This window comes from Brevibacterium gallinarum, from assembly GCF_014836885.1.
Lineage (GTDB): Bacteria > Actinomycetota > Actinomycetes > Actinomycetales > Brevibacteriaceae > Brevibacterium > Brevibacterium gallinarum.
Genome location: NZ_JACSPY010000016.1, coordinates 1 through 57671 on the forward strand (window position 1 = coordinate 1; position 57671 = coordinate 57671).

Here is a 57671-nt window from a genome sequence, read left to right on the forward strand (position 1 = left end):
CTGAAGACCTCGTCCAGGCGGCCTGAGCAGAGAAGGAAAACTCGTAGGGACTGTCCACATTCCTTGACACAGCCCAATCTGTGCTCCCCGCAGGTGAATCTGCTGGCACCAACCGGTCCGGTCGCTGGCTGGGCGTGCCCACCTGTGTCAGGATGTTTGCGTGAGCTCACTTGTGACCGGCGAGGCGATCGCCCTTGATATTCGTCCAGCATCGCTGGCGATGCGCGCCGTGTCGTGTGCCATCGACTACGTCATCATCACGGCGCTTTACATCACCGTCGTGATCTCGGCCTCATGGCTGATCGAGCAGCTCGCGATCAGCGAACCGCTCGTCTACCAGACCGTTGTCCTGCTGCTGACTGTCCTCTGCCTGCTCATCGTCCCGTTCACCATTGAGATCCTGACCCGCGGGAGATCGGTCGGAAAGCTCATCTGCGGTCTGCGGATCGTGCGAGACGACGGCGGAGCGATCAGCGCACGGCATTCGTTCCTGCGCGCAATGCTCTACGGCTTCGAGATCTTCGGCACCGCTGCCGGCCTCGCTGCACTCGTCGGCCTGCTCTCACCTCAGTCGAAACGCCTCGGTGACTACCTGGCAGGCACAATCGCCGTCAATGAACGGGCGAAGATGCCGCCCATCACCCAGATCCACGTGCCGCCACGGCTCCAGGCCTGGACACGCAGCGCAGATATCTCCGCGATCCCCAACGGCTTGTACTACCGCATCACCCAGTTCCTCATCTCAGCACACCTGCGCGAACCCGATTCGCGCTGGGACCGTGCCGTCGAACTGGCCGAGGAACTCAACCCGTATATCGCCCCTGCTCCCCCAGAGGGAACCCTGCCCGAGGAGTTCCTCGCAGCCGTCGTCGGGTGCACCCGCGCGGAGCACGCCCGGCAGATGGAGAAGACCGCACGCACGGCCCAGCGGTTCCAGCAGCGTGTCGGACAGCTGCCCTTCGGCCTCTCACTTGACACTCCACGACGAGACACCCATCAGGCTGTACCGGCACCAAGGACGGCAGAGGCTGGCCACCAGCAGCGACCAGCCTCGTCCGTGTATTCGCAGATGACTCAGTAGCGATAGTGCTCGGGCTTGTACGGCCCCGCAACATCGACGCCGATGTACTCGGCCTGCTCCTTCGACAGCTCGCTCAGATGCGCGCCGAGTGCCGGCAGATGCAGCCGCGCGACCTTCTCATCGAGCTCTTTCGCCAGCAGGTGCACGCCGGCCGGGTAGTCCTCGTGCGAGGTGAACAGCTCGATCTGGGCCATCACCTGATTCGTGAACGAGGCGCTCATGACGAAGGACGGGTGCCCGGTCGCATTGCCGAGATTGAGCAGGCGCCCTTCGGAGAGCACGATGAACGACGTCTCCTCTCGGCCGAGGCCGGCCTCAGCGTGCACCGGCACCGTCCACTCGTGGACCTGCGGCTTGATCTCAACCACTTCGACGCCAGGCTGGCGGCGCATGGCAGCCAGATCGATCTCGTCGTCGAAGTGCCCCACGTTGCCGACGATGGCACCCGGCTTGAGCAGTGCAAGGTGCTCTGCGGTGATGACCTTCGTATTGCCGGTCGTGGTGATGACGAAGTCGGCTGAGGAGATCGCGTCCTCGGTGCGCACCACCTCGTAACCGTCCATCGCAGCCTGCAGCGCGCAGATCGGGTCGATCTCGGTGATCTGCACCCGGGCGCCCTGGCCGCGCATCGCCTCGGCAGCGCCCTTGCCGACGTCTCCGTAGCCGATGATGAGCGCGACTTTGCCGCCGATGAGCACGTCAGTGGCGCGGTTGATGCCATCCGGCAGGGAATGACGGATGCCGTAGCGGTTGTCGAACTTCGACTTCGTGACTGCGTCGTTGACGTTGATCGCCGGGAACTTCAGATCACCGGCTGCAGCCATCCGGTACAGCCGGTTGACACCGGTCGTCGTCTCCTCGCTGACCCCGAGCATCTGCTCGCTCATCTTCGTGAACCGCTGCCCGTCCTCAGCCAGCGACTGGCGCACCCGGTCGAGGAAGACGTGCTTCTCCTCCGGGTCGTCCTCCCCCGCCTCCGGCGCACCGCCGGCGGACTCTGCACGGGCACCTTCGACGAGCAGCATGGTGGCATCGCCGCCGTCATCGAGGATGAGGTTCGGGCCGTCGGCGAACCGGAAGATCTGGTCGGTGCACCACCAGTACTCCTCCAGCGTCTCGCCCTTCCACGCGAACACCGGCACACCGGCCGGCGCCTCAGGAGTTCCGTCCCCCACGACCACGGCGGCAGCCGCCTCGTCCTGGGTGGAGAAGATGTTGCATGACGCCCAGCGCACATCAGCGCCGAGCGCCGTGAGCGTCTCGATGAGCACAGCGGTCTGCACGGTCATGTGCAGGGATCCGGCGATCCTCGCGCCGGCCAGCGGCTGCGCGGCACCATACTCCTCGCGCAGGGCCATGAGCCCGGGCATCTCCCGTTCGGCCAGGCGGATCTGATGGCGGCCGGCTTCGGCCAGGGACAGGTCTGCGATGCGGTGGTCGAGCATGGAGGTTCCTCTCGGCTATCGGCGGATGAGTTCCAGAGCTGTGGAGACGAGCTCATCGGTGCGCTCCTGCACCGGCGTCTCGCAGTTGAGGCGCACGAGCGGTTCGGTGTTCGACGGTCGGACGTTGCACCACGCCTCGGGCATTTCGATCATCACCCCGTCGAGGTCATCGACCTGGCATTCGCCGAACACGCCCTCGAAGGCGGCCTGCCGGATCCGGGCAAGGGCGGCCTCGGGGTCGTCGACGACGGAGTTGATCTCCCCGGAGGCGACATACGGGATCCATTCGGCGACGAGTGCGCTCAGCGGCTGGGCCGTCTCGGCGAGCGCGGCGATCACATGGCAGGCAGCCAGGATGCCGGAATCCGCACCGTAGAAGTCACGGAAGTAGTAGTGCGCGGAGTGCTCGCAGGCGAAGACGGCATCATACTGGCGCATGAGCTGCTTGATCCGCGAATGGCCCACCGGCGTGCGCACAGCCTGCCCGCCGGCCGCGGAGATCGCCTCGGGCACGGCGCGTGAAGTGATGAGGTTGTGCAGCACGACGGGGATCTCCTCGCCGCGCTGTGCACGAGCCCGGTTGATCTCGCGGACGGCCACCAGCGCGCCGATCGCAGACGCCGAGACCGCCTCGCCGTGTTCGTCGATGAAGAAGCAGCGGTCGGCATCGCCGTCGAAAGCCAGGCCCAGGTCAGCGTCGTGGCCGACGACCGCGGCCTGCACATCGCGCAGGTTCGCCGGGTCGAGCGGGTTCGCCTCGTGGTTGGGGAAGGTGCCGTCGAGCTCCGTGTAGAGCCCGATGACGTCGATCGGTGTCGCCGCCAGCCCGGCGCCGGTGCCGAACACCTCGGGCAGCAGCTTGCCGGCCATCCCGTTGCCGCAGTCGGCGACGATCCGCAGCGGCCGGTCGATCGCCTCGATCCCGGTGAGCGAGCGGATCCGGCGGGCGAAGGCCGCAGCGAGCTCATTGGCGGCCTCTCCCGAGGCGGCAGGCGTCTGCTCGGTCGCCTCGCCTGGGTGCTCAGGCACTTCGAGGGCCAGCAGGCGGATGGCGTCGAGTCCGGATTCGCGGGAGATCCCGGCGGCGGCCGGGCCGCAGATCTTGATGCCGTTCCAGTCAGCAGGATTGTGACTCGCCGTGACCATGAGGCCCGGGGCGTTCCAGTGCCCGGAGGCGAAGTACAGCTGGTCAGTCGACGTCATGCCCAGGCGTGTCGCTTCGCTCCCGGCTGCTTCGACTCCGGCTGCCAGCATCTGCGCGAACCGCGGGGAGTCCGGGCGCATATCGCAGCCGATCACGACACGGCTGCTGCCGTGCTCGCGGTGCATGACGTGGGCGGTCGCCCAGCCGATGGCGAAGACGACGTCGTCGTCGAGGTCGATGCCGATCCGGCCCCGGATGTCGTAGGCCTTGACGGCGCGCGAAAGCTGGGCGGCTCGGGTTGTCATCAGTCGCCGTTTCCGATCACGCGCAGATGCCCGTGGGTGCGGCCCTCGGGTTCCGGCTTGGGTCTGGCGGCCTCGCGCACGGCGTCGGCGATCGCGAGCAGGTCGTCGCGGCTGCGCTCCGGGGTCTCCTCACCCTGGCCGAGGCGGATCAGCTGCCAGCCGACGGGCGCGGTCAGCCGATCGGCGTGCATGCTGCACAGATCGTGGGCTCCTGGCTGGGCGTGCATGGACAGCGGACCGATGACGATACACGCATCAGCGTGGACGTATGTCAGCGTCCACGCTGCTGAACGGTTGCAGTTCATCTTCGAGCACAGTCTCACTCCAGGCACGCCACGAGTCTAATACAATCGCGGTATGCCAGCCCGCCGCCTCCCCCGTGACCGTCATGGCCGCGGCGTGCGCGGTGAGCTGTTCCTCGCCGAGGTTCCGGCCAAGCGCAACCGCGCCCAGCGCTTCGCTGCGCTGGCTGCGCGCATCTTCGAGCAGATCCGGCTGCGTGCCGAGGGCGATCTGTCCGAGGTGCGCCTGGCTGTCGATCAGGTGCCACCGCCGGCGCGCCAGGTGGAGCTCGGCCGGGTGTTCCCCGCCCGGCGCGACCGCCCGGCTACGATCGTCATCTACCGGCTGCCGGTCGTCAGCCGGTGCCAGGACTTCGAGGAGCTCAACGAACTCGTCGCCGAGGTGCTCGCCGAGCAAGCCTCGGTGCTGTGCGGCCGCCACCCCGACGACCTGCTGCCGTGACGTTCAGTCCGTCAGGCGGATGTTGCGGTAGCCGATGCCCGAGGGTGCATCGGGCACGGTGAGCGCGCTGACGCCCCGGCCGGTCAGTGCGACACCGGCGGCGAAGGCGCTGACATCGGCGGGCGTTTCGATGATGACGGCAGCGGTGTCCTCGCCGAGCAGCTCGGCGGGGTTGACTTCCGTGGCCCGGTCCCCGGACAGGTCGACGGGGAACTGCCCGGTCGCCGAGCCGTCGCCGCGCACGCCGACGACCCCGAGCGTGCCCTCACCGGGGCCGAACAGCATCGACGCATCGATGTCCTCGGGCAGCATGAGCAGCTGGCGCGAGTTCAGCTTCTCAACCGCTGGGAACACCGCGAAGTCGGTCCCGCCGTCCCCGTCGCGGGTCACCTCGACAGCGGCCGTGACCCGATCATCTGCGGTGATCGTCAGGGCTGCCGGCGGGATCTCGCCGATGTCGAGGGTGACGGTGCCGCGTGCCGGGATCGAGGTGCCCGAGCGGGCCAGGTCGACCGGCCCGTCGACTCCGGCGGCACTGACATCGACGCTGACGGGCTCGCCGTTCGGGTTGCTCAGCCGCAGCCGCGCCGGTCCCCCGGCGGCGACGGGCACGGAGACCTCGCGCGCCGGATCGGCCACCGGCCCGCTCATCTCAATGCCCTCAGCGGTGAGCCCGGAGCGCTTCGAATGCTGCAGGGCCGCGCCGATGAGCCCGCCGTCAGCGCTCACCGTCAGGCCCACCTCGGGCTCCTCGGCTGCGATCGCACCGAGCTGGATGACCCGCTGCTCGCGCGGCTCCAGGCTCACGGTCGCATCCCCGCCGATGTCGATCGGGCCGTGCGCGCCGGTCGCCTCAGTCGTCGCAGTGATCGTCGTCTCGCCCGGGTTGGAGAGCACGAGGCGCACATCGTCGGTCGCTGAGGCCCCAGAGGTGGCGAACCGGGCGTGGGTGACCGGGCGGACGCATTCAACGGCGGCGACCCCGGCCCAGTCGCCGTCATCGGCGCGGGTCACCTGCACCGCCGAGACGAGGGCGGGGTTCTCTCCCTCGGCCACTCCGGTGACGGTCGTCGGGTCCTGCTGCTCGTCGGAGCCGGAGACGAATCCGTTCGTCGTCCCGACCGTGTAGTTGTCCTCGCCGCCGAGGGTCCGGGATTCGACCCCGGCGGCCAGGATCGTCGAGTCCGGGGCCTGGGTCAGCGCCGAGGCGGTGCGCACGGTCGGCGTCGGCACGTCGCTGGTCTGGAACTCCTCATCGGTGCCGGCGACGTCGTCTTCGGTCTGCAGCGGCCCGGGGCACATCGAGACGGTGTCGGTGGCCGGCAGTCGCACCTGCTCGGCGCCGCGCGGCACGGATCCGCCGGCCAGCGGCTGCAGGTATCCGGTCACCGCGATCATCAGCCCCGGCAGCGCGATCGCGGTGAACGTGAGCACGGAGCGCAGGTTGCGGCGGTTCATGTGCTGCCCCTTTCATCTGAACGGCTCTCGGCCGTGCCCGAGGCGGTGGTCGCCGGCCGTGGTGCCGTGCGGGCGCGTGAGCGGTTGCCGAAGGGGATCGCGACGAGCACGGAGATGAACAACAGCGCCCAGCCGATGCCCACCCCGATCGCGTACTGCGGGTAGGTGTAGCTGATGGTCACCGTCGATGCCTCGTCGGGCAGCTGGTAGGCGGCCTGCCAGCTCGGGGCGCCGGTGCGGGCCTCCTCGCGCACGGCGTCCTGGCCGTTGATCTGCACGCGGGCGAGTCCGGCGCGTTCGGCGAGGATGAGGGTGCGCTGGCCGGTGCCGGCCGGGATCTCTCCGCGGCCGCCGACGATCTCGACGGGGCTGAGGCTGCCGTCGTCGGCGACGACGGAGACGGAGGACAGCGGTGAACCGTCGGGCACGACCTGGTAGAGCAGGCCCTGGTCGGTGGCCCCGAGGCGGGTGAGCCCTGGGGATACGGCCACCGTCTGGGCCAGTTCGCTGGCCCCGGAGCCGCGGATGACGACGAAGCCGATGCCGAGCTGATCGAGCGCAGTCCGGGTGTCATCGCCGCTGCCGCTGGTGAGCCGGCCGATGATGCGGGCGAGTGCGATATCGGCATCATCGATGGCGACGGGACGGCGATCGAAGGGATGACCGCTGATGCTGCGCGCTTCGTGCATCGTCGAGGCTGTGAGGATGGTGTTCGACTCCGGAATGACGAGCTGGCCGTAGAGCTGGTCGTCATCCGATTGCAGGATGAGGGTCTGCTGGCCGAGTGCGCCGGTATGGCGTTCGGCGGCGAAGGCCGGCAGCGGCGACGCGGTGGTGCGGTGGATCGGGGTGCCGACGAGCAGGGACTGCAGGGTGAAGGCCGTGATCATGAGCAGGGCGCCTGCCGGGATGAGTCCGCGCAGCGCGTAGCTGCGCACCCGGGAGCCGCGATCGAAGGCGACCGGCCACAGCGCGGCGGCGGTGAAGCCGCAGAAGCCCAGGCCGATGAGCAGCATCGAGTCGCCGGTGAAGGAGGCGACGAGTCCGTCGGCGGTCAGCTGTCCTTCGAGTGCTGCCTGCACGATCGCGCCGGCGAGGCCTGCGGAATAGCAGACGACGGCCAGACCGAGGACGGCGAGGCTGTTGCGCACCCGCAGGGCTGCGAGCACGAGGGCGGCGAGCAGCGGCAGCAGCAGGGCGACGAGCACCCAGGGAACGGCGGCGGCCGGCAGCCAGGTCTCCAGCACGCTCAGCTGCGGGCGGGTGGCCCAGCCGAGGGCGAGCTGGAAGCTGTGCGGCTGGGCGTAGTCGAGGACGCGCCCGGGGTTGGTCAGCAGCGCATCAGGTTGGCGGATGGCGGCGATGAGCCACGGCCAGGACAGGCCGACGCCCGGCAGCAGCGCCCAGATGAAGCTGGTGGACCGGTAGACGACCATGACCGTGATGACGACGATGATGATCGGGACGATGAGGAAGGGTGAGCCGGCCATGATGACGGCGAAGGCGAGCCCGCAGGCAGCGGCTGCGGCCACCGACCGGTAGTGGATGGCCCGGTCGAGTGCCCACAGCGCGGCAGGCGCGACGACCCAGGACAGCACGGTGCCGACGCGGCCGTCGTGCAGGGAGATGAGGAAGGCCGGCTGGGCGATCCAGATGAGGGCCAGCAGCGCCCGCAGCCCGGCAGCAGGCACGACGCGCCCAGCGCACAGGTACATGACGGTCGCGGCCAGCGGCAGGGCGAGCAGCCAGAGGCTGCGCAGCATGAGGTCGAGGCTGCCGCCGAACGGCAGACTGAGGATCGCCAGCACGCTCAGCAGCGGATCGGCAGGCGTCGAGCTGCCGAGGCCGAGTTCGAGGATCGGTGAGAAGATCCGGGCGACGACCGCGGAGAAGGGCACGTCGAGGCGGGCCCAGGCGCCGCCGGTGATCGCGCCGGGGCCGATGAGCCGGTAGAACATGAGCGCGCTGGCGATCGAGCTGACGACGACGATGACGACGAGCGGGTGGAAGAGCAGACTGCGCTTGGTGCGGGTGTCGATGCCGGAGAACTCGGCGAGGTCGCCTGCGGTGTTGAGCGCACCGTCCTCACGCAGGTGGTCGGCGGCGATCTCCCCGCCGACTCCGGCGAGTTCGCGCCGGGCCGAGCGCAGGTCATGTCTGCTGGCGTAGACACTCGGCGGCAGGCTGCCGCCGGTGCGGTAGCGGCGCAGCCGGCGGGTGGCGTGGGCGTCCTGCGGCAGCGCCCAGGCAGCGCCGAGCCACCAGGCGGCTTCGTCCGGTGAGTTGGCGAGCAGATTGCCGAGTGCTTTGAGCACGGCGAGCAGCGTGAGTCTGAGCTGCGTGATGCCCGAGCGGCCGCGCCCGGCGGTTGCGAGACGGTAGCGGTGTTCGTGGCGGACGATGTGCTTGTGCGGCAGCGGCCGCGGCGATGAGTAGTAGCGGCCGATCCCCTCGGCCGGGATTGCGATGCGCGCCTGCGGGACGACTTCGACGCGGTGGCCGGCACGGCGCAGCCGATCGCAGTATTCGATCCCGCGGTAGCTCACCGACAGGGTCTCAGAGGGCACGCCGAGCTGACGGACGACTGCAGCCGCGACGAGCATGCCGGGTTCGTCGACGGCGAAGACGTCCTCGCGGCGGTTGTGCTGCCCGGCGTCCTCCTCACCGGGGCTGACCGGTGAGTAGCGGCAGCCGTCAGCGGTGGTCGTCACGCCCACGGAGACGAGATCGCCGTCGGCGGCCAGGATCTTCGGGCCGACGACGGCCAGCGTGTCGGCGGCGCTGAGCCGTGTGTGCAGCTGAGTGAGGCAGTCGGGTTCCGGAAGGGAGTCAGGGGAAAGGAACCAGACGTAGTCAGCGCGCTCGAGGTCCGGGGAGGACACCAGTTCGGCTGCGGTGAGGGTCTCGCCCGCCGGCAGTTCGGGATTCCGCCGACGCCGGCGGGCGAGCTTCTGCGCTGTCCGAGAGTCATCGAGCAGCGTCACCGAGGTGATCTGAGGGAAATGGTGCCGCAGTGCTGTCAGCCAGGCTCGGCTGACGGTGTGGCCGCCGGTGCGGATGACGGCCGCAACAGTGAAACTCACACGACCCGCTTCTTCAGTCGCCGCCGTTCGCGTTCGGACAGCCCGCCCCAGATGCCGAAGCGCTCGTCGTTCTGCAGCGCGTACTCGAGGCATTCGGAGCGGACCTCGCAGGAGGCGCAGACCTTCTTCGCTTCGCGCGTCGAGCCGCCCTTCTCAGGGAAGAACGCCTCGGGGTCGGTCTGGGCGCACAGCGCCTGGTCCTGCCAGCTCAGCGCAGTCTCGTCGGCGTCGCCGAGCAGCAGCGACAGCAGTGAGACGGCCGCCAGGCTCTCCGACGGCGTCGGTTCGCCCGGCACTGGGCTCAGGTCGAGTGGATCGAGCTGGAGCGGGTCCGGAACAATGGCCGGAGTGGCGCGGGTTGGATCGACGAACCAGTCTTCGGCGGTTCGCGCGGTCACACCCGGCGCGGAGACGGCCGGCTGCAGTGCCGGCTGCTCTTGTCTCGCGTAGTTGCGTGCAGTAGTCACGGTCTTCCCCTTTCGCTTGCCGGATGCCGTGAAGCGCTGGAGAACCTAAGTGCCGTTCACCCTGCTTCTGCACGGACATCCGACCTTCCCGTACCTAAAATTACACGTGTGTCATTACCTATTAGTCAAGCGCCTGTTTGGTATTCAGGGGCACGGCCGCAGCCCATTCGAACAGGTGTTCCAACCCAGGGTGCCCTTTATCACTACATATGGTGACTGCAGTGCGCGGCGACCACAACTGGTGCCATTCTGTGATCTCTGCGGTTTTTCTCGCCGGGTCTCGCCGGCGCAGGCGCCGCCTGGGCCGAGGTGACATGATGGAGGATATGAACGGCCCTGCACCAACCCCGCCGCCCTCCAGCCGGCTGCTGACCGCCTATGCGATCCCCGGCATCCGGCAGATCTCACCCGGCGACGACCTGGCCGTCGAGATCTCGTGGGCGATCGCGAACAACCGCGTCCAGATCAAGGACGGCGACATCCTCGTCATCGCCTCGAAGCTCGTCGCCAAGGCCGACGGGCTCATCCGCACCACAGCAGACCGCACGGAGTTCGAACGTCTCGTCACCGAGCACTCGATCGGGACCGTGGCCGCACGCACCTTCCACACGACCGCAGGCGCTGCGACCGTAGCGATCACCCGCACCCCGCACGGCACCGTGCAGGCGGCCAGCGGGCTCGACCGGTCGAACACCGGCACCCGGGACAGCACCGGAGGCGGGAGCGTACTGCTGCAGCCAGACGACCCGGATGCCGCAGCCGAGCAGCTGCGTGCAGCCCTGTCTGACCGGCTCGGCGCGCAGCTCGGCATCGTCATCTCCGATTCGACCTCGCGGCCGTGGCGGGCAGGAGTCGCCGACATCGCCATCGGCGCCGCCGGCATCGACGTGCTCGATGACCAGCGCGGACGGCCCGATGACTCCGGGCGCCGGCAGGGTGTGACCGTGCGGGCGATCGCCGATGAGATCGCCGCAGCCGCCGACCTCGTCAAGGGCGCCGCCCGCGGACTCCCAGCCGCCGTCGTGCGCGGCATGGGTGCGCACGTGCGCACCGGCGGCGGCAGCGCCCGGGAGCTGGTCCGGGATTTCGCCGAGGACTGGTTCCGCTACGGCCACGTCGAGGCCGTCCACCGGTCGCTGGGCTGTCAGCGCCTCGACGTCGCGCCCGCCTCAGCCGACGGCGATGACGACATCCTCACGAAGGTCTCCCGCGCACTGGCAGTCGTGCGCCGCGGCACCGCCCGCACCCCCGGACAGTCAGCCTGGCGGATGCGGGTCGCCGGTGCCGGCGGACAGATCCTCATCTCCCCTGCCGACACCCCAGCCCGGTCGAGCGCCGGCGGACACCCGCTCATCGAGGCGACCCTCGGCCTCGGCGCGCTGGTCGACCGGCTGCAGTCGGCGCTGTGGTGCGAGGACCTGCAGGCCAGCACCCAGTACACGTGGGCCGACAACGGCTCCCCGACCGGCGCCAGGCTCTCGATCGAACTCGCCACCCCGCAGCCCTGACCTGGAAGGATCCCATGCAGCAGCTCATCGACACGCTCTCCTCCCGCCGCTACCCGGTGCTCACCTACCTGCCGGCAGACGGTGAGCGCCTGGAACTCACCGGCACCGTCCTGGCGAACTGGGTGTACAAGACCACCAGCCTCTTCGCGGAGACAGGCGTCGGCCCGGATCTGGGTCTGGGCATCGTGGCCGACGAGACCGGTCCGCTGCACTGGCGGGCACTGGCGGCGATGCTGGCAGCCTTCGGACTCGACGCTCCGGTGGCGCTGCTCAGCCCGGCTGCGGCGCCGCCCGAGGCGGAGTGGGCCGCCTTCACCGACGAAGCCCACGCCGCAGACGCGATCACCGCTGAGGCCGACGAGGTGTTCGTCTACGCCGCACCGGCACTCGCGCTGGCGGCAGAGGCACCCGAGGGCTGCATCGACTTCAACTCCGAAGTCCGGGCGCACCCGGACGTGTGCCCGATCCCCGGCTCCCAGATCAGCCTGACACTGCCCGGTGGGACGCAGGTGGCGAGCACGAGCCGGCAGGTGCCCACCGCCTCGGGAACGGAGCTTCAGACCACCGGAATCCCAGCCGACGCCGCAGACCTCACCGCACTGCTCGCGGCCCTGCTGACCGGAACCGTGACGCTGAGCGGACCTGCCGTCACGATGTGATCCCGGTCATGCCAGAATGGTGGCATGGACAAAGTAGTGGCATCAGCAGCTGAGGCTGTGAAGGACATTGCGAGCGGGTCGACGATCGCAGTGGGCGGATTCGGGGTCGTCGGTGTGCCCGAGTACCTCATCCGCGCACTCCGCGACCAGGGCGCAGACAATCTCGAACTCATCTCCAACAACGCCGGCCTCGACGGCCGCGGACTGGGCATGCTCCTCGAATCCGGTCAGGTGGGGCGGATGATCGCCTCCTACGTCGGCGAGAACAAGGAGTTCGCCCGCCAGTATCTCTCCGGTGAACTCGAAGTCGAGCTCACTCCGCAGGGCACGCTGGCTGAGAAGCTGCGCGCCGCCGGTGCCGGCATCCCGGCCTTCTACACGATCACCGGTGCCGGCACGCAGGTCGCTGAGGGCGGCATGCCGTGGCTGTACGACTCCGAGGGCAACGTCGTCAAGGAGTCCCCTGCCAAGGAGACGAAGACCTTCGAGACCTTCGGTGAGAAGCAGGAGTACGTGCTCGAGGAGTCGCTGCCGGCGGACTTCGCGCTCGTGCGCGCGGCCAAGGCCGACCGGCACGGCAACCTCGTCTTCCACTCCGCGGCCCGGAACTTCAACCCGCCGGCCGCCCAGGCGGCCAAGATCACCATCGCCGAGGTCGAGGAGATCGTCGAGGCCGGTGAGATCGCACCCGATGACGTGCACCTGCCCGGCATCTACGTCCACCGGATCGTCGTGCTCAGCCCCGAAGAGGCAGCCGACAAGCCGGTTGAGAAGAAGACCCTACGGGAGGCATGAGATGGCACTGACCAGACAGCAGATCGCAGCACGCGCCGCCCAGGAGCTGCCCGACGGCGCCTACGTCAACCTCGGCATCGGCCTGCCGACGCTCGTGCCGAACTACGTGCCCGAGGGCGTCCACCTCGTGCTGCAGAGCGAGAACGGCCTGCTCGGCGTCGGCCCGTACCCGACTGAGGACGAGCTCGACCCCGACCTCATCAACGCCGGCAAGGAGACCGTCACGATGCTGCCGGGCTCCTCGTACTTCGACTCCGCGCAGAGCTTCGGGATGATCCGCGGCAACAAGATCGATGTCGCGATCCTCGGTGCGATGCAGGTCGCCGTCAACGGCGACATCGCCAACTGGATGATCCCCGGCAAGATGGTCAAGGGCATGGGCGGGGCGATGGACCTCGTCCACGGCGCCCGCACGGTGCTCGTCATCATGGACCATGTCGCCAAGGACGGCTCGCACAAGCTGCTTGAAGAGTGCGCGCTGCCGCTGACCGGCAAGGGCGTCGTCCAGCGGGTCATTACGAACCTCGCCGTGCTCGACGTCGAGGGCGACTCATTCACCCTCATCGAACGCGCCCCCGGTGTCAGCGTCGAGGAGATCTGCGAGGCCACCGGTGCGAAGCTCAACGTCAACGGCGATGTGCCGGAGATGCAGCTCTGATAGCCGGCGGGTGCCGGCCGCCTCGCCCGAGGCGGTCGGCACCGATGAGCTCCCGTTCTGTGAGGACGTCATGAAGATCAGCGCACTCGTCTCCGCAGCGACCGGGCCGCACTGCTGCTGGCCGGATGCAGCGGGGCTGCCCCGGAACCTGAGCCGGAATCGGAAGAGGCGGTCATCGACGCGTACTTCACCGCATTCGCCTCAAGCGATCCGGCGGAGATGGAGAATGCCGCAGACACCGCCGTCGAGGATTCCACGGCGGCCCGCTATCTCGCGCATCAGCTGAATGTGGCCAGGGCGAACAACGCCAACGGGCTGGATCATCGCAGCAGCGATGTCGAAGTCGAGGACGACGCGGTATCGGTGTGCCAGCACGGCAGGTGCACCGACTACGCAGACTTCACGTTTGAAGACGGGAAGCTGTCGGACTTCTCAGCCAAACGGCACCAGCGTCGGCGAGCGCCTCGTGATGGGCGACGGAGACGTGATCGCGTCGGGCGATGTCGCTGGGTTCGAGGTGCTGTCAGCGGTGCAGTCAGCCGATGATGACGAGCTTCTCGTCGTCGTCATGCGGTTCCACTCCTACGACCGCAGCATCGAACCGGTGACCTCAGCGGTCTACCGGAATCCCGGTGGAGAGCAGGTCGACGACGGCCTCAACTCCGTCCTCCCGCGACGCCTCCTCCCCGATTCCCATCAGCTCGGCTTCGTGGGGTTCCCGCGCTCCGAGATCGGCGGAGAGGTCATCGTCGAGTTCAGGACCGAAGACGACCAGGAACCGATCCGCGACAGTGCGCGCGTTCCCGTGGCTCAGGACTGATCAGGCAGTCCGGTGGTGGCGACGAACAGCCGCCCGGAACCGGAGACGGTGAGCGCTGGGACCTCGGCTGCGAGGAACACGGAGTCGCCTGCCTGCAGGCGGGTGCCGTCGCTGCAGGTGAAGGTGCCCGAGGTGCACAGCAGGATGGCAGGTCCCGCGCGGTGGACCTGCCGGTCCTCGGCGATGTCGATGACCTGGAGGGCGAAGTCATCCGTCGCGCCGCGCAGCACGCCGGCCTCGTCAGGGGTGGCGAGTGCCGGCTGGCCGGGCGTGTAGGTCACAACCGCGTCGAGTTCGTCGACGTCGATGTGCTTGCTCGTAAGCCCGCCGCGCAGCACATTGTCCGACGAGGCCATGATCTCGATGCCGAGTCCGCCGAGGTAGGCATGGAGGATCCCGGCGTCGAGCGCGAGTGCCTGGCCGGGTTCGAGGCGCAGCCGGTTGAGGATGAGGGCGACGAGCACGCCGGGGTCGTGCGGGAAGTCGGCCTGGACTTCACGCAGGGTCAGTGCCGGGTCGACGGCCGAGCCGGCGTGTGAGGGATCGTCGGCGGGCACCGGGTCGATGGCGATGTGGGCGAGTGTGTCGGCGAGGCTGCCGTAGGTGTCGCGCTCACGCAGCAGCAGGCCGGTGGCCTGCTGGAGGCCTCCGGAGGTCAGGGCGTCGCGCCAGGCGGCCAGCGCCGGCAGCTGGGTGTTCTCGCCGGCGGTCTCGAGGGCGGAGGCGAAGCGGTCGAGCATCGCGGTGATCGCCTCGGGACGGCGGAAGCCGCACAGGGCGTGGAATTCGGTGAGCGCGTAGATGAGCTCGGGCTTGTGCGAGTCGTCCTTGTAGTTGCGCTCAGGCGCGTCGAGCGGGATGCCTGCGGCGTTCTCACGGGCATAGCCGGCACGGGCCTGGTCGAGTGACGGGTGTGCCTGGATCGACAGCGCGGTTTCCGCAGCGAGGATCTTGAGCAGGAACGGCAACCGGTTTCCGAAGGCGTCGATCGATGCCTTCCCGAGTGCCGCCTCGGGCGCGGTCTCCACCCATTCGAGCAGCGAGGCGACCGGCTGGCCGTCAGCGTCGAGCAGCTGGGAGGGGGCGACGGGATGGGCGCCCATCCACAGCTCTGCGGCCGGCTCGCCGGTGACCGGCTGGCCGAGGATCTCGGGGATGCCGCTGGGCGCTCCCCACGCGTAGCGCTGAACTGTGTTGGACAGGAACCGCACGTTATTCCCTTCGCTTCGATGGTGTCAGCCTAGGGCTGCACGAGGACGAAGACCAACCGTAGGCGGCAGCTGTGAACCGCAGGTGACGCCGAGGTGTCCTGGGGATGCGACAGGCGCCCCGCACCGGGAGGGTGCGAGGCGCCTGTGGCGGTGGTGTCAGTCGACGACTCGGACGAAGACCGCGCCGCGCTTGAGCATCCAGCTGTACGAGCGCTTCGTGGTGCCCGTGCGCTTGGAGCCGGCGTCGTACATCTGGCCCTTCGTCTCGGAGACGATGCCGATGTGGCCAGGGACCCAGATGAGGTCACCGGGCTTGGCCTGCGAGGCCGGGATCACCTTGCCGGCAGCCTTCTGCGCCGAGGTGTGGCGCGGCAGGTTGATGCCGTTCTGCTTGTAGACCCACACGGTGTATCCCGAGCAGTCCCAGCCCTTGGTGGTGTTGCCGCCCCAGACGTAGCGGACGCCCATGCCCTTGCGGGCCGTCTTGATGATGTTGTCCCGCAGCTCCTTCTCCTGCTGAGCCTTGGACTTCTTCTCATCCTTCTTCTTGGAGTCGTCCTTCTTGGAGTCATCCTTCTTTTTGGAATCGTCCTTTTTCTTCTCGTCCTTCTTCTTGGAGTCGTCCTTCTTGTTCTTGTCGTCGTCTGCTGGACCTTCCCCGTCGTCAGCAGGCGAATCGTTGTCGTCGCCCGGGGGCGAGGCCCGGTTGTGGTCCCGGGCCCCTCCCTCGATCGAACCAGTGGGCGAGAACTCGGTGGTGCCGTAGCCGTTGGCCCAGACCAGGCGAGCTCCCTGGAAGACCTGCTCGCAGCGGCCGTCGGAGCACTTCGGCGCCTCAGTCGGGTAGCCGAGGTGGCCCTTCTCGTAGCCCTTCGAGCCCCAGTACTTCTGCAGGATGCCGTGCGTCGGCTGCGCGCCGGTCGCGCTCGTCCAGTGCACCGAGCCCTTCTCGAACTTCTGGTAGACACCGCCGTTCTTCAGGCCGCCGCGCTCATCGGAGGTCGGGAAGCCGAGCGTGTCGCGCATCGAATCCTTGTACATGCTCCGGATCGCGCCCTTGAGCAGGAAGGTCTTGCCGTTCTTGTGGAAGACCGCGCCCTTCTCGAAGTCGCGGGCGGTGCCGCCCTGGAAGCCGTACTCCTTGCCGGTGGCCTTGCCGAGCTTGTCGGCGTTCTTCTCGGCGTACTTGTCGATCGGAGTCTGCTTCGGCGGCTTCGGCTTCGGCTTGTCCTCCTTGGGCTTCTCCTCCTTCGGGCCCGAACCGTCCTTCTGCATCTTCTCAACGGCATTGCGCATGCCGCCGATCTTGGAGTAGAAAGCAGCTCCCGGGCACGAGGTGTTGCCAAGGTCGCGGTGACCGACGATCGTGTTGATCCGCTTGCCGGCCACGGTCGTCTTGCCCTTGGCGGGCACGCCGTTGGCCGAGAGCTTCCAGGCGATCGCGTGCTCGACAGCGCGCAGGGTCTCATTCGGCGGTGCGGACTTCTCGAAGGTGCCCATCACCGAGATGCCGAACGTGCCGGTGTTGTAGCCGGCGACGTGGGCGCCGATGACGGCCCGGTCGAGTCCTCCGGCACGGCCCTCCCACAGGCGGCCGTACTTGTCGGCGAGCACGTTGTAGCCGACGTCGGACCAGCCGCGGCCCTTGGTGTGGAAGCTGTAGATGCCGCGCAGGATGCCCGGCACATCGGAGGCCTTGTAGTTGTTCGAGCCTGCGGTGTGGTGGATGACGGTCGCCTTGACGCCGTTGGCGTAGCTCGGCTTGCCCTTGCGCAGGCTCTCGTTTGCGCCCCACGACTTGCGGGAGCCGATCGAGGGCTTGGGCACCTTCTTCATCGAGGTGTTCGCCACGGTGGCGTCACCGGGCACGTAGGCGGCGTTCTGCGCGTCGTACTCGGGCTGCTGCGCATCGGTTTCCCCGGCCGGATCTTCGGCCCCGGTGTCAGCAGTTCCCTCAGTCTCAGCACCGCCGGTCGCGCCGGCGGCGTCGACGACCGGGGCGTTGCTGGCCACGGCATCGGCGTCTGCCGGTGAGGACTTCGGGTCGACGAGGACGAGTTCGGCCTTCTGCGGCGCGGCCTCGCCCAGCACGCGCATCTGCACGGCAGTCGCGGAGTTGACGATGAAGGGCTCAGTGCCCTCGGTGCCCTCTCCCTGGCCGTTCTCGTGCTCGACTTCCTCCCACGGCGACCAGCCGTCGGCGGACTGCACGCGCACCTCGATGGTGACGTTGGTGGTGCCCTGGTAGGCCGCGCCGATGACCGAGGAACGGCCGGCGGGCACGTCGAGGACGTCGGAGATTGCGGCGATGTTGACGCCGTCTTCGGTCTTCTCCTGGACGCTGCCGGACATGTCCGGCTCGCTCGTCTCAGTCGGAGCCTCGGTCGGTTCGTCCGAACCGCCTCCGGTTTCAGGGGCCTCGCCGCCGCCGAGCTCGCCGGGGGCGGTGCTCATCGGTGCGACGCTGGCGCCGAAGACGCCGGAGCTGCCAACGCTCATCTGCTGGATGAACGCGTCGGACTTCATGAGGTTGGGCAGATTGGTCATCGACTGATTCGCCGCATCGGCTGCGCTGCCGGAGGCTGCGCGGGCGCCGGGGGCTTCGAGACCTGGCTCGCTGACGTCGGTCAGCGACTTCTTCTCGATGTCGGGCGTGACGGTGTCGGCCGAGGCCGGCAACACCAAGCCCAGTGTCGAGGTCATGACAGCTGCGGCACACGTCGCCACAGCGGGTATCAGTATTCTCATCGTTTCAGCCTTTGCGAGGAAGACAGGGAAGATAGGCTTCACGAGCGATTACCGTCATTGGCATGATGACGAATCAGCTCAACATGACAGAATTGTTACATACTTCGCGGCGTGTCGCTTTGAAACATCCCTCGTGAGAAGAATTACAACGATGTCGTTCCGCGTGTTCATGCGGCTCGAGAGGGCTGAAAATTTTTTGTGATCCCCTTGCGAACTCGGTGAGATTGCTGACATACGGGTCACGGGAGGTGCTGTGTCGTGCAGCACCGATGCGTGAGGTCAAAGATACGCTGGTGAGGTTCAGCGGCGGGCGTCTGGTCTGTTCGGGATGGGAGCGGAAGAGTGTCGGTCGAGGCGAATCTCAAGGCTCCAGCGTTTCGGCAGCTGTGGGGCGCCAACCTGTTCACCAATGTTGCCGCCCTGTTCTTCACGTTCAGCGCCAACGTCATCATGGTCAACGTCCTGCACGCGAGTGCCTTCGCGGTAGGGCTGCTCGACGCCGTGACATACACCGGCACGCTGCTCTTCGGTTTCGTGGTCGGCACCTGGATCGATCGGTGGGGTCACAAGCGGGTGCTCGTGGTCAGCACGATCCTCCGCGGGTGCGCTCTCGCATTCATTCCCATCGCGTACTTCGCGGGGATCCTGACACCGTGGCGGATCATCGTCCTCGGAGTGGCGGTGAGCATCTGCGATGTGTTCTTCCAGACCGCGCACACCAGTGTTCTTCCCTCGATCGTCGGCCGCGACCATGTCTGAGAGGCTTCTGCGCGCCTCCAATCGACTGACCAGGTGTGGCGGCTCGTGGGCCCGGGCGCCGCCGGCCAACTCGCGCGGATCATGGCGGTGCCGCTGATGCCGATCATCGGCGTGGTCTCAGTGGTCGTGGCCGCGGTACTGGCCGCGCTTCTGCCGCCTGACCCTCCCCGCCCACCGAAGGCAGAACGGGATCGCTTCTGGCAATCGGTGCGCGCAGGGTTGAGCTTCATCTGGCATCACGCGACCATCCGCAAGCTCCTGTCCGCTGCTGCGCTGAACAATCTGGCGGTCGGGTTCTATGGCGCCGTCATTGCGACGTTCATCCTGCGTGAGCTGTCGATCAACGCTGCAGCCTATGGCGTCCTCATGTCGCTGGGAGCGATCGGCGGCATCGTGTCCTCATTTGTCAGCCACCGGATCGGCAAAACTCTTGGCCCGCTGCGCACCGTGTTCATCGCCGCGTGCATGATCCCGATCGGCCTCGGTGTGCTGCCGCTAGCCTCGTACTTCCCGTCCCCGACGATCGCGGTCGGGGCATCCGAGCTGATCTTCAGCTTCGCTGTCGTGCTCTACACGGTGCAGACGACGGGCATCAATGCACGGCTCATCCCCGTCGACCTGATGGCGCGTGTGACCTCCGCACGCCGCACGGTTTCGCTCGGTTCGGCCACGCTCGGTGCGCTGATCGGCGCCGTGCTCGCCGGTTTTGCGCCTCTGACGGTGCCCTGTGGATTGCGGTGGGACTGTCCATCTTGCAGCTGCTGCCGCTGCTGCGCACCGGCGCGCCGCGTTGGGCAGACGTTGAGCCCCCTCCGGAGGCTGCATCCGCTCACTGACAGGCCGCGGGCGACCGGTCAGGGGACGTGGCAGATGGCCTTGTCGTCCTCGTCCTTGCTCTTGCCGCCTTCCGGCTGAGCTGCGCTGACATGCATGCCGCCGGTGGCCAGGGCCACGCCGGCCGGAGCGGAGAGACCTGCGGCGGTGTCTTCGGCGTCCTTCTCGGAGGCCTCAATCGTCGAGGAGACGAGCTCGTGGACGGCGGCGAAATCCGGGTGGGTGGGGTTGACCCGCGGCGGGGTGAGGTTGAGCGATTCCATCTGGTGCTCCCGCGACTTCATCGCCAGGTCGACGAACGTGTCGACCTGCAGCTGCGGGATGTCGGTGGAGACCACCTCGGGGGCGGCCTTGGCGATGTCCTGGAAGCGCAGCATCACCGTTGAGGCGTCGAGTTGTTTGAGCATCGCCTGCTGCACGCAGCGCTGACGGACCATGCGCTCATAGTCGCTGGAGAACTCCCGCGAGCGGGCGTACCACAGCGCGTGGTAGCCGTCGAGGTGCTGCTCACCGGGTTCGATCCAGCCTTTGACCGGGCCGTGCTTGCCGGTCTCCGGGTTGACCTTCGAGGAGATCGGCACGCGCTTGCCGGAGACGATGTCGATGCCGCCCATCGCGTCGATGAGCTGCTCGAATCCCTTCAGGTCGATCATCGCGTAGTACTGCACCTTGAGCCCGGTGATGCCCTCGGCGGCGTCCTTGGTCGCCTGGACGCCGGCGGGAGCCTTGCCGTCGAACTCTTCAGCGTGCTTCTCACCCTGCTGGTAGACGGCGTTGAGGATGCACTCGTCACCGCAGTTGAAGCCCTGCGGGTAGTGCTTGTGCAGCGGCGACTCCTCGGGGAAGGGCACGTTCTGCATATTGCGCGGCATCCCGATGCTCACCGCCTTGCCGGTCTTCGCGTCGATCGAGATGAGCGAGAGGCTGTCCGGACGGATGCCGGTGCGGCCCTTGCCGGCATCAGAGCCGAGCAGCAGGATGTTGTAGCGGCCGTCGACAGCGCGCTGTCCCCAGCCGGCGGCGAACACATCGGTCATGAGCTGACGCTGGCTGTTGATCATCATCGTTCCCCACGCCAGTCCCCCGCCGATGACGAGCGTGCACACGAGGCTGGCGGCCAGGAATGTGCGCCGCACCTTCGGTGACAGCGTCACGAGTTTCACGCGGCGCACGGTGTCGAGCAGGCACACGACCCAGTTCAGCGTGAACACGGCGAGGAAGGCGGTGACGCCGGTGAGCACGAACGGGTTGGTGCCCAGGGTGATGAGGAAGCCGCGGGCGAAGATCGCGGTCAATGCGGCGATGAGCAGCAGCGCCCAGCCGATGAGGGTGAGGATGAGCGAGAACTTCGCCCAGCGGCGCACCCCGAACAGCGACTGCGCGGAACCCGGCACAAGGATCGTCGAGGCCAGCAGGATCCAGCCGCGGGCATTGCGCACCGGCTGAGTGGCGTGCTCGGGATAGCGCACCGGGTCGATGTACTTCAGGGGCCTGCGCTCGGCCATCGGCTGCCTCCTGTTCTGCTGGCGTGCGCTCTCACGTCCTCGTCATGGGCAGGTCGCACGCGCCGGAGGCGGTGTGACGCGGGGTGCGGCAGCTGCGCCGCACGGGGACGTCGCGTCGTGTTCCGCTTCAGGGTATCGCGCATGCCTCCCGCAGTCTGGGAGCAAACGGCCGCGCGGCGCCGCGTGTCTGGAAGTCCGAAGGCGGTTCCCATCGCGCCTTCAGGCCGGCGCGGCTGCGGCGGTCGAGTATCCACAGGCTCCACCCGTCAGGGTATGGGAACACCTACACTCAGATCCACACGTCGGTGGACACCGCTGTCTGAAGTCACCCGGGGAGGTGGAACATGAGCCGGTTTGACGACCTCGCCAGTGACACTCGATATGTGCCGACACCGCGGCATGTGTGCAGTGTCTACGACTTCTCAGTTCCGATTGCCGACAACCTCATGCTCGTCGTTCATCTGGAGACGTACAAGAACTTGGTGCGGACATTTTCCATCGAGGTCCAGCTCGACGGACGCCACGTGTGCGGAAGGATTGATACGTCGCATTCTCTCGTGCATCGTCACCAGTTCTACCGGTCCGGAGGGCAGGTCGATCCGCCCCATGCCATTGAGCCGATCCCTGCTGGGATCGACGGAGCGAAGACCGTCGATAGAATGTTTGAAGAGGCTTACACCATGATGCTCGAGAGAGCTGAGGACATCGCCAGGAGGTGGAACCGGTGACCTGGAAAGCTGACCCACAGGCCGCGCTCAATGCAGCCCGGGCTATGCGCCGGCCCGCGATCACGGATTTCCTTCGCGAGCATGCCCCGTCTGAGTGGCGCATTGTTCCTGCCGTCGCGGCCGATCCACTCGGCGACATCGTGCGGCAGTTCGACGGAGACAGCGGCATCGTCATGTTCACGCGTTCGAAGGACGTTGTCGATGTGCTCGTCCTCAACGCAGCGGAGCACGGGGCCTCAGCTGGGTCTGCTGCCCCGCTGCTCACTGGCACCGTCGGCGACCTCATTGCCGAGTTCGACCGGCTCGATCGCGAGTTCCCTGCGCAGCCGGCAGCCCAGCGCCTCACTTTCGACCTGGCTGCCTGAGCGTACAGTACGGCGGTCCGGGCAGATGTTTCCTGCCCGGACCGCTGTATCAGGCCAGAGACCTCAGCCCAGCAGCTTGCGTCCCATGACGAGGCGCTGGATCTGGTTGGTGCCTTCGTAGATTTGGGTGATCTTGGCATCGCGCATCATCCGCTCGACCGGGTGATCCTGCACGTAGCCGGCGCCGCCGAGCAGCTGCACGGCATCGGTGGTGATCTCCATGGCGACATCCGAGGCGTAGGCCTTGGCGGCGGCGCCGAAGTAGCCGAGGTCGTCATCATTGCGCTCGCTCTTGGCCGCGGCGGCGTAGGTGAGCTGGCGCGCAGCTTCAAGCTTCATGCCCATGTCAGCGACCATGAACTGCAGAGCCTGGAACTCCGAGACCGGCTTGCCGAACTGCTTGCGCTCCTTGATGTAGCCGATCGCGTAGTCGAGCGCTCCCTGGGCCACGCCGAGTGCCTGCGCGGCGATGGTGACGCGGGTGTGGTCGAGGGTCTGCAAGGCGATCTTGAGTCCCTGGCCCTCCTCGCCGACGATCCGGTCGCCGGGGATGCGGCAGTCCTCGAAGAACAGCTCACGGGTCGGGCTGCCCTTGATGCCGAGCTTGCGCTCCTTCTCACCGAAAGAGAAGCCCTCGTCGGACTTCTCGACGACGAAGGCGGAGATGTTGCGTCCGCGCGGCCCGTCGGGGTCGGTGACGGCCATGACGGTGTAGAAGTCGGACACGCCGGCATTCGTGATCCAGGTCTTGACGCCGTTGAGCACCCAGTCATCCCCGTCGCGTACCGCGCGGGTCTTCATGCTCGCGGTGTCGGAGCCGGCCTCGCGCTCGGACAGGCCGTAGGAGAATCCGGACTCGCCTGAGGCCACGGCCGGGAAGTACTTCTGCTTGATCTCCTCGGAGCCGCCGATCTGCACCGGCATCGAGCCGAGCTTGTTGACCGCCGGGATGAGCGAAGACGACATGCAACCGCGGGCGACCTCTTCGATGACGATGGCAGTGGCCAGCGCATCGGCGCCGACGCCGCCGTACTCCTCGGGGATGTGCGGGGCGAAGAAGTCGGTGGCCACGAGTGCGTCGTGGGCTTCCTGCGGGTAACGGGCGTTGGCGTCGACGTCGGCTGCGTGCGGGGCGATCTTGGCGTCGACGACCTCGCGGACGGCTTCGCGGATCGCTTCGTGGTCCTCGCTCAGCTGGTAGATGTCGAACATGTCTCTCCTTGTCAGGTGATGCGTCGGCACACACGTGCCGGGTCGGGTCGAGTGGGTTCAGCCGTCGAGCTGGTCGAGCAGCGCGCGGCCTTTGGCCTCGGCGGTGGCCTTGAGTTCGTCGCGGTAGGTGTCGAGTCGCTGCCGGATCGCAGCAGCGTCTGCTGACTCGCCTGCGCCGAGGATGCGGGCGGCGAGCAGGCCTGCGTTCTTGGCACCGCCGATCGAGACGGTCGCCACGGGCACACCGGCCGGCATCTGCACGATTGAGAGCAGGGAGTCCATCCCGTCGAGCTGCTTGAGCGGCACCGGCACGCCGATGACCGGCAGCGAGGTGACCGAGGCGAGCATGCCGGGCAGGTGGGCTGCTCCCCCGGCACCGGCGATGATGACACGGATCCCGCGCTCAGCGGCGGTGGCGCCCCATTCGATCATCTCGTGGGGCATCCGGTGGGCGGAGACCACCTCGGCGCTGGCGGAGATGCCGAGCTCGCCGAGCACGTCGGCGGCCGCGCGCATCGTCGGCCAGTCGGAGTCCGATCCCATCACAATGCCGACCCGGGCCGTTCCCGAGGCGGTGGCTGGCTCAGTCATGAACGGTTCCCTTCTGCAGCTGGGCCGGTGTCCCCGCCGACGAGGTGCTCTGCGCCTCCGGTGCGGTGGTCCGGATGCGGGTCGGGGTCGGTGCCGGCGATGTAGTCGGCGGCATGCCGGGCCCGGCGCAGCACCTCGGCGGCGTCGGTGCCGGTGAGGTTGACGTGGCCGAGCTTGCGGCCGGGCCGCACGGTCTTGCCGTACATGTGGATCTTGACCTGCGGGTCATGGGCCATGACGTGCAGGTAGGCGTGGTAGAGGTCCTCGCGGTCAGCACCGAGCACGTTGACCATCGCGGTCACCGGTGCGTGGGCGGCCGGGTCGCCCAGCGGCAGGTCGAGGACGGCGCGCAGGTGCTGTTCGAACTGCGAGGTGATCGATCCGTCCTGGCTCCAGTGGCCGGTGTTGTGCGGACGCATCGCCAGTTCGTTGACGACGTAGCCCTCGGCCGTTTCGAACATCTCCATCGCCATGACACCGGTGACCTCGAGGCTGCCGGCCACCCGCAGCACATCGGCTGAGATCCGTTTGGCCAGCTCCTCATCGAGGCCGGGGGCAGGGGCGAGGGCCTCCTTGCAGATCCCGTCCTGCTGGTAGGTCGCCACGACCGGCCACACGGCGGTCTGGCCCATCGGCGAGCGGGCGACCATGACGGCGAGTTCGCGGGTGAAGTCGATCTTCTCTTCTGCCAGCAGCGGCCTGCCCTCAGCCAGCCAGTCGGCGGCCTCGGAAGCGGTCTCGATGACGCGCACGCCGTGGCCGTCGTAGCCGCCGCGCGGGGTCTTGAGGATGAGCGGGAAGCCGATCTCAGCACCGAAGGCTTCGAGCTCCTCGACCCTCGTCACCTGCGCCCAGCGCGGGTTCGGCAGCCCGAGTTCGTCCATCTTCGCCCGCATGACGAGCTTGTCCTGGGCGTGGATGAGCGCCTCGGGACCGGGATGGCACGGGTGGCCCGCCTCGGCGAGTGCACGCAGGTGCTCCGGCGGCACGTGCTCATGGTCGAAGGTGAGGACGTCGACGGTCTCAGCGAAGGCCTTGAGCGTCGGATAGTCGCGGTAGTCGCCGACGGTCACATGGGCGGAGACCTCGGTGGCGCAGACATCGTCGCTTTCGGCCAGCACGTGGAATCCCACGCCCAGCGCCTCGGCGGCCGGGGCCATCATGCGCGCCAGCTGGCCTCCGCCGATCACTCCTACTTTGGGAAAAGTCACAGCACCACTGTACCCGTCACCACACCATGTGCAGCCGGAGGGTCTCCAGCCGCCGGGCATGCGCGTCCGGTAATCTCGGAAGCGGCAGGAACCACGGATCCCGACGACAGACAGGTGCGCGGTCATGGAGATGCGCAAGGAGGCGAAGCGCGTAGCGAAGTTCTCCGTCGTCGGCCTCGTCGCCTTCGGCGTCGACTTCCTCGTCTTCAACCTGCTGCGCCCCGAGGCTCTGGGGATCGGCCCGATGTGGGCGAAGATCATCTCGGTTACCCTCGCCACCCTCGTCGCCTGGCTCGGTTCGCGCTATTGGACGTTCAGGGACGGCAAGAACCGCTCAGCGACGCGTGAGGCGGTGTGGTTCTTCGTCGTCAACGCCATCGGCCTGCTCATCGCGATGGCCTGCCTGTGGGTCTCGCACTACCTGCTCGGCTTCCGCTCGGCGCTGGCCGACAACATCTCCGCCAATGTCGTCGGCGTCGGCTTGGGAAACATCTTCCGCTACCTCATGTACCGCCTCGTCGTCTACCGTGTGACCCCCAGGCGCAGGAAGCACCGCCGTGAGGTGCTGGCCCTCGACGAAAGCTGACCGCCTGTCACTCCCCGCGCCCGAGGCGGTGGCCGGCTCAGGTGCGTAAGAGCGGGATTGCGAGTTCCTGGCTGGTGATCCCGCCGTGATGGCCGATGAGCGCTAGCGATGAGGGGGTGTCACGCTCGGAGTCGACGATGCCGGTGCCGGCATCGCAGACGACGATGACATCGCCGATCCGCTTGAGGTTCTCCGGCCTGACGGGTCCGAAGAAGCCGCGGGCGATCGCCTGCTCGCGGGTCATGACGAGCGCCCGTTCGGAAAGCGCCTCGGCGAACGCGGACTGGGCGGTCTCGAGTGCGCCGGGCCGCACATACAGGTGCACGGCGCGCGGCTCACCGCCCACGCCGCGCAGCCCATCGCGCAGGTGCGGGTGTTCGGCGAGGTCGAGGCGGCCCTCATGGGGCACGTCGACCATGCCGTGATCGGCGGTGATGGCCAGCTGGGCGTCTTGCGGCAGGCCGTTGGCGAGCCGGGCGAGGTGTCCGTCGACCTCTTCGAGCTCTTCGAGCCAGTTCCAGGAGCCGAGTCCGTGGACGTGGCCGGTCTTGTCGAGGTTGCCCCAGTAGAAGTAGATGAGCCGGCGGCCCGGCCGGCGGGCCTCTTCGACGGCGTGGGCGACGCGCTCGCGCATCGTGTGCGAGCCGCGGAACCGGCCACCGCGCAGGGACGCCTGGTTGAGTCCGCGGCCGGCGAACTTCGGCTCGCCGAGGCTGACGACGTCGACCCCGGTGCTGGCGAGGCGTTCGAACATTGTTGCGTCGGGGACCCACACCTCGGGGTCGACGTCGGGGTCCCAGGTCAGCTGGTTGAACACGATCTCGCGTTCGGGGTCGAGCAGCTGGTAGCCGACCACCCCGTGGGCGCCGGGCAGCATCCCGGTGCCCAGGGAGGACAGCGAGTTCGCCGTCGTCGACGGGAACCCTGCGCTCATCGCGAGCATGTCCGGCAGCAGCCCGCGCAGGAACGGGGCGTGCGCGGCACGGGCGCGCAGCAGTTCGGCGCCGAGCCCGTCGATGAGCGCAACGACCATGACCCGCGGTTCGGCATCGAAGCCGAGCTTCAGCGCCCGCTCAGCAGCTCCGTCGTCGAGGATCTCCCGGGCCCCGAGGCTGATCGCGGCAGCCGGGATGACATCGGAGAGCAGCGGGGAGTTGCGGTAGTCAGGTGCCTGGCTCGTCTGCATGCTCACAGCCCGCCGGGCAGGCCTGCGCTGCGGCGGGCCTCGAAGACCTGGCGGCGCAGGTTGAGGGCGAAGTCGACAGCCTGGTCGACAGCGGCCTGGCCCTCGGCCTGGGCGGAGACCCGCAGGGTGACGTCCTCCGGATAGGTGGTTCCGGAGTAGCCGTGGTCGCCGTCGCAGTCGGGGTCCCCGCAGGTCTCAGGCACCGTGTCGATCCGGCGCATCGATCCCCAGCCCAGGGTGAGGGCGACCTCGACGGGCCGCTCACCGGGTGTGAAGTCGGCGGGATTGTCGTAGGTGCGGGAGATGAGCGCGGTGCGCACGCGGTCGAGCGCGATGTCCTCGGTGGTGGTGAGCCCGCGGGGCATGGTGCCGAGCACGGCCTGCGGTTCGTCGTCGACGTGGGTGAGCAGCAGCCGGGTCGGGGTGAGGACGAAGGCGGTGAGGTGGCGGTGGATCGCGTCGAGGTCGACGTGGGTCTCCATGTGCACCAGGTGTGAGACGACCGGCTCACCGAACAGCGATTCGCTCAGCATCTCAGCGGCCAGCTGCGGATAGTACCCGGCTGACTGCAGGTCGTGGGCAAGTGATTGCGGGATCGTGGGCATGCCCCCATTGTGCCCCACAGCCCGGCCTGCACCCCACCGGCACTACCGCCGGGTGCAGCCGAGTCACTATGCTGGCGTCATGGGAGCATATCCAGCGTATTGGGAAGCCGATGTCGTCCTGCGCGATGGAGCCACTGCCCATCTGCGCCCGATCGTGCCCGAGGACGCCGCCGGCGTGCAGGAGATGCACGCCAAGCAGTCCCCGGAGTCCATCTACCTGCGCTTCTTCGCTCCGCTGCCGGTGATTCCGGCCAAGGACCTCGACCGGTTCGTCAACGTCGACTATCACGACCGGGTCGCCTTCGTCATGACGATCGGCGAGGAGATCATCGGCACCGCCCGCTACGACCGGCTCGACGACACCTCGGCGGAGGTCGCGTTCAACATCGCTGACGCCCACCACGGCCGCGGCATCGGCTCGATCTTCCTAGAGCACCTCGCCGCTGCCGCACGGGAGTGCGGGATCAGCGTCTTCACCGCCGAGGTGCTGCCCCAGAACCGGCAGATGCTGCAGGTCTTCGCCGCCGCCGGCTACGAGGTGTCCCGCGAGTTCGACGACGGGGTCGTCGCCGTGCGCTTCGACATCGACCCGACCGAGAAGTCGATGCAGGTCCAGGAGGCCCGCGAGCACCGCGCTGAGGCGATCTCGGTGCGCCAGATCCTGCACCCGGCCTCGGTCGTCGTCATCGGCGCCAGCCGCACTTACAACTCGACGGGCAACCTGCTGCTGCGCAACCTCGTCGGCGCCGACTTCACCGGCACGCTCTCCGTCGTCCACCCCGAAGCCGATGCGGTCGCCGGTGTGCCGGCGGTGCGCTCGCTCGATGAGCTCGACGATCCGGCTGACCTGGCGATCATCGCGGTGCCTGCCGAATCGTGCGCCCAGGTGGTCCGCGACTGCGCCGCCCACGGTGTCAAGGCCTGTGTCGTCATCTCCTCTGGTTTCGCGGAGACCGGCGAGCACGGCCTGGAGCTGCAGCGCGAGATGGTCACCACCGCCCGCTCCCACGGGATGCGCGTCGTCGGCCCGAACTCCTTCGGGGTGGCCAACACCTCGCCCGAGGTCTCGCTCAACGCCTCGCTGGCACCGTTCCTTCCCGGCGCGGGAACCTTGGGCCTGTTCAGCCAGTCCGGGGCGCTCGGCACCGCGCTGCTGGCTGCGGCGAAGACCCGCGGGCTGGGGATCTCGACGTTCGTCTCCGCCGGCAACCGGGCAGACCTGTCGGGCAATGACATGCTGCAGTACTGGGAGGAGGACCCGGCCACCCGGGCGGTCGGCCTGTACCTGGAGTCGATCGGCAATCCGCGCAAGTTCTCTCGCATCGCCCGCCGGGTCTCCCGCGTCAAACCGGTCATCGTCATCAAATCCGACCTCACCGGCCGCGAGCTGCCGCCGGGCCATCAGGTACGTCTGTCGAGCCTGTCGGGCAAGGCCCTCGACCAGGTGCTCGGCCAGGCCGGGGTGATCCGCGCCGATACGATCCACCAGCTCTTCGACGCAGCCCAGGTCTTCGCCACCCAGCCGGCGCCTCGGGGCCGGCGGGTCGGGGTCATCGGCAACTCCGCGGCACTCTCGACGCTCATCATCCAGCGGGCCCGCTCCGAGGGGCTGCGGGTGGATTCGCCTGCTGTGTCGATGCACCCGGAGGTCAGCGTCGAGGAGTTCGGCCGACAGTTGGAGGACATGTACGCCGACAGCTCGATCGACACCGTCGTCGTCACCTTCACCCCCTCGGCCGGTGCTGATGAGCGGGAGATCGCCACCGTGCTGGCGGAGACGGCCGCGGCCTCGGGCAAGACGACGGTCGCCTGCTTCCTCGGCATCACCGGTGTGCAGGACGAGCTCACCGCCCGCATCGACGACGGTGAGGGCACCACCTCGGCGCACACCGTGCCCAGCTATGTGGGCCCGGAGGATGCCGTGTGGGCGCTGGCCCGGGCGACGGACTACGCGATGTGGAAGAAGGCCGACCACGGCGTCTACCCCGAGTTCGACGACCTCGATGTGCGGGCTGCGCGCAGGATCATCGAACGCAACCTCGAAGGTGTTGACGCCGGTGAACGGGTCATCCTCAGCCGGGACGACTCCCGGCAGCTGCTCGCCCACTACGGCATCGAATGCCTGCCCTACATCACCTCGCACTCCGTTGAGGAGGGCATCAAGGCGGCCGAGCAGCTCGGCTTCCCCGTGGCGCTCAAGGCCGTGCACAAGCGGCTGCGCCACCGCATGGAACTCGGCGGGGTGCGGCTGAACATCGACACCCCAGAGGAGCTCGCCGAGGACTGGCAGGGCATCGCCGAGATCATCGATCAGCTTCTCGAGGACGATGAGGACCACGGCATCGACGTCCAGCCGATGGCCCCGCCCGGCACGGCGTGTGTCATCTCCGCCGGTGAGGATCCGCTGCTCGGGCCGATGGTGTCCTTCTCCCTGGCTGGGGATACGACCGAGCTGCTCGATGACGTCGCCCATCGCGTCGCGCCGCTGACCGATGTCGATGCCAAGGAGATGGTCCGCTCGCTGAAGTCCTCACCACGGCTGTTCGGCTACAAGGGCCTGCCGGTGATGAACATGGCACCGGCCGAGGACGTCATCCTCAGGCTCTCAGCACTCGTCGAGGAGTTCCCGGCTGTGCGTGAGATCGAGCTGCGGCCGATCTCGGTGACCGAAGGCGATGCCTACCTGCTCTCCGTCAAAGTCGAACTCGCCGCCCAGGCGGACCGGATGGACTCCCTGCGCCGCCGCATGAGCATGGGGTGAGAACCTCCGCACCCGGCGAAATCCCGGGCTTCGCGCCGGTTTGCCGGTAGCATAGACCTGTCGTTTCGCCCGTCGAAGGAGTTCCATGACAGAGCCGGTTGCAGGCCAGGTCGTCGATATCGACGTCTCCGAGGAGATGGAGACCTCGTTCCTCGAATACGCCTACTCGGTGATCTACTCCCGGGCGCTGCCCGATGCCCGCGACGGCCTCAAGCCCGTCCAGCGGCGCATCATCTACCAGATGGGCGAGATGAGCCTGCGCCCTGACCGCCCGCACGTCAAGAGCTCCCGCATCGTCGGCGACGTCATGGGCAAGCTGCACCCGCACTCCGACGTCGCCATCTACGACGCACTCGTGCGGCTGAGCCAGGACTTCGTCATGCGCACCCCGCTCGTCGACGGCCACGGCAACTTCGGCTCCCTAGACGACGGTCCGGCCGCACCCCGCTACACCGAGGCCCGCCTGACCGACGCCGCACTGACGATGATCGCCGGCCTCGACGAGGACGTCGTCGACTTCGTGCCCAACTACGACTCCTCGACCACCCAGCCCGAAGTCCTGCCGAGTGCGTTTCCGAACCTGCTTGTCAACGGCGCCTCGGGAATCGCCGTGGGCATGGCCACGAACATGGCACCGCACAACCCCGGCGAGGTCATCGCCGCCGCCCAGCACCTCATCGACAACCCCGAGGCGGAGCTCTCGGAGCTCATGAAGTACGTCCCCGGCCCGGACCTGCCCTCCGGCGGCCGGATCATCGGGCTGTCCGGTGTGCGCGAGGCCTACGAGACCGGCCGCGGATCCTTCCGCACTCGGGCAACGGTCAAGATCGAGAACATCACCGCCCGCCGCAAGGGCATCATCGTCACCGAGCTGCCCTACCTTGTCGGCCCGGAGAAGGTCATCGAGAAGGTCAAGGACGTCGTCGGGAACAAGAAGCTGGCCGGCATCGCCTCGATCGACGACTTCTCCGACCGCAAGCACGGCCTGCGGCTCGTCATCGGCATCAAGAACGGCTTCAACCCCGAGGCGGTGCTCGAAGAGCTCTACCGGCTTACCCCGCTGGAGGACTCCTTCGGCATCAACAACGTCTGCCTGGTCGACGGGCAGCCGCGCACGCTCGGCCTCAAGGCACTGCTGGAGGTCTACGTCGACCACCGCATCGACGTCACCCGCCGGCGCACGGTCTTCCAGCTCGGCAAGGCCAAGGACCGCCTCCACCTCGTCGAGGGCCTGCTGACCGCGATCCTCGACATCGACGAGGTCATCGAGCTCATCCGGTCCTCAGATGATGCGCAGATCGCCCGCACCCGTCTGATGAGCGTCTTCGATCTCTCCGAGGTGCAGGCGACCTACATCCTCGACCTGCAGCTGCGGCGCCTGACGAAGTTCTCCCGGCTCGAACTCGAAGCCGAGCAGGATGAGCTGAAGAAGCGCATCGACTACCTGCAGTCGATCCTCGATGACGAGGCGAAGCTGCGCCAGGTCGTCTCTGAGGAGCTCGGCGAAGTCGCCGACCAGATCGACTCCCCGCGCCGCACCGTCCTCGTTGAAGGCTCGCACAAGCAGATCACCGCCCGCGGCCGCAAGAAGGGCTCACCCGAGCTGCAGGTCGCCGACTCGCCGACGTGGGTGCTGCTCTCGACCTCGGGCCGGATCGCCCGCACCGCCGACCGTTCGGCTCTGCCGACCGGCGGCAAGCGTCTGGCCCATGATGCGCTCGTCTCGCAGGTCGCCTCGACCACTCGGGGGATCATCGGCGCGATCACCTCGAAGGGCCGCCTGCTGACCGTCGACGTTGTCGCCCTACCGGCTCTGCCGCCGCAGGCCACCCGCCCGGGCCTGGCCGGAGGTGTGAAGGTCGGCGAGTTCGTCACCCTCGACTCCGGTGAGAAGGTGCTCGGGCTCATCGACATCACTAAGGACTTCGTCCTCGCCACCGCCCGCGGCGTCATCAAACGCGTCGCCGGTGCCGAGCCTGCCAAGGGCAAGGACTCCTGGGACGTTATCAACCTCAAGTCCGGTGACACGGTGATCGGCGCCGGCCAGCTGCCCGACATCGACGCCGCCCGCGCGGTGCTCATCACCTCGAACGCCCAGCTGCTGACCTTCGGCACCGGTCTGCTGCGCGCCCAGGGCTGGAACGCCAGCGGCGTGACCGGCATGAAGGTCGCCGCCGACGCCTCGGTCATCGCCTTCAGCCTCATCGATCCCGCGGCGGAGAACCGCGTCGTCACGATCGCGACGGGTGAGAACTTCTACGGCGAGACCGCGCTGAGCGTCAAGGTCACCGATCTCGCTGAGTTCCCCACCAAGGGACGCGCGACTGCCGGCGTGCGTGCGCATCGCTTCCTCAAGGGTGAGACCGAGCTCGTCACCGCCTTCGCCGGGCCCGAACCACAGGGTGCTGCCACCGGTGGCGGTGCGCGCAAACTGCCGGCCGAACTCGGCCGCCGCGATGGCTCAGGCCAGCCGCTGGAGTCGAAAGTCGACGCGATCGGCACCGTCCCGCACGCCTATGGTGCGGAGGCCGGTCCGGCCGCTCCCGAGGCGGACGGCAGTGAGGAGACCGCCTCCGGTGGGCTGAGCCCTGAAGAGCTCGCACGCCGCAAGGAGGAGATCGCCCAGTCACGTGACGACGACGATTCCCCTGCCGTCATCGTCTCCGCTGAGGATGACGAAGATTCGGGCGGGGCGCTGTTCTGATCAGATGGGGGCGGGTGCTGCTCATCGACGAGGTCCTGCACTGAATGCTCCGTACGGGCTGGCAACGCCGGTCAGAGCTTGAGCCGGGCGCATGATGCGCCGACGCTCACGCTCTGGCCGGCGTTTCGGTCTGCGGGCTGGGCCGCGCGGTGACGTCCTGAACATCCATTCAATATTTATACGGAAAATTGACATTATGTGTTGACATAGTTGTGCTCTATGTAACAATAGATCTGTTGCTCCTAAGCAACAGCCACAGTTCGAGCCTCACCGCCGAAGGGTTTCAAAGAAGAATTTCGGATGAGCCTCTCGGGCCCAGCACCAATTCCAGCGGGCACGTTGAAGGTCGCGTACCCGCGCGATTCGAGCATTCCCTCCACACAGAAGGACTCCACTGCAGATGAAGAAGATCGCAAAGGCGCTAGCGTCGATCCTCGCAGGCGCACTGCTGCTGTCCGGTTGCGCCAAGCTCGATCTTGGGGAGGAAGTCAATGCCTTCCCCGACTTCACCGCATGGACGACGTACGGCACCGGAACGGCGACCTATGCGGACCTCGCGGCCGCTGCGAATACGATCTCCAACGACACCGGGGCACAGATTCGCATCCTCACCTCGGACACTGCTGTCGGGCGCCTCAGCCCCCTGCGCAATAAGCAGGCAGTGATGTCGCGCACCGGGGACGAATACATGTACTCGTTCAATGGCGATGAGGATTTCAGCCATCCGGACTGGGGCCCGCAGGATGTTCGCGTGGCGTGGACACCCACTGCGCCCCACGCCCTCATGACGCGCGCCAATACTGAGATCACCACTCCCATGGACCTGAAGGGCAAGCGCGTTCCGCGGATCACGGCAAACCCGTCCGTCAACAACAAGATCTCGGCCTATCTTGCCTATGCCGGACTCACCTGGGACGACGTCAGACCCGTCAACGTCGCCTACAGCGAGCAGCCTGCAGCCCTGCAGAACGGCAAGATCGACGTGCTCTATCAGCAGGTCTACGGCTCGTCGCTCTTCGAGCTCGAGAGCGCCGTGCAGGTCCAGTGGCTCGAACTCGATCCCGATGCCACAGATCGCGTTGAGGCGCTCCAGCGCGTCTCACCGGCGGTGGAGGTCGGCCCGTTCGAAGGGGCTCCGGGTCAGGCGGATGGCGAATCGGACAACGGGTTCGTCTACCCCCTGCCGATCGTGACATACGCTGAGACCTCCGATTCAATTGCGTATTACACGGCCAAAGCCTTCCAGGACGAGTATCCCCAGTTCGCGGATGCGACCGCTACCACGAAGAACTGGGACCTCGAGCACATCGTGACAATGCCTGTCCAAGTGCCATTCCACCCCGGCACCGTGAAGTTCCTTGAGGAAAACGGCAAGTGGAGCCAGGAAGCCCAAGAGCGCAATGAAGCTCTCATCGCTTACGGCGAACGCATGCGCGCAGCGTGGCCTGAGTTCCTCGAGCAGGCCGATACCGATGGCGACCTCAAGGAACAGTGGCGTGAGTGGAAGAAGGACCACGTCCAGCCGCTCCCATAATCCGACCCGCGGGGACCATCGATAAGGGTGGCTCCGAATGACCCTCACAGGAATAGCTATGAACAAACGAATCACCCCGCTGTGGAAGGGCGTCATCGTCGCTCTGACGGTGCTCGGAGTGCTGTTGACCATGAACCAGGCATTCTTCTGGAATGCCTTTGGAATCGCTCTGTTGACGAACTCCTATCTCTACTACATCCTCGCCTGCTTCCTGCCGCTCGTCTTCTTGCTCTTCCCTGCACTGAAGTCACTGCGAGGGCGGCGCATGCCGATCTATGACGCAGCCTTGGCAGCGATCACCTTCGTCGTCTGCGTGTACTTCGGCTTCAACGGCGAACGCATCTCGAACCTCGGGTGGGACAAGTCCCTGAGCTACCCGGCCATCACACTTGTGTTCTCCTTCGCGCTGTGGGCGATCGTGCTCGAGGCGCTGCGCCGCACCGCCGGCCTGGTGGTGATGATCATCGCCACGGTGTTCTCGATCTACCCGCTCGTCGCACTCGGGATTCCGGTGCCCTTCCTGCAGGGCATCCCCTACCAGATCCAGGACGCCGCGCGCATTCACGCGATGGGGGTCGACTCGATCCTCGGCCTGCCGCTCCAGACGGCCGCCTCGATCCTCGTCGGCTTCCTGCTGTTCGGCGTCGCCCTGCAGCACACCGGCGGCGCCAAGTTCTTCTACAACCTGGCGCAGGCCGCCTTCGGACGGTTCCGTGGCGGTTCGGCGAAGGTGTCGATCATCTCCTCGGCGTTCATGGGCATGATGTCCGGTTCCGCCGTGTCCAACGTACTCACCACCGGTTCCATGACGATTCCCGCGATGAAGCGTTCTGGCTTCCCCGGCCGATACGCAGCCGGCGTCGAGGCGACCGCTGCCACCGGCGGCACCATCACCCCGCCGATCATGGGCACCGCGGCCTTCCTCATGGTGTCCTTCGTCGGCGTGCCGTACGCCGAGATCGCCCTCGCAGCGACCATCCCGGCACTTCTGTACTACCTGGGCATCTTCGTCCAGATCGACGCCTATTCCGCGAAGGCCGGCCTCAAGGGCGTCGCCAAGGACATGCTGCCGCGCGCTGGCCGGGTCATCATTCAGGGCTGGCCGTACCTCGTGGCCCTCATCGGCCTCATCGTGCTGCTCGTTGTGCAGAAGAACGAATCCCAGGCGCCGTACTGGATTGTGGGCTTCCTGCTCGTCATTGCCATCTTCATGAAGGACAACCGCCTGACCTTCAAGTCCTTCGTCGATTTCCTCTTCGCCTCCGGCAAGACGATCGCAGAAATCCTGGGCATCATCGCCGGCGTCGGCCTGATCGTCGGCGGCCTGTCGATGACCGGTGTGTCGCTGTCACTGGCACGCGAACTCATCGACCTCGTCGGCGACAACCTCGTCCTCATCCTCATCGCCGGTGCGGTCACCTCGTTCGTCCTCGGCATGGGCATGACCGTCTCGGCGGTGTACGTCTTCCTCGCCATCGTCATGGCTCCGGCCCTTGTGGGCATGGGAATCAATCCGATTGCCGCGCACCTGTTCGTCATCTACTGGGCAACCGTCTCCTACATCACCCCGCCGGTGGCCCTCGCATCCTTTGCGGCGGCGAATATCGCGGGCACCCCGCCGATGTCGACCTCGCTTGTGGCGATGCGTCTGGGTGCGGTGAAGTACATCATTCCGTTCGCGTTCGTCATCAACCCCGCACTCATCGCGCAGGAGTCGACCGGCTTCGAGATCGCCTACACGCTGCTCATCGCCGCGATCGGCGTCTTCTTCCTCGGCTGCGGCTTCGAGGGATGGATGATCGGCATCAACCGCCGCCTCAAGACAGTCATGCGCCTGGCGCTCATCGTCGCCGGTGGCCTGACCCTGCTGCCCGAGCTCACCACGAGTTTCATCGGCATGGCGATCGGAGTGGCTGTCATGGTGATCACCCGGTTCTGGAACGCCGGCGATCCGGAGGAGTCTGCGGCCATCGAGGCGAAGAGGATCAAGAGGGAACTCGCCGCCGAGGCGGAGTACAGCGCTCATCTGGCCGAGGAGGACAGCGACAGCGGGATTGGGCCCACCGCCACCCGTGGCCTCGCGGTCGACCTGGACAATCACAATGCCACCGTGCTGCCCGATGACGATCGCGCCGACATCCACGCCGGTGCGAGCGACAAGCAGGGTCACAGACACGATTAGGCCCGCAGCGGGCCCGTCAGCGGTCCTGTCCCCCGCCCGAGGTGCCGCGCGAGTCTTCGTGCGCAGCACCTCGGGCGCGGCGGAGGTCACGAACGTGAGACGCCATGCACCTTTAGCGAACAGTCGTTAAGATACTGTGACGGCACTCACACTCACCCATCGCTCACTCACCATCGACCGACTCACAAGAGGAAACATGCGCCGCACAATCTTCACCGAGGAGCACGAAGCCTTCCGCGCCATGTGCCGGGACTTCATCGCCAAGGAACTCGCCCCGCGCTACGAGACCTTCGAGCAGCAAGGCCACGTCGACAAAGAGTTCTTCGCCATGATGGGCGACCTGGGGCTCACCGGCCTGCAGGTTCCAGAAGAGTACGGCGGCGGCGGGCAGAGCACTTTCAAGTACAACGCGATCTTCAGCGAGGAGACCGCCTACGCTGCCACGGGTCTGGGCACCCTCCGGGTCCACCAGGACCTTGTCATTCCCTATATCTGCCAGTACGCCAACGCTGAGCAGAAGCGCCGCTGGCTGCCCGGCATGGCCAAGGGACGCCTCATGAGCGCGATCGCGATGACCGAGCCTGGGACCGGCTCCGACCTCTCCGGCATCCGCACCAAGGCTGTGCGCGACGGCGACCACTACATCCTCAACGGCGCCAAGACCTTCATCACCGGCGGTGTGAATGCCGACCTTCTACTCGTGGTGGCGCGCACGAGCCCGTATGACGAAAACGACCGCCGCAGCGGCCTGTCCATCCTCGTCGTCGACACCACAAGCGAGGGCTACACGGTCGGCCGGCAGCTCGACAAGATCGGCCTCAAGGCACAGGACACCGCTGAACTGTCATTCACCGATGTCAAGGTGCCCGTGGCTGATCTGCTGGGTGAGGAGGGCAAGGCGTTCGAGTATCTCTCCCACAATCTCGCCCAGGAGCGCATGACGATCGCCATTCACGCCGTCGCCGCGGCCCAGGCGGCCATTCGCTTCGCCTCCGAATACGCCCATGACCGCAAGGTCTTCGGCACCCCGCTCACCACTTTCCAGAACACCAAGTTCGTGCTAGCCGAATGCTCCGCCGAGGTGGCGGCGGCCCAGGCGCTCGTCGACAATGCGCTCGAGGAGCTCGACGCGAAAACCCTGAGCCCCGCCGATGCCGCTCGCGCGAAACTGTTCTCCACCGAGGTGCAGGGCCGCGTCATCGACAAGTGCCTGCAGATCCACGGCGGCTACGGCTACATCCTCGAATACCCCATCGCCCGCATGTACGCGGACGCGCGGGTGAGCCGGATCTACGGCGGCACCTCGGAAGTCATGAAGACCATCATCGCCAAGGATCTGGGGCTCTCCGAGCGCCGCACCTGAACCAGCGACCCGGCGACCCCACACCGCCACAGCGGCAGAACACTCAAAGAGGAGAACACTGATGCAGATCTCATCCCATGCGGCACTCGTCACCGGCGGAGCCTCCGGCCTGGGGCTCGCGACCGTCACGCGACTCGTCTCCGAGGGCGCCACGGTGCTCATCGCCGACCTCAACCCTCCGGCCGACGATGTCGCAGCCGAACTCGGCGACAGCATCCGCTTCGTCAAGACCGATGTGACCGATGAATCCCAGGTGGCTGCAGCCATGGACGCCGCCAGCGAGCTCGGCGACCTGCGCGCGGTCGTGCACTGTGCCGGGATCGGCGGGCCCATGCGGCTTGTGCAGAAAGACGGCTCCCCCGGCGACATCAGCCACTTCCGCAAAGTCGTCGACGTCAATCTGATTGGCACCATGATCGTGGCCAGCCAGGCAGCGGCCCGCATGGCCACCAACGACGAGGTCGACGGCGAGCGCGGCGTCATCATCTTCACCGCCTCGGTCGCGGCCTACGAAGGGCAGATCGGGCAGGCCGCCTATGCCGCATCGAAGGCTGGGATCGTCGGCCTGACGATCTGTGCCGCCCGGGACCTGGCCTCGAAGAAGATCCGCGTCATGACCATTGCTCCCGGCACGATCGACACCCCGCTGCTGGGCCGCGCCTCGCAGGAGGTGCGCGATTCCCTCGCTGCCATGGTGCCGCACCCCTCGCGTCTGGGCCGCCCGGAGGAGTACGCGCAGCTGGCCAGTGCCATCATCGAGAATGCCATGCTCAACGGCGAAACCATCCGCATGGACGGCGCCATCCGCATGGCTCCCCGCTAAGGAGGAATCCCGTGACCGACACGACTACAACGCCTGAGGCGAACACCGAACCCGTGGTCCTCACCGAGACTGCCGGCAATGTGCTCGTCATCACCCTCAACCGCCCGGCCGCCAGAAATGCGGCGACGGCCCAGATGGCGCTGGACATGGCGCGCATTCTCGACGAGTTCGAGGCCGATGACGAACTCTTCGTCGCGGTGCTCACCGGTGCTGGCGAGACCTTCTGCTCCGGCATGGACCTCAAAGCGTTCCTGCGCGGCGAGCGCCCATCGATCCCGGGCCGCGGCTTCCTTGCCCTCACTGAGGCGCCGCCGAGCAAGCCCATCATCGCGGCGGTCGAAGGATACGCCCTGGCCGGCGGTTTCGAAACGATGCTCGCCTGCGACCTCGTCGTCGCCGCAGAGACGGCCAAATTCGGCATTCCCGAGGTCAAACGCGGACTCGTCGCGGCCGCCGGCGGTCTGGTGACTCTGCCGGAGCGCACCCACCGCGCGGTGGCCGTCGAAATGGCGCTCACCGGTGACATCTACCCGGCCGAATTCGGCCAGCGCAACGGCTTCGTCAACCGGATCACCGGCGCTGGCGAGGCGCTCGATGGGGCACTGGAGCTGGCGCAGAAGATCGCCGCGAACGGCCCGCTTGCGGTGCGCGTCTCCAAGCAGATCATCACCGAATCGGCTGACTGGCCGAGCGCCGACAAGTTCAGCCGCCAACGGGTGCTGTCAGATCCCGTCTTCGAGTCCAGCGACGCGAAGGAAGGGGCGGCCGCATTCGCGGAGAAACGCGACCCCCAATGGACTGGACGCTAGATGACGCACTTCTTCCCCGCGGGCATGCCCCGCCACCTCACCTACCCGGCGGTGGCCGTTCCCCAGATCCTCACCTCGGCGGCGGCCACCTACGGCCAACGCAGCGCGGTCGCCGATGGGGACGACACCCTGAGCTATACGGGCATGCTCGCAGGGGCCCAGTCCATCGCCCGGTTCCTCACAGACCAGGGCGTGGGCCCCAGCAACGTCGTCGCACTGCACCTGCCCAATGTCATGCACTTCTTCCCCGCGTATTACGGCGCACTCTTCACCGGCGCGGCCGTCACCCTCATCAATCCCCTGCAGCCGGCCCAGGGCCTGGCCGCACAGCTCCTCGACGCGGGTGCGGACACCATCGTCACGCACCCGGCACATCTGGCTCCCGTCACCGAGGTGGTCGAGCAGTGCGGTCTGCGCAGCGTGCTCGTCTGCGACCCCACCTGGTCTGGACCGGCAAACGCGGACCAGCTCGCGCGTGCCGGCAAACTCTGCGGCACCGGCCCGTATGTGTCCCTGGCACGAGTGCTCGATCGCCCCGCCCCGGATTTCGTGCCGGTGCTGCAGGACAGCGACGCCGTGGCGCACTACGCCTACACGGGTGGCACCACCGGCAGATCCAAGGGCGTGCGGGTCCTCCACCGCAACGTCATCGCCAATGTCACCCAAATGGCTGCCTGGCGCCTCAACAGCCTCGTGCATGCCGAGCCGGCCGAGGAGGCGGCCGCCGAGACCAGCGGGGAGCGCCTCGTGCTGCGCCGTATCGAAGGCCTGCCCGAACCCCTCGTCGTGCCGGGTGCGGATGCCTCCATTCAGGTGCCCCCGCTGTTCCACGCCCAGGGCCTCGCGACGAGCAATATGTTCATCCTGGGCGGGGTGACGATCGTGCTCGCCGGCCGTTTCAACCCCGAAACGTTCATCTCTCTGGCAGACAAGTGGCAGGCCACCTACACCTCGGGAAACCCGCCACTGTTCCTCGCCCTGGCCGAACACTGCCGCAGAACCGGCGCTACGATCGACTCGATGCGCCTGGCGATCTCCGGAGCCGCGCCCCTCGACTCGACCGCCCTCAGCCGGATCGCCGCCGTCATGCCCAACGCGGCTGTCGGCGAAGGCTACGGGCTGACCGAGGGCACATGTATGATCACCTCAACCTCGGTGCTGCCCGGCTCACCGCAGCACGTCGGCTCCGTGGGCGTGCCGGTCCCCGACACCCACGTGCAGATCCGCGGCGTCGACGGTGTCACTGAGCTGCCCGACGGCCACGAGGGCGAACTGTGGGTGCGCGGCCCGCAGGTCACCGACGGCTACTCACACGCCCCGGAGCAGACCGCCGCGCAGTTCATCGACGGATGGCTGCGCACCGGGGATATCGCGTCGAAGGACGCCGACGGATTCATCCGCATTCACGATCGCGCCAAGGACATGCTCATCTACAAGGGCTACAACGTCTACCCGCGCGAACTTGAAGACATCGCCGCCGCCCATCCTGCGGTCGCCCGGATCGCGGTTGTGGGGCGCCCGGCAGGAGATGCCGGGCAGATCCCGGTCGCCTTCATCGAACCGGTGCAGGATGCCACCCTTGATGAGGATGAGTTCCTGGCCTGGGTCGCCGAACGTGTGCTGCCCTACCAGAAGATCCGCGAAGTGCACGTCGTCGAACAGCTGCCGATCTCGCCCACCGGCAAGATCCTCAAGACGGAGCTGCGCGACTGGTTGTGAGGCGCACGCACGCTGCGCAGGGACATGAACAAGGAGGAGAAGAGATGAGTTCTGCATTTCCCGAGTCCGGCCCAGGGCCCCTGTCCGGCATTGTCGTCGCGGATTTCACCCGCGTTCTCGCCGGCCCGTACGCCACGATGATGCTGGCTGACATGGGTGCGACCGTCATCAAGGTGGAAGGACCGACCGGTGACGATACCCGGCATTGGAAGCCGCCGGCCGCCCGCGGAACCGCCAGCTACTACCAAGCGGTGAATCGCAACAAGTACTCAGTCGTGCTCGATCTGCGCCAGGCAGATGACCTCGCAGCGGCCAAGCGGCTGGCCACCCGATCCGATGTCTTCATCCACAACTTCAAGCCGGGTTCGATCGAGAAGTTCGGTCTGGGTTACGAGGACGTCAGAGCGCTCCGCGCAGACATCGTCTACGCACACATCAGCGGCTTTGGCACCTCTGGCAAGGGCCGTGACATGCCCGGGTACGACGTCCTCGTGCAGGGCATGGCCGGCCTGATGGACATGAACGGCGAGCTTGCCGGTTCCCCGGTGCGTTCCGGGGTGTCGATCTTCGACCTCGCCACAGGCATGGTGACGGCCTTCGGGATCGCTGCTGCCCTGCGCCACCGCGAACTCACCGGTGAGGGGCAGCTGATCGAGAACAATCTCATGGCCAACGCCATCTTCACGATGGCCAACCAGTATCAGGTGGCGGCGACCACGGATGTGCGGCTGACGCGATCGGGCAAGGAACACGGCACGATCTACCCGTACCACGCCCTCCCCACCGCGGACGGCGAGCTCATCGTCGTCGGGGCCAATGACGGGCAGTTCGCGCGCCTGTGCCAGGTGCTCGAGATTCCCCATGTGGCGCAGGACGAGCGCTTCAGCACTGCGGAGGGCCGCAACGTCAATCGCGACGCGCTGCGCCCCATTCTCGAAGAGGCTCTTGCCAAGCGCGGGAAGGATGATTGGTTCACCCGCCTGAGCGCCGCAGGGCTGCCCTGTGCTCCAGTCCAGAGCGTCAACGAGGGCTTGGAGATGGCGCCGAGACTCGGCATCGACCCGGTTTGGCAGACCCCTGATCCGCAGTCTCTGCCCACGGTGAGGAATTCTCTGCAGATGACGCAGACGCCGGCGACCTACCGGAAGGAGCCGCCGGCGCTCGGTGAGGACACCGAGTTCATCCGTGACTGGCTAGGCTGACGGCCCGTCCTCCAGGGGAACGTGGGGAGCATTGTCCTTCTTCCACTGCTCCCACGTTTCCTTGAGGCGGTCCTCAGGCGTGTTCTCCACGACTTCCTGCCATCCCTGACGCAGCGTCTCGCCGCGCCGGATGAGCTGCTGATTGCGCTCTTCGTGAGCCGGAGTCCAGATTCCCTTTTCCTTGAGATAGCGCACGGTGCCGTCGTGGTGGGGCAGGACGACGGGCATCCAGTCGATCCTTCTCATGTCCCAGTCCTTGGTCGTTGCGGTGGCCTTCTCGTACTTGGGGAATGCCTCGTCGAAGGACTTGACCATCGCGTAGGTTTCGTCCGCGCTGAATTCGGCATAGGTGGTCATCTGGATCGAGTAGGTGGGGCCATGAACGGGCTCGTCCCCCATCCCGACTGCGCTTTCGAACTCCCGAATCTGCACGGACGGCGCGTACTCCTGAAGCCGCTTGAGGGCTGCAGCGTCGCCGTCGAAGTCGATCCAGCGCAGCGGCTTCTGGTTCGAGGCTTCGATGATGGCAGCCGACTGCGCCCCGAACAGCACCATGTCCACGCCGCCGTTCTTGTACAGGTCCGGTTGCTCCGAGTAGCTGGTGGGCACCTTGACGACGTCATCTTCGCTCAGGCCCGCGTAGTGGAGGATGCCGATGATCTTCTCCTGGGTGGAGGGGTTGGCCGGCATCCACGGCACCCGCTTGCCTTTGAGGTCCTGGAGGGTATGGATGTCGGAGTTGTCCGCCACCCCCACGGTTACCGTGGTCGGTGGGGTCCAGAAGGTGCGCAGGTCCTGCGGTCCCCAATCCTCGGCGACGAATTCGTACTTCGCCTCGAAGGCGTAGAAGGCCTCGTCGGACAGGCGCGCTGCCTGGGCCTGACCGGTGCGCAGCGGGGTGACGCGACCCAGCCCGGTATCCGAGCCGATCATGCGCACCTGTGTCTCATAGTCCTTGATGAGCACCTCGGCGACCGCTGCCTGCTCTGCATAGTTCGAGGTCCCGACCGGGTAGCCGGTCCACACGGTGGCCGTGGGCATGCCGTTTTCGTAGTGGCCGGCAGGTGATTCCAGCGAGTATGTGCCGCCGCTCGTGATCATCCCGCAACCGGTGAGGGTCAGGGATCCGGCGATGAGCAGGGCTGCGAGTCGTTTGGACAGTTTGGCGGAACGGGAAACACACGTCATTGTTGCGCTCCTTGGGACAGGCCCGGATCGGCTGCGGTGCCGGCTCGGGGCTGGGCGGAGGGTTCAGTCGATCAGTTCGAGGATGGTGGCATTGGCCTGGCCGCCGGCTTCGCACATGGTCTGCAGGCCGTAGCGGGTGCCGGTGCGGCGCATGTTGTGGACGAGGTCGGTCATGATTCGCGCTCCCGAGGCGCCGAGCGGGTGCCCGAGCGCGATCGCCCCGCCGTTGGGGTTCACTCTGTCCCACTCGACTCCGATTTCACGCATCCAGGCGGCCGGGACCGAGGCGAATGCCTCGTTGACTTCGTAGATTCCGATCTCATCGGCACTGAGTCCCGACTTGGCGAGGGCCTTCTCGGTGGCCGGGATGGGCGCGGTGAGCATCGTGACCGGGTCGGCGCCTGCGAGTGCCGCCGTGTGAATGCGGGCGATGGGTGTGCAGCCGAGTTCCCGCGCCTTGTCCGGGGTCATGATGAGGAGTGCGGCGGCTCCGTCGGAGATCTGGGAGGAGTTGCCGGCTGTGATGACGCCGCCGTCCTCTTTGAACACTGTGGTGAGACCGCCGAGGGATTCGAGAGTGCCGCCGGTGCGGATTCCCTCGTCCGTGTCGAAGGTGAATTCCGCGCCCTCCTTCGTCAGCCCGGTGATCGGCGCGATGTGATCCGCGAAGTCGCCGCGCTCCGCTGCGGCGTGGGCGCGGGCGTGGGAGTCGAGCGCCAGCTGATCCAGCTCAGTGCGGCTGAAGCCCCAGCGCTCAGCGAGGATCTCCGCGCCCAGGCCTTGGCTGAACTCCTCTTGCCCGTAGCGGGCGAAGATATCAGGACCGAACGCCTTGCCTGGGCCGTTTCTGCGGTTGCTGCCCATGGGGACGCGAGTCATGCTCTCAACGCCACCGGCTACCGCAATGTCGTAGTGCCCGGCCATCACCGACGCAACGGCGAAGGTGATCGCCTGCTGGGAGGATCCGCAGGCGCGGTCGACGGTTGTTCCCGGGGTGGTCTCGGGCCAGCCGGCAGCCAGGGCTGACCAGCGGGCGACATTCGAGGACTGCTCCCCGGCCTGGACGACACACCCGAAGATGACGTCATCGACGACGGCGGGGTCGAGGCTGGTGCGCTCGGCGAGGGCTTTGAGGACGTGTCCGCCGAGTGACACGGGGTGGATCTCACGCAGCGCACCTTTGCGCTTGCCTACTGCTGTGCGAACTGCGTCGACGATGACGGCTTCCGGCATGGTTCTCCTTGGAGTGGGGAGCACTCGACGTGTGGTTATCGAACTATCGTTAAACGTCATGTGTGACCTCCATCATGTCGCATCTGAGTACGACTGGCAAGAAGCTGTGCGGTGTTCTGGACCCGCGGACCGGACAGTCATGCATCGGCTTCGCGCGGCTCAACAGGACCTCCGATGATGACGATCACCAGCGCGACAAGAGCCACTGCCGCCGCACCGCCGTAGAGCAGCAGCGGCAGGCCCAGAGGGACGATGAGCGCAGCCCACGCATAGCCTGTCGCCAATCCCATGAACCGGATCGTGTTGTGGATGCCGAAGGCCATGGAGTTGCGGGCCGCCGAGGACCGTGAGATTCCAAAGGCGGCCACGGACTGTCCAGCGTTGATACCCGCACCGATGACGACGAGCAGGATCACCAGCACCGTCACGAGCACGGACAGACTCGCATGCTCGGCGGCGGTCCACATACCCAGGCCCAGTGGTGCGAGGATCAGCAGCAGGAGGCCCACCTCGACGACGATCCGCGGAGAGTACCGTTTGGTCAGCCGTCCCACCGACTGACCGGAGAGGACCATCGACAGTGCCATCGTGAACATGATGAGGCCCACCGGCCCGGCACTCAGCTGCAGATCTCCGAGGTACAGGGGCAGCGCCACGAGGCACACGCCCATGATGAACATTGCCGTACCGGCGTTGGCGGTGCCGCGTATGAAGCGCTTCTCCCACAGTGAGCGCGGTTCGAGCAGGCGCTCCGGGTGGCGCGTGGCCAGGAACAGGTAGATTCCCAAGCCCACCGACGCGATGATCGCGACGATCGCCTCGGTCACGGGATCGGCGCGCTGGCCGATGAGCGTCACGGCGAGCACACACGCACCCATTGTCAGCATGAGGATCGCCATGCCGACGCCGTGGATCGGCGCCTCGCGACCGGATACCCGCGGCACGGTGAGCGCAACGAGGCACACGATCACCAGGCACACCGCGGACTGGACGAAGAAGACTGAACGCCAGCCCCACGCCTCGGTGATGAGTCCGCCCACGGGCGGGCCGAGCGCTTGCCCGACAGCGATCGCGGAGGCCCACGCGGCCATGGCGGCGGCTCCCTTCGAGGGCCACAGCACCGCGAGCCCGCGCTGCACGCCAGGCGGCATCACGGCGCAGGCCATGCCCTGGACGCCGCGCAGCGCGACGATCGTTTCGAGGTTGGCGGCCAGACCAGCGGCCAGCTGAGCGAGCACCATGATGCTCAATCCCAGGATCACGATCCGCACCGGACCGAACCGATCACACAGCCAGCCCATGAAGGGCACGAAGATCACCATGGCGATCGTGAAGGCACTCACCGCGAGCACGGCCTGGCTTTCGGTCGCGCCGAAGTCCTCTTTGATGATGTGCAGGGGCGCGTTCATGATGTTGCTCGAGAGCGTGCCCGCCGCCGAGGCGGCCAGCAGACCCAGATAGGCCAGCCGCCCCGGCTCACGAAGCTGAGATTCGGTCATGGTGAAGGCACAAGGAAGGCCGGTGCTTTACGCCTCGGCACCGGGGCCCTGAGACGCGGGGCGCTCAGCTGACCGCTCCGTCAGCTGAGCCAGCCACGCGCGCACGGCGTCGGAGTCCTGGCCGAGCGCCGGTGGCGCGTAGTCGTAGGTGACCGGCGTTGCCGACATCCGGATGGGGTTGCGCACGGTGGGAATCGTGCGGTCGCCGGTGGTCACCTCGACGACGGGTTCGAGGCCCATCTTCTGGGCGAGTTCGACGCCCTCCTGGACCGTGTTGATCGGGGCGCACGGCAGGCCGCTGGCGGTCAGCAGTTCGTACCATTCCTGGGCCGACTTGTGCGAGAGCGCCTCGATGAGCAGCGGTTCGAGTTCTCGCCGGTGTGCGTTGCGCGGCACTGCGGTGTTGAAGCGTTCATCTTCGAGCCATTCTGCGCGTCCGACTCCGGCTGCGAGCATCGCGAACTGGCGGTCGTTGCCGCAGGCGATGATGAGCTCGCCGTCACCGGTGGGCATCGGCTGATATGGGTAGAGACTCGGGTGTTCGTTTCCCATCCGATGCGGGACGACACCCCCGGCGATGAATGCCGACGCCTGGTTGACGAGCCCGGACATCGCCGATGACAGAAGGTTGGTCTCCACCTGCTGCCCCTCGCCGCTGGCCATTCGGTGTTGCAGCGCCGCGAGGATGCCGATGGTCGTGTGCAGGCCGGTCATGACGTCGAAGATGGCGACGCCTGCGCGGTAGGGCGACCCCTCAGCATCGCCGGTGAGGCTCATGAAACCGCTGAGCCCCTGGATGAGCAGATCGTAGCCCGGCTGCGGGTTGCCGGCACCGAAACCGGTGACCGACGAGTAGATGACGGCCGGGTTGGTCTTCACGACGGTGTCGTAGTCGAGGCCGAAGCGGCGCAGGCCACCGGGCTTGAAGTTCTCAACGACAACATCGGCCAGGCGGGCGAGTTCCGCGGCGACGGCCAGGTCGTCCTCGTCGGTGAAGTCCAGCACGATGTCGAACTTGTTGCGGTTGATCGACAGATAGTAGGTTGCTTCGCCGTCGCGCTGGGGCGGCCGCCAGAGGCGGGTATCGTCACCGCCGGGGCTTTCGACCTTGATGACGGTCGCGCCCAGATCGGCCAGCATCATCGTCGCGTAGGGGCCGGCGAGCACGCGGGAGAAGTCCGCTACGATGATGCCGTTGAGCGGACCGTTCCCGCTGCGTCGCAGGGCCGTGTCCACACGCTCTTGCTTGTCGTTCAACTTCAATCCTTCAACTCTCGCGTGGTTGTGGGCTGTGTGATTCTGAGCTGAGCTCAGCGCAGATAGAGACGGACCGTATCGATCACGTCGCGCAGCAGATGCACCTCATGTGCAGTGGGTTCGCTGGTGACCTGCAGATCATTTGAGACCGCCAGATCCCAGCCGGTGTTCGCCAGCACGTCGTCGAGCTCGACACCAGGATGCAGGTGGGTCAGCTCGAGTTCGCCGTATCGCTCCGGTCTGCGCATCACGCCCAGGGGTGTGATCACCGCACTGACGCCGTGCCCCTGGGGCTGGATTCCTTTCCCGGACTGGCGGGCCCGGTACGGTGACGGCGAGGTGACGAAGTCGACCGTTTCCGGAAAGGCTGCGAGATCGTGCCGGCGGATGATGACGAACACTTCCTTCGAGTTCGCCATGATGTCGGTCGCCCCACCGGAACCGGGGAGGCGCACCTGCGGCTTGCGCCAATCGCCGATCACGGTCGTATTGAGGGAGCCGTAGCGATCGATCTGAGCGGCTCCGAGGAAGCCGACGTCGATTTTGCCGCCCTGCAGGACATAGCCGAAGAGCGCCTGCATCGATACAACGGCCTCAGCCCCAGATACGACGACGGAATCGGCGATGCCCTCGGCCATCGCTTCCGGATGGGCTCCGGCAACACCGGATTCGTAGACGAGTTCCACATCGGGATTCACGGTCTGCTTGGCCAGGTCCACCGCAAGGGTCGGCAGGCCGATGCCGGCGAAGACCGTGTGCTTGGCGGCGAGCATCTTCGCTGCCGCGCACACGATGAGTTCAGTCTGGGTGTAGTCGGCAGCACTCATGATTCCTCCCGGTGAGTCAGGCGGCGGCCATAATCGACGGCGCGTGAGGGGCGCGGCCCGACTGCCAGGCGGGCCATGCGCTCCCGGCCGATCGAGTCGAGGTACTCCTCGTGGTTCTCAGTCCCGCGGATATGCGTATCGAGCCACTCCTGCAGACGATGCGGATCCTTGGAGATCGGGGTCCATTCGCGGTAGAACGCACAGTCACGGTCATAGGAGCCCTGCACGTACGAGGGATGGGCACCCTGCGGTACGACGCAGATCGCGTCGACGGCGTGGGCAGGGATGAGAGTGCGGTTGGGGTCCGATCGGATGACCTCCGGATCGACGATCTCCTCGACGACGACGATTGCCCTCTCGGATGCGTAGACAGCCTCCTGCTGGGTGCCGGTGATGCCCCACATCTGGACGTTCCCGAGGCGGTCTGCACGATGGGCGTGCACGATCGTCACGTCGGGGTTGAGGGGTGGGACGACGTAGGTGGTGCCTCCGGTGTAGGGGTCGTCGACGAGCTTGATCTGGGGGTTGATATCCGGGATGTCCGATCCGGCGAAGGAGCGGATCGGCATGAATGGCAAGCGTGCGGCACCCGCGTGGTAGCGCAGGACCATGGCGTGGTGGCTGTACTCCTCGACCTCAAGCGGCTTGGGGTCGTGGTGTTCGAGACGGCGCCGCACCTCGTACAGGCTGCCGGCGGATCCGGAGGCGAAGAAGGAGCAGACGAGTCTGTCGATGCATCCGGCTGCCAGCATCATGTCGCAGATGAGGTCGGGAGTCATCCGGCAGAAGGTGAGACCTGTGATTCCCTGGCGGATGATCTCGTGGCCCGCCGCGAAGGGAATGAGGTGGGAGAATCCCTCAAGCGCGATCGTGTCACCGTCGTGCACGTGCAGCTGTATGGCCTCGCTCAGTTCAACAACTTTGTTCATGGGCGTATAGGTCTTTCGTCGTGTGCGGAGGTGTGGGCCGACGGATGCCCAGCATCACCCACCAGATTAAGTCATTCCAAGCACCAATTCTAGCGCTATGTTACATTGACAGTATAAATAATCCAGGCCCGGCGGCCTCTGAAGGGACACGCCCGCGAACTGTCAGTAAGGTGGGGCGAGACACCACATGAGAGCACCTCGGCGACGGATACGCAGATGCAGCCAGTCTCTTTCTTCACACCCAGGAGCACCAGCTATGGAGCTATTTCAGCTGCGAGCATTCCTCGCCGTCGCAGGGGAACTGCACTTCGGCCAGGCCGCCAAGAAGCTCGGCATGGCCCAGCCGCCGCTGAGCCGGACGATCCGCCAGCTCGAAGACGACCTCGGAACCGAACTCTTCTATCGCACCACGCGGTCAGTGAGCCTCTCCCCCGCAGGTGAGGCCCTGGTGGGGCCGGCGCAGGAGATCCTGGAGAACTGCGCCGCGGTCGAGGAGTCCATTCGCCTCACGACGGTGGGCGATATCGGCCGCGTCAGGTTTGGCTTCGCCGGCGCCTCGTCCAACCCGCTGGTGGCGCGACTGGCCAGCACGACGCGGCGCCTCAAACCCGGCATCTCACTCGAACTCGAGACGACGACCTACGCCGCCGAGGGCCTCAACCGGCTCATCGAGGGCAGTCTCGATCTGGCACTCGTGCGCTGGACCGATAAGCCCCCGCAGATCACGGGCCGCCCGGTGATGATCGAGCGCCCCGTCGTCGCGGTCCATTCCGGCCACCCGCTGGCGAGCCGGAAATCGGTGACGATTCCGGACCTGCGAGATGAAGACTTCATCCTGCTGCCGACCTACCCGCAGTCGGCCATGCGCGACCGGATCTCCTCATGGTTCCTGGCCGAGGGGATCTCACCCCGGGTCATCCAGGAAGCACCCGACTCGTGGCTCATCGCCGCACTTGTCGGGGAGGGCGTCGGGATCACCATTACGTACGATTCCGTCATCGCCAGCAACAATCACCCGGAGATCACGGCGGTGCCACTCGACGTCGCACACGAACCGCTCAAGGTCTACCTGGCGCACCGCAGCAACGACAACAACCCGGTGCTCAGCGAAGTGCTGCAGGCAGCCGACCTCGCCCTCCCGACCGTGAGCTGACCCCAGCCAGCCGGTCACGTTCCTGGCTCGCCGTGGCTGCAGGAGCGGTGCCGAATGGCAGGGACCGGCTCGTGCGTACACAGGGAGCCGCGATCGGTCGCCACCCACACCCTCATTAATACTTCATCCGTAATCAATTAACTTCATTTCACACTAGACAAGCATAGATCGACCGTGCCAGAGTAGGACCTAAAAGCCCCTGGGTCAGGCAGGCCCGGAGTCTATTCAAGGAGGAACCATGGCCGAAGACATCGTCGTTTGTGAGCCCCTGCGCTCCGCAGTGGGCGCCTACGGTGGCCAGTTCAAGAACATCGCTCCGGAAGTCCTCGGCACCCAGGTAGTCCGCGAACTCCTCGACCGCACCGGCATCAGCCCGGATGTCGTCGACGACGTGATCTTCGGCCAGTGCTACCCCCAGATGGAAGCACCCGCGATCGGCCGCGTCATTGCGCTCGATGCGGGCATGCCCGTCACCGTGCCCGGCCGCCAGGTCGACCGTCGCTGCGGTTCGGGCCTGCAGGCCGTCATCGACGGTATGGCAGAAATCGTCACCGGCGGCGCGGAGGTAGTGATCTCCGGCGGCGCCGAAACCATGAGCCGGGCGGCCTTCTTCAATGAGAACATCCGCTGGGGAATCCGCGGCGGCAACGTCGAACTCAAGGACTCTCTCACGCGCGGTCGCCTCACCGCCGGCGGCAAGAACTACCCCGTGCCCGGCGGCATGATCGAGACTGCGGAGAACCTGCGCCGGGACTACAGCATCAGCCGCGAAGCGCAGGACGAGCTGGCCGTCGAATCCCACCGCCGTGCGACCGCCGCGACGCAGGACGGTCGCTTTGCTGAGGAGATCGTGCCGATCGTCATTCCGGCCACCCGAAAGCAGCCCGAGCAGCACATCACGCTCGACGAACACATTCGGCCCGACGCGAACCTCGAATCGCTGTCCAAGCTCAAACCGATCATGGGCAAGCAAGACGATGCAGCGACCGTCACCGCCGGCAACGCGTCCGGCCAGAACGATGGCGCTGCCGCCTGCATCGTCACGACCCGCTCCAAGGCCGAGGCGCTGGGCCTGAAGGCATACGCGCGGATCGTCAGCTGGGGAGTCGCAGGTGTGGCACCGAACGTCATGGGCATCGGCCCGGTACCGGCGGTGGAGAAGGCACTGGCGAAGGCCGACCTGTCCCTCAAAGACATCGACCTCATCGAACTGAACGAGGCGTTCGCCGCCCAAGCTCTGGCCTGCACCCGCGAATGGGACTTCGGCCACAAGGACTTCGAGCGGATGAACGTCAATGGCTCAGGAATCTCGCTCGGCCATCCGGTGGGTGCCACTGGTGTGCGGATCCTCACGACGCTGCTGCGCGAAATGGACCGCCGCGGCGCGCGCTACGGCCTGGAGACCATGTGCATCGGCGGCGGACAGGGCTTGGCGGCGATCTTCGAACGGATCGAGGACTGATGCCGCTGCAGCCGCTGGCCGGAATCACGGTCTTCGAAAACGACTCCTTTGTGGCCGGCCCCTCATCGTGTCTGGCATTGAGCCAGCTGGGTGCCGAAGTCATCAAGATCGATCCCATCAAGGGTGGACCCGATATCGACCGGTGGCCGCTCACAGCAGACGGTGCGTCGATCTATTGGGGCACTCTCAACCGCAACAAGCGGTCGGTGGCCATCGACCTGCGCAGCGAAGAGGGCCAGGAGCTCGCCCAGGCACTCATCACCTCGCCAGGCGAGAATGCCGGCGTATTCGTCGAGAACAACGTCGGTCGGCCGTTCCTGGCCGACGAGGTGCTGCGGGCCAAGCGCGCAGATCTCATCCACGTGAAGGTCCAGGGTTCGGCCGACGGCGGTCCCGGCGTGGATTACACCGTGAACGCGGAGACGGGCATTCCGCTCATGACAGGCCCTGTTGACAGCCCTGGTCCGGTCAATCACGTGCTGCCTGCGTGGGACCTTGTGTGCGGGCAGGCCGCCGTGACCGCCGTCGTGATGGGCCTGTATCACCGCGCTGCCACGGGTGAGGGCCTCTACGAGTCCATCGCCCTCAAAGACGTCGCGCTGGCCGCCGTCGCGAACCTCGGCTGGTATACGGAAACTTTGCAGCCGGCGGGCGAACGCGCCAAGCAGGGCAACCACATCTTCGGCTCCTTCGGAGCGAGCTTCCGCACCGCCGACGGTCGTCATGTCATGATCACCGCGATCACCAAGCGGCAGTGGGGGAACCTCGTGCAGGTCACCGGCCTGGAAGCTGTCATCGACGCCCTGCAGACCTCGCTCGAGACCGACTTCACGCTGGAGACGAACCGGTATACCTACCGCGAGATCCTGGAATCGCTGTTCAAGCCCTGGTTCGCGCAGCGGACCGCGCAGCAGGTGGCGGCGGATCTGGAGGGTTCGGGCGTGCTATGGGGGCCGTATGCCAGCGCCGGCGAGGTGGCGCGCGAAGCGCTCGACTCGGATCAGTCCGGCGTGCTGCGATCGATCGAATCCGAAACGCTCGGGACGATGCTCGTGGGTGCGCAGCCGATCCGCGTCAACGACGAGTATCTCACCGACGCGCAGCCAACGGTCTTCGGCGCAGAGACGAAGGCCGTACTGAGCGAGCGACTGGGGCTCGACTCCGCAGAACTCGGCCGTCTGCACGACGCAGGAGTGATCGGGGGACGCTGATCCGCTGGGCGGCGCCCGTCAGCAGTCTGGCGGAGATGACGCGGCTGCCGCTGGAGTCTGGCCCGCTTCGCGGTGCCAGCCGGCGTTCCTCCTGAAGACACGATGCCGACGACTGTCAGAACCAACGGCTGAAAGAACAAGACTTCCCCCGATTGCGAATGGGCCAGCGAGAAAGGACCGCAATGACGCACAAACCGAGGCCACGTCCCGATACCCCTCATCACATGACCGAGGAGCGCCTCGACCTCCAGCAGCTCGCCCGCCAGTTTTCGCGCGAGGTCGTGCTGCCGATCGCCAACGAACTCGATCCTGTCGAGGGCCAGTTCCCGCCCGAGCTCATCGAGCAGATGGGTGAGATGGGCTTCTTCGGGATCCTCATTCCCGAGGAGTACGGCGGCTTGGGACTCGGAGTCTTCGAGTACTGCCTGGTAGCCGAAGAACTCTCCCGGGCGTGGATGAGCGTGGGAGGACTGCTCGCCCGCGGCAACGGCATGGGCGGCGGCTTCACCAAGGAGCAGGAGGAGCGGCTACTGCCCAAGGTGGCAGCCGGCGAATGGCTGGGAGCGTTCGCACTGTCCGAGGCTGAGGCCGGATCAGATGTCGCCAACATCAAATGCAAGGCGGCCCGCGACGACAACGGCGACTGGATCATCAACGGCACCAAAATGTGGTGCACATTCGCAGATCAGGCGGACTACATCATTCTGTTCGCTCGGACCAGCACGGACGAGGATCCCTCGAAGCGTCACCGCGGGATCTCCACCTTCTTGGTGGAGAAGGAGCGCGGCGAGTTCCCGGCAGGCATGTCCGGCACTCCAGCCAGAAAGATCGGCTACTTCGGATGGAAGACGTGGGACCTGAACTTCGATAACTTCCGCCTGCCTGCCGATGCTCTGCTCGGTGAAGAAGGAAAGGGCTTCTACCAGGCGGTTTCCGGGCTCGAGGTGGGACGCGCCCACACGGCGGCTCGCTCGATTGGGCTGGCGCAGGCCGCACTCGATGATTCGATCGCCTATATGCAGCAGCGCGTGCAGTTCAACCACAAGCTCGCCGACTTCCAGCACCTGCGGTTCAAGATCGCCGACATGGCCGCGCAGATCGAAGCATGCCGTCAGCTCATGTACCACGTGTGCACCCAGATCGATACGGGCCGCCGCTGCTCGAAGGAGGCGGCGATGGTCAAGTATCTTGCCGCAGAGATGAGCGAACGCGTCACCTCCGAAGCACTGCAGATCCATGGCGGCGCTGGCTACACGAAGGACTTCCCGGTCGAGCGCCACTGGCGCGATGCCCGCCTCACGAAGATCTTCGAGGGCTCGTCGGAGATCCAGATGCGCATCATCAGCGACGAGCTGCTGGGCAGGTAGCGCCCGGGGCTCACACAGCCCCCGAGTGGGCGGGCGCCTGACGGCGCCTGCCTGCCGTCGGTTCTGCGCACACCTGCCGCTTCACCCAGCACCCTGGTAATCTGCTGCTTCACATTCGCTTAGTCACAAGGATTCCCATCATCGACACTCCTGGACCGCCGCAGCCCGCCACCGTTGTCCCGCTCATGCTCGAAGGCATCAGAGTGCTTGACCTCGGTGGAATCGGTCCGGGCCCGTATGCGTCGATGCTGCTGGCGGACCTGGGCGCCGAGGTCATCAGGGTGACACGCACCAGCGAACCTCAACCGGTGAACCCGGTGCTTGATCGCGGCAAGAAATCCGTCTGCCTTGACCTCAAGTCACCCCACGCCTCACCCGCGCTTGCCCGTCTGGCCCACTACGTCGATGCGGTCATCGAAGGCTTCCGTCCCGGTGTCGCCGAGCGCCTCGGTGCCGGGCCAGCCGACCTCATGGCCGCCAATCCCGCACTCGTGTACGGCCGGGTCACCGGATGGGGCCAGACAGGACCCCAATCGCAGCAGCCGGGCCACGACCTCAACTACATCGCCGCCTCGGGTCTGCTCTCCCGGCTCGGACGCTCGGGCGAGGCACCGCAGTTCCCCGTCAACCTGCTCGGCGACTTCGGGGGCGGCGGAATGCAGCTGGCACTCGGCATCGTGTCCGGTCTGCTGCGCGCCCAGCGCACCGGCCACGGGACCGTGGTCGACGCCGCCATGATGGACGGCGCCAACCACTTGTGGTCCATGATGTTCGGCTTCGAAGCACTGGGCATGTGGAACGACCGGCGCGGGGAGAACCTCCTCGATTCCGGCGCCCCGTTCTACGACGTCTACCCCACCGCCGACGGCGGCCACCTCGGGGTGGGCTGCATCGAGCCGCAGTTCTTCGCAGAGTTCGTCACCACCCTGGGCATCGCAGACAAGCTGCCAGCACCATTGGCCGAACTCAGCTACCGCAAGCCCGAATACTGGCCGGCTCTGCGGGAGCTCTTCAGCGCAGCGATCGCAGCCCGGACCACTGCGGAACTCGCGGAGCTGTTCGACGGCTCCGATGCATGCGCGACTGTCGTTCTCAGCATGGATGAGGCCGAGGCCCACCCCCACAATGCGCAGCGCGCATTTCTGTACCGCGACGACGCGGGAGTGCGGCAACCTGCCCCGATCCCCCGCTTCGCTGACCTGGGAGAAACGACGTGGTCCGGCGGCCGCTCCGCGGCAGACGCCTCGGCGACGGAACCGTACCGCCGCCCCGCACCTGCCGCACAGCCAGGTGAACACACCGATGAGGTCTTGACCGCCGCAGGATTCTCCGCCGAGGAGATCGCGCGTCTGACATCCGCCACCAGCTAGCGCTCATCACCTGCTGGTGGCGGATTCCGGCCGCGCAGCTACCGCTGCCCGGCTCAGATGTGGCGGCCGCCGGAGATCTCGGTGACCGTGCCGGTGAGGTAGCCAGACATGTCGGAGGCGAGGAACAGCACGACCGATGCGACCTCGGACGGTTCGCCGGCGCGGCCCATCGGGATTTCGGCAAGCTTCGCGTCGATGACGTCCTGGCGCATGGCAGCCGTCATTGCAGTGTTGATGAAGCCAGGCTGGATGGCGTTGACGCGCACGTTCTTGAACCCGACTTCCTTTGCAGCCGCCTTGGTCATGCCGACGATGCCTGCCTTAGCAGCCGAGTAGTTGGTCTGCCCCAGCATGCCGACCTTGCCGGAAATCGACGACACGTTGATGATCGAACCACCGTTTTCCTGCTCGCGCATGATGCCCGAAGCAGTCTTGAGGCCATTCCAGGTGCCGCGCAGGTGAACGGCGATCACCTGATCGAACTGCTCCTCGGTCATCTTGCGCATCGTGGCATCGCGGGTGATGCCGGCGTTGTTGACCATGACGTCGAGTGAACCGAACGTATCGACGGCGGTTGTGCACAGCGCCTCGACGTCGGCCAGCGACACGACATTGCAGGCCCTGCCCACGGCGCGATCGCCCACGCCCAGCTTCTCAGCGGCCTCGACGACCGCCTCCTCGTTCAGGTCTCCGAGCACCACGTTTGCGCCCTCGGCGACGAACGTCTCGGCGATCGCGTAGCCCAGGCCCTGTGCGGCACCCGTGATGACCGCGGTGCGGCCTTCGAGCAGATTCTTCATCTCTCTTCTCCTTCAATATGCGTTCAACCCGATGGTCTGCCGGGGTGGTTGGTTGTGTCGGCGGTGGGTGCCGCGGCAGCAGCACCGCTGCCGAGGTGGGGGTATCCGCTGCTGTCAGCGTCTCGTGAACTGCGGGGATCGCTTGTCGAAGAAGGCCTGTTTGCCTTCCCGGAAGTCCTCAGTGAAGAACAGCTCCGCCTGACCGGCGTTCTCCGCCTGCAGAGCAGACTCGAGGCTTGGAACTCCACCGGCCAGCGCACGCTTGGTATGTGCTACGGAACCCGGAGCTCGCTGTGCGAGGCGTGTTGCAAGCGCCTGCGCCGCCGTGAGCGCCTGACCGGAGTCAACGAGTTCGTCCACCAGCCCGAATGTTGCCCCGTCTTCGGCGTTGATTGGCCGGCTGTCCAGGAAGAGCCGCCGCGCGCGGACGAGCCCGACCCGCGCCGGGAGCAGTGAGAGCAGGCCGCCGTCGGGAACGATTCCCAGGCGCGCGAAGGGCAGCAGAAACCTGGCGCCCCGCCCGGCGACCACGAAATCGCATGCACACACAAGCCCCACCGAAGCACCCGC

At 66.7% G+C, this 57671-nt stretch carries 46 protein-coding genes and 1 pseudogene (1 of these 47 running past the window's edge); 25 read left to right on the plus strand and 22 right to left on the minus strand.

All coding sequences use genetic code 11. From position 1 onward, the window contains the following. Positions 1-160: 160 nt before the first annotated feature. The gene (locus H9634_RS12430) at positions 161-1081 is read left to right on the plus strand and encodes an RDD family protein (RefSeq protein ID WP_318245110.1); all 921 of its coding nucleotides are present in this window, start codon (positions 161-163) and stop codon (positions 1079-1081) included. Here H9634_RS12430 and ahcY read toward each other — a convergent pair. Genes ahcY through H9634_RS12445 form a run of 3 tightly spaced genes read right to left on the minus strand, consistent with a single transcriptional unit; the run spans position 1075 to position 4307 of the window. Then, entirely contained in the window at positions 1075-2526 is a 1452-nt protein-coding gene (ahcY, locus tag H9634_RS12435; RefSeq protein WP_191727022.1) for an adenosylhomocysteinase, read from the minus strand. The genes H9634_RS12430 and ahcY overlap by 7 nt on opposite strands. Positions 2527-2541: 15 nt before the next feature. Then, on the minus strand, positions 2542-3975 hold the full coding sequence (manB, locus tag H9634_RS12440) for a phosphohexomutase domain-containing protein (protein WP_191727024.1): 1434 nt from the start codon (positions 3973-3975) through the stop codon (positions 2542-2544). Beyond that, complete coding sequence (locus H9634_RS12445) at positions 3975-4307, minus strand: DUF3499 domain-containing protein (protein WP_175294373.1); 333 nt, start codon at positions 4305-4307, stop codon at positions 3975-3977. The genes manB and H9634_RS12445 overlap by 1 nt, the downstream gene beginning before the upstream one ends. Positions 4308-4332: 25 nt before the next feature. Between H9634_RS12445 and H9634_RS12450 the strand changes: the two genes are divergently transcribed. Continuing rightward, entirely contained in the window at positions 4333-4719 is a 387-nt protein-coding gene (locus H9634_RS12450; RefSeq protein ID WP_191727026.1) for a metallopeptidase family protein, read from the plus strand. Between the two features lie 3 nt (positions 4720-4722). On the opposite strand, the gene H9634_RS12455 is transcribed toward H9634_RS12450, so the two are convergent. From H9634_RS12455 to H9634_RS15020, 3 genes are read right to left on the minus strand one after another with little or no spacing between them, the layout of a single operon-like run. Then, positions 4723-6177 carry a DUF5719 family protein gene (locus tag H9634_RS12455; RefSeq protein WP_191727028.1) on the minus strand — a complete coding sequence of 485 codons (1455 nt, stop codon included), beginning with the start codon at positions 6175-6177 and terminating at the stop codon, positions 4723-4725. Beyond that, positions 6174-9260, minus strand: a complete 3087-nt coding sequence (locus H9634_RS12460) for a glycosyltransferase family 2 protein (RefSeq protein ID WP_191727030.1) — start codon at positions 9258-9260, stop codon at positions 6174-6176. The genes H9634_RS12455 and H9634_RS12460 overlap by 4 nt, the downstream gene beginning before the upstream one ends. Continuing rightward, a complete protein-coding gene (locus tag H9634_RS15020; protein WP_449727637.1) occupies positions 9257-9727 on the minus strand; it encodes a WhiB family transcriptional regulator in 471 nt (156 codons plus the stop codon). The genes H9634_RS12460 and H9634_RS15020 overlap by 4 nt, the downstream gene beginning before the upstream one ends. A 326-nt stretch (positions 9728-10053) precedes the next feature. Between H9634_RS15020 and cofE the strand changes: the two genes are divergently transcribed. From cofE to H9634_RS12490, 5 genes are all read left to right on the plus strand, one after another. Further along, on the plus strand, positions 10054-11235 hold the full coding sequence (gene cofE, locus H9634_RS12470) for a coenzyme F420-0:L-glutamate ligase (protein ID WP_191727032.1): 1182 nt from the start codon (positions 10054-10056) through the stop codon (positions 11233-11235). 14 nt (positions 11236-11249) lie between these two features. Then, on the plus strand, positions 11250-11894 hold the full coding sequence (locus H9634_RS12475) for a TIGR03089 family protein (RefSeq protein WP_191727034.1): 645 nt from the start codon (positions 11250-11252) through the stop codon (positions 11892-11894). 24 nt (positions 11895-11918) lie between these two features. Next, a complete protein-coding gene (locus H9634_RS12480; protein WP_191727035.1) occupies positions 11919-12689 on the plus strand; it encodes a CoA transferase subunit A in 771 nt (256 codons plus the stop codon). A gap of 1 nt (position 12690) precedes the next feature. After that, positions 12691-13347 carry a CoA transferase subunit B gene (locus H9634_RS12485; RefSeq protein ID WP_191727037.1) on the plus strand — a complete coding sequence of 219 codons (657 nt, stop codon included), beginning with the start codon at positions 12691-12693 and terminating at the stop codon, positions 13345-13347. A gap of 484 nt (positions 13348-13831) precedes the next feature. Further along, positions 13832-14167 (plus strand): hypothetical protein, encoded by a 336-nt coding sequence (locus tag H9634_RS12490; protein ID WP_191727039.1) that lies wholly within the window; start codon positions 13832-13834, stop codon positions 14165-14167. Here H9634_RS12490 and manA read toward each other — a convergent pair. Continuing rightward, entirely contained in the window at positions 14158-15378 is a 1221-nt protein-coding gene (gene manA, locus H9634_RS12495) for a mannose-6-phosphate isomerase, class I (RefSeq protein WP_191727041.1), read from the minus strand. The genes H9634_RS12490 and manA overlap by 10 nt on opposite strands. A 156-nt stretch (positions 15379-15534) precedes the next feature. Then, complete coding sequence (locus H9634_RS12500) at positions 15535-18081, minus strand: NlpC/P60 family protein (RefSeq protein ID WP_225210929.1); 2547 nt, start codon at positions 18079-18081, stop codon at positions 15535-15537. 387 nt (positions 18082-18468) lie between these two features. Here H9634_RS12500 and H9634_RS12510 point away from each other — a divergent pair. Further along, a pseudogene (locus H9634_RS12510) lies at positions 18469-19800 on the plus strand (MFS transporter). On the opposite strand, the gene H9634_RS12515 reads toward H9634_RS12510, so the two are convergent. Then, positions 19740-21224: an LCP family protein gene (locus H9634_RS12515; RefSeq protein ID WP_191727049.1), complete on the minus strand. Its 1485-nt coding sequence runs from the start codon at positions 21222-21224 to the stop codon at positions 19740-19742. The pseudogene H9634_RS12510 and the gene H9634_RS12515 overlap by 61 nt on opposite strands. Before the next feature lie 344 nt (positions 21225-21568). Between H9634_RS12515 and H9634_RS12520 the strand changes: the two genes are divergently transcribed. Further along, a complete protein-coding gene (locus H9634_RS12520) occupies positions 21569-21952 on the plus strand; it encodes a hypothetical protein (RefSeq protein ID WP_191727051.1) in 384 nt (127 codons plus the stop codon). Continuing rightward, on the plus strand, positions 21949-22317 hold the full coding sequence (locus H9634_RS12525) for a hypothetical protein (RefSeq protein ID WP_191727052.1): 369 nt from the start codon (positions 21949-21951) through the stop codon (positions 22315-22317). Before H9634_RS12520 ends, H9634_RS12525 begins: the two co-directional genes overlap by 4 nt. Positions 22318-22380: 63 nt before the next feature. On the opposite strand, the gene H9634_RS12530 is transcribed toward H9634_RS12525, so the two are convergent. From H9634_RS12530 to H9634_RS12540, 3 genes are read right to left on the minus strand one after another with little or no spacing between them, the layout of a single operon-like run. Next, positions 22381-23529, minus strand: a complete 1149-nt coding sequence (locus H9634_RS12530) for an acyl-CoA dehydrogenase family protein (RefSeq protein WP_191727054.1) — start codon at positions 23527-23529, stop codon at positions 22381-22383. Between the two features lie 57 nt (positions 23530-23586). Then, complete coding sequence (gene purE, locus H9634_RS12535) at positions 23587-24120, minus strand: 5-(carboxyamino)imidazole ribonucleotide mutase (protein WP_191727055.1); 534 nt, start codon at positions 24118-24120, stop codon at positions 23587-23589. Continuing rightward, positions 24117-25283 (minus strand): 5-(carboxyamino)imidazole ribonucleotide synthase, encoded by a 1167-nt coding sequence (locus tag H9634_RS12540; protein WP_263598814.1) that lies wholly within the window; start codon positions 25281-25283, stop codon positions 24117-24119. The genes purE and H9634_RS12540 overlap by 4 nt, the downstream gene beginning before the upstream one ends. 172 nt (positions 25284-25455) lie before the next feature. On the opposite strand from H9634_RS12540, the gene H9634_RS12545 reads away from it, so the two are divergent. Continuing rightward, the gene (locus tag H9634_RS12545; protein ID WP_191727059.1) at positions 25456-25917 is read left to right on the plus strand and encodes a GtrA family protein; all 462 of its coding nucleotides are present in this window, start codon (positions 25456-25458) and stop codon (positions 25915-25917) included. Positions 25918-25954: 37 nt separating this feature from the next. Here H9634_RS12545 and H9634_RS12550 read toward each other — a convergent pair whose 3' ends face one another. Together H9634_RS12550 and H9634_RS12555 are read right to left on the minus strand one after the other, a co-directional pair. Beyond that, complete coding sequence (locus H9634_RS12550; RefSeq protein ID WP_191727060.1) at positions 25955-27103, minus strand: alkaline phosphatase family protein; 1149 nt, start codon at positions 27101-27103, stop codon at positions 25955-25957. A 2-nt stretch (positions 27104-27105) separates the two neighbouring features. Next, a complete protein-coding gene (locus H9634_RS12555) occupies positions 27106-27708 on the minus strand; it encodes a DUF5998 family protein (RefSeq protein ID WP_191727062.1) in 603 nt (200 codons plus the stop codon). Positions 27709-27787: 79 nt separating this feature from the next. Here H9634_RS12555 and H9634_RS12560 point away from each other — a divergent pair, with 79 nt between their 5' ends. The 9 genes from H9634_RS12560 to H9634_RS12600 all read left to right on the plus strand — a co-directional run bounded on the left by H9634_RS12560 (position 27788) and on the right by H9634_RS12600 (position 42805). After that, positions 27788-30469, plus strand: coding sequence for a bifunctional acetate--CoA ligase family protein/GNAT family N-acetyltransferase (locus H9634_RS12560; protein WP_191727064.1), 2682 nt, complete (start codon positions 27788-27790; stop codon positions 30467-30469). A gap of 85 nt (positions 30470-30554) precedes the next feature. Then, positions 30555-33173 carry a DNA gyrase/topoisomerase IV subunit A gene (locus H9634_RS12565; protein WP_191727065.1) on the plus strand — a complete coding sequence of 873 codons (2619 nt, stop codon included), beginning with the start codon at positions 30555-30557 and terminating at the stop codon, positions 33171-33173. Positions 33174-33573: 400 nt separating this feature from the next. Then, complete coding sequence (locus H9634_RS12570; protein WP_191727067.1) at positions 33574-34707, plus strand: TAXI family TRAP transporter solute-binding subunit; 1134 nt, start codon at positions 33574-33576, stop codon at positions 34705-34707. A 58-nt stretch (positions 34708-34765) separates the two neighbouring features. Further along, positions 34766-36889, plus strand: a complete 2124-nt coding sequence (locus H9634_RS12575) for a TRAP transporter permease (RefSeq protein WP_191727069.1) — start codon at positions 34766-34768, stop codon at positions 36887-36889. A 196-nt stretch (positions 36890-37085) separates the two neighbouring features. Further along, positions 37086-38252 (plus strand): acyl-CoA dehydrogenase family protein, encoded by a 1167-nt coding sequence (locus H9634_RS12580; protein ID WP_191727070.1) that lies wholly within the window; start codon positions 37086-37088, stop codon positions 38250-38252. Positions 38253-38313: 61 nt separating this feature from the next. Beyond that, positions 38314-39075, plus strand: a complete 762-nt coding sequence (locus tag H9634_RS12585) for an SDR family NAD(P)-dependent oxidoreductase (protein ID WP_191727072.1) — start codon at positions 38314-38316, stop codon at positions 39073-39075. 11 nt (positions 39076-39086) lie between these two features. Further along, a complete protein-coding gene (locus tag H9634_RS12590; RefSeq protein ID WP_259796713.1) occupies positions 39087-39884 on the plus strand; it encodes a crotonase/enoyl-CoA hydratase family protein in 798 nt (265 codons plus the stop codon). Beyond that, entirely contained in the window at positions 39885-41603 is a 1719-nt protein-coding gene (locus H9634_RS12595; protein ID WP_225210930.1) for a class I adenylate-forming enzyme family protein, read from the plus strand. A 44-nt stretch (positions 41604-41647) separates the two neighbouring features. Continuing rightward, entirely contained in the window at positions 41648-42805 is a 1158-nt protein-coding gene (locus H9634_RS12600; protein ID WP_191727074.1) for a CaiB/BaiF CoA transferase family protein, read from the plus strand. On the opposite strand, the gene H9634_RS12605 is transcribed toward H9634_RS12600, so the two are convergent. From H9634_RS12605 to H9634_RS12630, 6 genes are all read right to left on the minus strand, one after another. Then, positions 42797-43993, minus strand: coding sequence for a TAXI family TRAP transporter solute-binding subunit (locus H9634_RS12605; protein WP_191727075.1), 1197 nt, complete (start codon positions 43991-43993; stop codon positions 42797-42799). The genes H9634_RS12600 and H9634_RS12605 overlap by 9 nt on opposite strands. Positions 43994-44056: 63 nt before the next feature. Beyond that, entirely contained in the window at positions 44057-45226 is a 1170-nt protein-coding gene (locus tag H9634_RS12610; protein WP_191727077.1) for a thiolase family protein, read from the minus strand. A 137-nt stretch (positions 45227-45363) separates the two neighbouring features. Beyond that, a complete protein-coding gene (locus tag H9634_RS12615; protein WP_191727078.1) occupies positions 45364-46725 on the minus strand; it encodes an MFS transporter in 1362 nt (453 codons plus the stop codon). 27 nt (positions 46726-46752) lie between these two features. Then, a complete protein-coding gene (locus H9634_RS12620) occupies positions 46753-47982 on the minus strand; it encodes a CaiB/BaiF CoA transferase family protein (protein WP_225210931.1) in 1230 nt (409 codons plus the stop codon). Positions 47983-48035: 53 nt separating this feature from the next. Next, entirely contained in the window at positions 48036-48755 is a 720-nt protein-coding gene (locus H9634_RS12625; protein WP_259796690.1) for a CoA-transferase subunit beta, read from the minus strand. A 50-nt stretch (positions 48756-48805) separates the two neighbouring features. After that, positions 48806-49738 carry a CoA transferase subunit A gene (locus tag H9634_RS12630; RefSeq protein WP_191727081.1) on the minus strand — a complete coding sequence of 311 codons (933 nt, stop codon included), beginning with the start codon at positions 49736-49738 and terminating at the stop codon, positions 48806-48808. Between the two features lie 256 nt (positions 49739-49994). On the opposite strand from H9634_RS12630, the gene H9634_RS12635 reads away from it, so the two are divergent. The 5 genes from H9634_RS12635 to H9634_RS12655 all read left to right on the plus strand — a co-directional run bounded on the left by H9634_RS12635 (position 49995) and on the right by H9634_RS12655 (position 56301). Next, entirely contained in the window at positions 49995-50891 is an 897-nt protein-coding gene (locus tag H9634_RS12635) for a LysR family transcriptional regulator (RefSeq protein WP_191727083.1), read from the plus strand. A 238-nt stretch (positions 50892-51129) separates the two neighbouring features. After that, the gene (locus H9634_RS12640) at positions 51130-52353 is read left to right on the plus strand and encodes an acetyl-CoA C-acetyltransferase (RefSeq protein ID WP_191727085.1); all 1224 of its coding nucleotides are present in this window, start codon (positions 51130-51132) and stop codon (positions 52351-52353) included. Next, positions 52353-53564 carry a CoA transferase gene (locus H9634_RS12645; RefSeq protein ID WP_191727087.1) on the plus strand — a complete coding sequence of 404 codons (1212 nt, stop codon included), beginning with the start codon at positions 52353-52355 and terminating at the stop codon, positions 53562-53564. Before H9634_RS12640 ends, H9634_RS12645 begins: the two co-directional genes overlap by 1 nt. A 224-nt stretch (positions 53565-53788) precedes the next feature. Continuing rightward, positions 53789-54931, plus strand: a complete 1143-nt coding sequence (locus tag H9634_RS12650) for an acyl-CoA dehydrogenase family protein (RefSeq protein ID WP_225210932.1) — start codon at positions 53789-53791, stop codon at positions 54929-54931. Between the two features lie 185 nt (positions 54932-55116). Then, positions 55117-56301: a CaiB/BaiF CoA transferase family protein gene (locus H9634_RS12655; protein WP_191727090.1), complete on the plus strand. Its 1185-nt coding sequence runs from the start codon at positions 55117-55119 to the stop codon at positions 56299-56301. A 53-nt stretch (positions 56302-56354) separates the two neighbouring features. Here H9634_RS12655 and fabG read toward each other — a convergent pair whose 3' ends face one another. Beyond that, positions 56355-57101 (minus strand): 3-oxoacyl-ACP reductase FabG, encoded by a 747-nt coding sequence (gene fabG, locus H9634_RS12660; protein ID WP_191727092.1) that lies wholly within the window; start codon positions 57099-57101, stop codon positions 56355-56357. A gap of 114 nt (positions 57102-57215) precedes the next feature. Then, positions 57216-57671, minus strand: partial view of an enoyl-CoA hydratase/isomerase family protein gene (locus H9634_RS12665; RefSeq protein ID WP_191727094.1) — the 3' portion only. 309 nt of this gene lie beyond the right edge of the window; the window shows 456 of its 765 coding nt (coding positions 310-765); the start codon falls outside the window, past its right edge — the gene reads right to left on this strand; its stop codon occupies positions 57216-57218.

What these genes read in the sequence shown, in the direction of transcription:
- H9634_RS12520 (WP_191727051.1), top strand. Translation starts at nt 21,569, where the DNA reads ATGAGCCGGTTTGACGACCTCGCCAGTGACACTCGATATGTGCCGACA.
- H9634_RS12480 (WP_191727035.1), top strand. Translation starts at nt 11,919, where the DNA reads ATGGACAAAGTAGTGGCATCAGCAGCTGAGGCTGTGAAGGACATTGCG.
- manB (WP_191727024.1), bottom strand. Translation starts at nt 3,975, where the DNA reads ATGACAACCCGAGCCGCCCAGCTTTCGCGCGCCGTCAAGGCCTACGAC.
- H9634_RS12560 (WP_191727064.1), top strand. Translation starts at nt 27,788, where the DNA reads ATGGGAGCATATCCAGCGTATTGGGAAGCCGATGTCGTCCTGCGCGAT.
- H9634_RS12595 (WP_225210930.1), top strand. Translation starts at nt 39,885, where the DNA reads ATGACGCACTTCTTCCCCGCGGGCATGCCCCGCCACCTCACCTACCCG.
- H9634_RS12645 (WP_191727087.1), top strand. Translation starts at nt 52,353, where the DNA reads ATGCCGCTGCAGCCGCTGGCCGGAATCACGGTCTTCGAAAACGACTCC.
- H9634_RS12650 (WP_225210932.1), top strand. Translation starts at nt 53,789, where the DNA reads ATGACCGAGGAGCGCCTCGACCTCCAGCAGCTCGCCCGCCAGTTTTCG.
- H9634_RS12610 (WP_191727077.1), bottom strand. Translation starts at nt 45,226, where the DNA reads ATGCCGGAAGCCGTCATCGTCGACGCAGTTCGCACAGCAGTAGGCAAG.
- H9634_RS12530 (WP_191727054.1), bottom strand. Translation starts at nt 23,529, where the DNA reads ATGTTCGACATCTACCAGCTGAGCGAGGACCACGAAGCGATCCGCGAA.
- H9634_RS12515 (WP_191727049.1), bottom strand. Translation starts at nt 21,224, where the DNA reads ATGGCCGAGCGCAGGCCCCTGAAGTACATCGACCCGGTGCGCTATCCC.
- H9634_RS12630 (WP_191727081.1), bottom strand. Translation starts at nt 49,738, where the DNA reads ATGAACAAAGTTGTTGAACTGAGCGAGGCCATACAGCTGCACGTGCAC.
- H9634_RS12475 (WP_191727034.1), top strand. Translation starts at nt 11,250, where the DNA reads ATGCAGCAGCTCATCGACACGCTCTCCTCCCGCCGCTACCCGGTGCTC.
- H9634_RS12625 (WP_259796690.1), bottom strand. Translation starts at nt 48,755, where the DNA reads ATGCTCGCCGCCAAGCACACGGTCTTCGCCGGCATCGGCCTGCCGACC.
- H9634_RS12450 (WP_191727026.1), top strand. Translation starts at nt 4,333, where the DNA reads ATGCCAGCCCGCCGCCTCCCCCGTGACCGTCATGGCCGCGGCGTGCGC.
- H9634_RS12485 (WP_191727037.1), top strand. Translation starts at nt 12,691, where the DNA reads ATGGCACTGACCAGACAGCAGATCGCAGCACGCGCCGCCCAGGAGCTG.
- H9634_RS12655 (WP_191727090.1), top strand. Translation starts at nt 55,117, where the DNA reads ATGCTCGAAGGCATCAGAGTGCTTGACCTCGGTGGAATCGGTCCGGGC.
- H9634_RS12555 (WP_191727062.1), bottom strand. Translation starts at nt 27,708, where the DNA reads ATGCCCACGATCCCGCAATCACTTGCCCACGACCTGCAGTCAGCCGGG.
- H9634_RS12545 (WP_191727059.1), top strand. Translation starts at nt 25,456, where the DNA reads ATGGAGATGCGCAAGGAGGCGAAGCGCGTAGCGAAGTTCTCCGTCGTC.
- H9634_RS12550 (WP_191727060.1), bottom strand. Translation starts at nt 27,103, where the DNA reads ATGCAGACGAGCCAGGCACCTGACTACCGCAACTCCCCGCTGCTCTCC.
- ahcY (WP_191727022.1), bottom strand. Translation starts at nt 2,526, where the DNA reads ATGCTCGACCACCGCATCGCAGACCTGTCCCTGGCCGAAGCCGGCCGC.
- H9634_RS12600 (WP_191727074.1), top strand. Translation starts at nt 41,648, where the DNA reads ATGAGTTCTGCATTTCCCGAGTCCGGCCCAGGGCCCCTGTCCGGCATT.
- H9634_RS12635 (WP_191727083.1), top strand. Translation starts at nt 49,995, where the DNA reads ATGGAGCTATTTCAGCTGCGAGCATTCCTCGCCGTCGCAGGGGAACTG.
- H9634_RS12580 (WP_191727070.1), top strand. Translation starts at nt 37,086, where the DNA reads ATGCGCCGCACAATCTTCACCGAGGAGCACGAAGCCTTCCGCGCCATG.
- H9634_RS12540 (WP_263598814.1), bottom strand. Translation starts at nt 25,283, where the DNA reads ATGATGGCCCCGGCCGCCGAGGCGCTGGGCGTGGGATTCCACGTGCTG.
- H9634_RS12615 (WP_191727078.1), bottom strand. Translation starts at nt 46,725, where the DNA reads ATGACCGAATCTCAGCTTCGTGAGCCGGGGCGGCTGGCCTATCTGGGT.
- fabG (WP_191727092.1), bottom strand. Translation starts at nt 57,101, where the DNA reads ATGAAGAATCTGCTCGAAGGCCGCACCGCGGTCATCACGGGTGCCGCA.
- H9634_RS12605 (WP_191727075.1), bottom strand. Translation starts at nt 43,993, where the DNA reads ATGACGTGTGTTTCCCGTTCCGCCAAACTGTCCAAACGACTCGCAGCC.
- H9634_RS12640 (WP_191727085.1), top strand. Translation starts at nt 51,130, where the DNA reads ATGGCCGAAGACATCGTCGTTTGTGAGCCCCTGCGCTCCGCAGTGGGC.
- H9634_RS12565 (WP_191727065.1), top strand. Translation starts at nt 30,555, where the DNA reads ATGACAGAGCCGGTTGCAGGCCAGGTCGTCGATATCGACGTCTCCGAG.
- purE (WP_191727055.1), bottom strand. Translation starts at nt 24,120, where the DNA reads ATGACTGAGCCAGCCACCGCCTCGGGAACGGCCCGGGTCGGCATTGTG.
- H9634_RS12570 (WP_191727067.1), top strand. Translation starts at nt 33,574, where the DNA reads ATGAAGAAGATCGCAAAGGCGCTAGCGTCGATCCTCGCAGGCGCACTG.
- cofE (WP_191727032.1), top strand. Translation starts at nt 10,054, where the DNA reads ATGAACGGCCCTGCACCAACCCCGCCGCCCTCCAGCCGGCTGCTGACC.
- H9634_RS12575 (WP_191727069.1), top strand. Translation starts at nt 34,766, where the DNA reads ATGAACAAACGAATCACCCCGCTGTGGAAGGGCGTCATCGTCGCTCTG.
- H9634_RS12500 (WP_225210929.1), bottom strand. Translation starts at nt 18,081, where the DNA reads ATGACCTCGACACTGGGCTTGGTGTTGCCGGCCTCGGCCGACACCGTC.
- H9634_RS12455 (WP_191727028.1), bottom strand. Translation starts at nt 6,177, where the DNA reads ATGAACCGCCGCAACCTGCGCTCCGTGCTCACGTTCACCGCGATCGCG.
- H9634_RS12585 (WP_191727072.1), top strand. Translation starts at nt 38,314, where the DNA reads ATGCAGATCTCATCCCATGCGGCACTCGTCACCGGCGGAGCCTCCGGC.